Annotated in this window: 36 protein-coding genes, 1 tRNA gene and 1 other RNA gene; 24 read left to right on the top strand and 14 right to left on the bottom strand. The window is 45.1% G+C overall.

Annotated elements, in window-relative coordinates:
• Positions 1 to 373 precede the first annotated feature (373 nt).
• Both ybeY and Q4B79_RS06770 read right to left on the bottom strand, forming a co-directional pair.
• A complete protein-coding gene (gene ybeY / locus Q4B79_RS06775; protein ID WP_303085668.1) occupies positions 374 to 925 on the bottom strand; it encodes an rRNA maturation RNase YbeY in 552 nt (183 codons plus the stop codon).
• Positions 918 to 2009 (bottom strand): PhoH family protein, encoded by a 1092-nt coding sequence (locus tag Q4B79_RS06770; protein ID WP_303085667.1) that lies wholly within the window; start codon positions 2007 to 2009, stop codon positions 918 to 920. Before Q4B79_RS06770 ends, ybeY begins: the two co-directional genes overlap by 8 nt.
• 170 nt (positions 2010 to 2179) lie before the next feature.
• Here Q4B79_RS06770 and Q4B79_RS06765 point away from each other — a divergent pair, with 170 nt between their 5' ends.
• A complete protein-coding gene (locus Q4B79_RS06765) occupies positions 2180 to 3142 on the top strand; it encodes a calcium/sodium antiporter (protein WP_303085666.1) in 963 nt (320 codons plus the stop codon).
• Between the two features lie 96 nt (positions 3143 to 3238).
• Here the strand turns inward: Q4B79_RS06765 and Q4B79_RS06760 are convergent.
• Positions 3239 to 3314: transfer RNA gene (locus tag Q4B79_RS06760), tRNA-Asn, on the bottom strand.
• Between the two features lie 130 nt (positions 3315 to 3444).
• Positions 3445 to 3635: non-coding RNA, 6S RNA (gene ssrS / locus Q4B79_RS06755), on the bottom strand.
• Between the two features lie 136 nt (positions 3636 to 3771).
• Between ssrS and gpmI the strand changes: the two genes are divergently transcribed.
• Both gpmI and Q4B79_RS06745 read left to right on the top strand, forming a co-directional pair.
• On the top strand, positions 3772 to 5328 hold the full coding sequence (gene gpmI / locus Q4B79_RS06750) for a 2,3-bisphosphoglycerate-independent phosphoglycerate mutase (protein ID WP_303085665.1): 1557 nt from the start codon (positions 3772 to 3774) through the stop codon (positions 5326 to 5328).
• Between the two features lie 72 nt (positions 5329 to 5400).
• A complete protein-coding gene (locus tag Q4B79_RS06745) occupies positions 5401 to 6789 on the top strand; it encodes a S41 family peptidase (RefSeq protein ID WP_303085664.1) in 1389 nt (462 codons plus the stop codon).
• A gap of 133 nt (positions 6790 to 6922) precedes the next feature.
• Here the strand turns inward: Q4B79_RS06745 and Q4B79_RS06740 are convergent, their stop codons facing one another.
• The 6 genes from Q4B79_RS06740 to Q4B79_RS06715 form a co-directional block, all read right to left on the bottom strand.
• Positions 6923 to 7399 carry a pilin gene (locus Q4B79_RS06740; RefSeq protein WP_303085663.1) on the bottom strand — a complete coding sequence of 159 codons (477 nt, stop codon included), beginning with the start codon at positions 7397 to 7399 and terminating at the stop codon, positions 6923 to 6925.
• Positions 7400 to 7486: 87 nt separating this feature from the next.
• Positions 7487 to 7690 carry a hypothetical protein gene (locus Q4B79_RS06735; protein WP_303085662.1) on the bottom strand — a complete coding sequence of 68 codons (204 nt, stop codon included), beginning with the start codon at positions 7688 to 7690 and terminating at the stop codon, positions 7487 to 7489.
• Between the two features lie 244 nt (positions 7691 to 7934).
• The gene (locus tag Q4B79_RS06730; RefSeq protein ID WP_303085661.1) at positions 7935 to 8216 is read right to left on the bottom strand and encodes a hypothetical protein; all 282 of its coding nucleotides are present in this window, start codon (positions 8214 to 8216) and stop codon (positions 7935 to 7937) included.
• Between the two features lie 142 nt (positions 8217 to 8358).
• Positions 8359 to 9558 carry a phosphoglycerate kinase gene (locus Q4B79_RS06725; RefSeq protein ID WP_303085660.1) on the bottom strand — a complete coding sequence of 400 codons (1200 nt, stop codon included), beginning with the start codon at positions 9556 to 9558 and terminating at the stop codon, positions 8359 to 8361.
• A gap of 149 nt (positions 9559 to 9707) precedes the next feature.
• Complete coding sequence (locus Q4B79_RS06720) at positions 9708 to 10349, bottom strand: thiamine phosphate synthase (protein ID WP_303085659.1); 642 nt, start codon at positions 10347 to 10349, stop codon at positions 9708 to 9710.
• Positions 10350 to 10443: 94 nt separating this feature from the next.
• Complete coding sequence (locus tag Q4B79_RS06715; protein ID WP_303085658.1) at positions 10444 to 11556, bottom strand: D-alanyl-D-alanine carboxypeptidase family protein; 1113 nt, start codon at positions 11554 to 11556, stop codon at positions 10444 to 10446.
• 419 nt (positions 11557 to 11975) lie between these two features.
• Here Q4B79_RS06715 and Q4B79_RS06710 point away from each other — a divergent pair, with 419 nt between their 5' ends.
• From Q4B79_RS06710 to Q4B79_RS06695, 4 genes are all read left to right on the top strand, one after another.
• On the top strand, positions 11976 to 12611 hold the full coding sequence (locus Q4B79_RS06710) for a response regulator (RefSeq protein WP_303085657.1): 636 nt from the start codon (positions 11976 to 11978) through the stop codon (positions 12609 to 12611).
• Complete coding sequence (locus Q4B79_RS06705; protein ID WP_303085656.1) at positions 12608 to 14323, top strand: PAS domain-containing sensor histidine kinase; 1716 nt, start codon at positions 12608 to 12610, stop codon at positions 14321 to 14323. The genes Q4B79_RS06710 and Q4B79_RS06705 overlap by 4 nt, the downstream gene beginning before the upstream one ends.
• A gap of 96 nt (positions 14324 to 14419) precedes the next feature.
• The gene (locus tag Q4B79_RS06700; protein ID WP_303085655.1) at positions 14420 to 16255 is read left to right on the top strand and encodes a sigma-54 dependent transcriptional regulator; all 1836 of its coding nucleotides are present in this window, start codon (positions 14420 to 14422) and stop codon (positions 16253 to 16255) included.
• Between the two features lie 24 nt (positions 16256 to 16279).
• On the top strand, positions 16280 to 17839 hold the full coding sequence (locus tag Q4B79_RS06695) for a sulfatase-like hydrolase/transferase (RefSeq protein ID WP_303085654.1): 1560 nt from the start codon (positions 16280 to 16282) through the stop codon (positions 17837 to 17839).
• 44 nt (positions 17840 to 17883) lie between these two features.
• On the opposite strand, the gene Q4B79_RS06690 is transcribed toward Q4B79_RS06695, so the two are convergent.
• On the bottom strand, positions 17884 to 18540 hold the full coding sequence (locus tag Q4B79_RS06690) for a hypothetical protein (protein WP_303085653.1): 657 nt from the start codon (positions 18538 to 18540) through the stop codon (positions 17884 to 17886).
• A 112-nt stretch (positions 18541 to 18652) separates the two neighbouring features.
• On the opposite strand from Q4B79_RS06690, the gene Q4B79_RS06685 reads away from it, so the two are divergent.
• Complete coding sequence (locus tag Q4B79_RS06685) at positions 18653 to 19132, top strand: pilin (RefSeq protein ID WP_303085652.1); 480 nt, start codon at positions 18653 to 18655, stop codon at positions 19130 to 19132.
• Positions 19133 to 19187: 55 nt separating this feature from the next.
• On the opposite strand, the gene Q4B79_RS06680 is transcribed toward Q4B79_RS06685, so the two are convergent.
• A complete protein-coding gene (locus Q4B79_RS06680) occupies positions 19188 to 19910 on the bottom strand; it encodes a pantothenate kinase (RefSeq protein ID WP_303085651.1) in 723 nt (240 codons plus the stop codon).
• A 110-nt stretch (positions 19911 to 20020) separates the two neighbouring features.
• Entirely contained in the window at positions 20021 to 20875 is an 855-nt protein-coding gene (locus Q4B79_RS06675) for a biotin--[acetyl-CoA-carboxylase] ligase (protein WP_303085650.1), read from the bottom strand.
• A 59-nt stretch (positions 20876 to 20934) separates the two neighbouring features.
• Here Q4B79_RS06675 and Q4B79_RS06670 point away from each other — a divergent pair, with 59 nt between their 5' ends.
• From Q4B79_RS06670 to Q4B79_RS06595, 16 genes are all read left to right on the top strand, one after another.
• Positions 20935 to 21741, top strand: a complete 807-nt coding sequence (locus tag Q4B79_RS06670) for a sulfite exporter TauE/SafE family protein (RefSeq protein ID WP_303085649.1) — start codon at positions 20935 to 20937, stop codon at positions 21739 to 21741.
• 184 nt (positions 21742 to 21925) lie between these two features.
• Entirely contained in the window at positions 21926 to 25468 is a 3543-nt protein-coding gene (gene smc / locus Q4B79_RS06665) for a chromosome segregation protein SMC (protein ID WP_303085648.1), read from the top strand.
• Between the two features lie 143 nt (positions 25469 to 25611).
• Positions 25612 to 27603, top strand: a complete 1992-nt coding sequence (locus tag Q4B79_RS06660) for a lytic transglycosylase domain-containing protein (RefSeq protein ID WP_303085647.1) — start codon at positions 25612 to 25614, stop codon at positions 27601 to 27603.
• Positions 27604 to 27827: 224 nt separating this feature from the next.
• The gene (locus Q4B79_RS06655) at positions 27828 to 28292 is read left to right on the top strand and encodes a CBS domain-containing protein (protein WP_303085646.1); all 465 of its coding nucleotides are present in this window, start codon (positions 27828 to 27830) and stop codon (positions 28290 to 28292) included.
• A gap of 21 nt (positions 28293 to 28313) precedes the next feature.
• On the top strand, positions 28314 to 29636 hold the full coding sequence (locus tag Q4B79_RS06650) for an ArsB/NhaD family transporter (RefSeq protein WP_303085645.1): 1323 nt from the start codon (positions 28314 to 28316) through the stop codon (positions 29634 to 29636).
• Positions 29637 to 29794: 158 nt separating this feature from the next.
• Positions 29795 to 30211: a hypothetical protein gene (locus tag Q4B79_RS06645; protein ID WP_303085644.1), complete on the top strand. Its 417-nt coding sequence runs from the start codon at positions 29795 to 29797 to the stop codon at positions 30209 to 30211.
• A gap of 110 nt (positions 30212 to 30321) precedes the next feature.
• Positions 30322 to 31638: an FAD-dependent oxidoreductase gene (locus tag Q4B79_RS06640; protein ID WP_303085643.1), complete on the top strand. Its 1317-nt coding sequence runs from the start codon at positions 30322 to 30324 to the stop codon at positions 31636 to 31638.
• 36 nt (positions 31639 to 31674) lie between these two features.
• Positions 31675 to 32061, top strand: coding sequence for a rhodanese-like domain-containing protein (locus tag Q4B79_RS06635; protein ID WP_303085642.1), 387 nt, complete (start codon positions 31675 to 31677; stop codon positions 32059 to 32061).
• Positions 32062 to 32070: 9 nt separating this feature from the next.
• Complete coding sequence (locus Q4B79_RS06630) at positions 32071 to 32280, top strand: DUF2892 domain-containing protein (protein ID WP_303085641.1); 210 nt, start codon at positions 32071 to 32073, stop codon at positions 32278 to 32280.
• Positions 32281 to 32296: 16 nt separating this feature from the next.
• Positions 32297 to 33202, top strand: a complete 906-nt coding sequence (locus Q4B79_RS06625) for a DUF692 domain-containing protein (protein WP_303085640.1) — start codon at positions 32297 to 32299, stop codon at positions 33200 to 33202.
• A 2-nt stretch (positions 33203 to 33204) separates the two neighbouring features.
• Positions 33205 to 33990, top strand: a complete 786-nt coding sequence (locus Q4B79_RS06620) for a DUF2063 domain-containing protein (RefSeq protein ID WP_303085639.1) — start codon at positions 33205 to 33207, stop codon at positions 33988 to 33990.
• A complete protein-coding gene (locus tag Q4B79_RS06615; RefSeq protein ID WP_303085638.1) occupies positions 33987 to 34625 on the top strand; it encodes a DoxX family protein in 639 nt (212 codons plus the stop codon). The genes Q4B79_RS06620 and Q4B79_RS06615 overlap by 4 nt, the downstream gene beginning before the upstream one ends.
• Positions 34615 to 35202, top strand: coding sequence for a sigma-70 family RNA polymerase sigma factor (locus Q4B79_RS06610; RefSeq protein ID WP_303085637.1), 588 nt, complete (start codon positions 34615 to 34617; stop codon positions 35200 to 35202). Before Q4B79_RS06615 ends, Q4B79_RS06610 begins: the two co-directional genes overlap by 11 nt.
• A gap of 9 nt (positions 35203 to 35211) precedes the next feature.
• Complete coding sequence (locus Q4B79_RS06605) at positions 35212 to 35394, top strand: zf-HC2 domain-containing protein (protein ID WP_303085636.1); 183 nt, start codon at positions 35212 to 35214, stop codon at positions 35392 to 35394.
• A 175-nt stretch (positions 35395 to 35569) separates the two neighbouring features.
• Positions 35570 to 36556: a malate dehydrogenase gene (locus Q4B79_RS06600; protein WP_303085635.1), complete on the top strand. Its 987-nt coding sequence runs from the start codon at positions 35570 to 35572 to the stop codon at positions 36554 to 36556.
• Positions 36557 to 36738: 182 nt separating this feature from the next.
• Positions 36739 to 37500, top strand: coding sequence for a TSUP family transporter (locus Q4B79_RS06595; protein WP_303085634.1), 762 nt, complete (start codon positions 36739 to 36741; stop codon positions 37498 to 37500).
• Between the two features lie 47 nt (positions 37501 to 37547).
• Here Q4B79_RS06595 and Q4B79_RS06590 read toward each other — a convergent pair.
• The coding region (locus Q4B79_RS06590; protein ID WP_303085633.1) for a S8 family serine peptidase at positions 37548 to 41484 on the bottom strand (3937 nt) is incomplete at its 5' end.

The following is a 41484-nucleotide window of genomic DNA, read 5'->3' as shown; positions in this document are numbered from 1 at the left end:
ATCGTGGCCCTGCTGACCCCGGCGCTGGGGCTGGTGGCCCTGTGGGCCGGGCGGATGCGCGAGGACGAGCTGGCGCACCCGCTGGCCGGCTGAGCGCCGCCGTTGCACCCCACAGGGCGCAGGGACGGGGACGTGCGGACCGGGGGCGGTGGCGCCGCCCGACCCGGCCCGGGACCGCGCCGCGCCCCCCCCGCGCGGGGGGCCGGGCCCCTTGTCAATAACAAACAACCCGTGTTATTTATGGATTTGTTATAAAGGTGTGGTGTTTTTTGAACCAATGTCGTTTGTGGTTTTTGATATAAAAATACCCCCTAAACGTGGGCGGTTGGGGGCGTTGTTGGTTTATTTTGTTTTGGGGTATGATGAAATTTTGTCATTCATAGGGATTGCCAACCCCAAGCCCTGCCAAAATCTCAATCTCAAATCCCTCCATTTCGTCCTGCTCGGCTTGTCCAAGTTCATGGTCAAACCCAAGTAGGTGCAAAATGCCATGCACCAGCAGATGAGTAAAATGGTCGCTGACGGTTTTGCCTTGCTCGTCTGCCTCACGCACCAGCACCTCATGACAAATCACAAGCTCGCCCAGTGGTATATTATTCATCATCACACAGACATCGCTCGGTATGTCGCTTGGGTAGGATAAAATATTGGTGGCGTAGTCTTTGCCACGAGCGTCAAGGTTAAGCTCTCGCCCCTCAATCGTGCCACAAACATAGATGTCAAGCGACTTAGGTAGGGTTGTCCAGTCCTCGCCTGTAAAATGCTCCTCAAAAACATAATAGGACAACAATAATCCGCCTTTGATTTTATCACCCATGACGGCAAGGGCGTGATTGAGCGTGGCGGTCAATACATCATGTTGGTAAATGGGTAGGCTTTCAAGCTCTGCCACCTCATCGGCAAAGCTGATGGCGACATTATTCATCATGAGCCTCCTTGTTATCTTTGATGTTGTTTAAAAAGGCAAGGGCGTTTAGGGTACGGTCAAGCTCTTGTTTTTCACGTTGTTTTTTGCGGATTTGGGCTTTTTCGTTTTCAATTTGGTTTGCAATTACCTCATGAGCATCATAAGCCTCGATGATTTTTTGTACCAGATGATGACGCACCACATCTTTTGAGTTAAATCGTGTGATGTGAATGTCCTCAATATTTGCCAAAATATCAAGTGCCTCTGCAAGTCCTGACTTATGTCCACGAGGCAAATCCACCTGTGAGGTGTCGCCTGTGATGACCGCACGAGAGCCAAAGCCAAGCCGTGTTAAAAACATTTTCATCTGCTCAGGCGTGGTATTTTGGGCTTCGTCTAAGATAACAAAAGAATTGTTCAAAGTCCGCCCACGCATGTAGGCAAGCGGGGCGATTTCAATGACTTGGCGTTCAATGAGTTTACCTACCTTTTCAAAGCCCAGCATTTCATAAAGGGCATCATATAGGGGGCGTAGGTAGGGGTCAATTTTTTGGGTCAAATCGCCTGGTAAAAAGCCTAATTTTTCGCCAGCCTCCACCGCAGGACGCACCAGCAATATCCGCTCAATCTCGCCCCTCTCTAACATGTCCACCGCCACCGCCACCGCCAGATAAGTTTTGCCCGTCCCCGCAGGCCCAACGCCAAAGCTGATGTCTGAGAGTAAGATGTTACGAATGTATTCGGCTTGATTGTGTCCTTTGGGCGTGATTTTGCCTTTGCGGGTGGATAGGCTGATGGGGGTGTGGGTTTGGGTGGTTTGGGGGGCGGTGTTTTCTCTGGCGAGGCTTGCCTGAATGAGCAGGTGTAGCTCCTCGCCTGTGATGTTGTCTTGACTTTTGGCAAGCTCAGCAAGCTCAGTCATGACATATTCGCCTCGCTCCACCGCCATCAGCTCGCCTGTGAGTATAAAGCTGTCGCCACGATGAACAATGCTGACATCAAGGCGGTCTTGGAGGTATTTTAAATGGATGTTGTATTCGCCAAGTAGGGTGCGAAGCTCAAAGGGGGCGAGGTCAAAAGTGAGGGTGCGTGTGATGCTCAAATGGGTTTCCTTATTGGGTGGTAAATAGTCAATTATATGCTTGTCGGCTGATAAAAATCAAGGCGGTAATTAAGGGGTAAAAATATCTTTTTATTTTTTTAAAAGCCATATGGCGAAAACAAAAAAAACAATGTAGAATGGTTGACTTTTATTTTATCTGGCAGGTTTTCATGCTTCTTGCAGTTTTGGCGACCGTGATAGGGCTCGTTTTTTTGGTTTACAGTGCCGATTATTTTATCGATGGTGCATCGGCGGCGGCAGTTAAGTTTGGCATGCCTAAGTTTTTGATTGGTATGCTAATTTTGGGGATTGGTACGTCTGCCCCTGAGATTGTGGTGTCTGTTTTATCGGCATTATCGGGCAGTGCTGGGCTGGCACTTGGCAATGCTTATGGTTCAAATATTGTTAATATCACGCTTGTGCTTGGGGCGACGGCATTAATCAGTCCGCTTTTTATCCAGCAAAAGCTCGTCAAAGGCGATTTTTTGCTTCTTTTGGGGGTAACGGCTTTGACGGTGGTGCTGCTTCTTGACAAAACCATCTCGTTTACAGATGGTGTTATTTTGTGCGTGCTTTTGGCGGCTATTTTGATTTTGCAGATGTATTTTGCAAAAAAAGGCGGTCATGAAGCCACAGATGAGCTTATCCAAAGCGATGCGGTCAATGTACCAAAATCCATCGCTAAGCTCGTGGGGGGGTTGGCGGTGCTTGTCATCAGTTCACGTTTTATTGTGTGGGGGGCGGTGGAGATTGCCAAAAGCTTTGGCATGTCGGAGATTATTATTGGACTTACTATTGTGGCGGTGGGAACAAGCTTGCCTGAGCTTATCTCATCTGTGATGGCAGCACGCAAGGGCGAAGATGAAATGGCACTGGGTAACGTCATTGGTTCGAACATTTTTAACACGCTTGCGGTGGTGGGTGTGGCAGGCTTGATTGCTCCCATCAGTGTCGCCGATGAAATCTTAAAACGTGATATCGTGGTCATGAGCGGTGTTACGCTTGTGTTGTTCGTCATGTGTTTGATGGCGTTGGCAGGTTCAACCAAAAAACTTGGGCGTTTGTCGGGCGGTATTTTGATGGCGACTTTTGTTGCTTATACGGCATATCTTGCGATGTCGGTAATGGCATGACGAATGGTAAAAATGGATTGGTGTGAGCCAATCTATTTTTTTGAGTAAAATTTGATAAATAAAAAAAGCCTCTCTATCAAGAAAGGCTTTTGAATATGGCTCCCCAACCTGGGCTCGAACCAGGGACACACGGATTAACAGTCCGATGCTCTACCGACTGAGCTATTGGGGAATAACTTGTCGTATCAAGTGATTGCGTATTATATAGATTTTAAAATATTTGTCAAGCAAAAATTTAAAAAAATTTACCAATTTTTTAAAATAAAAAAATATCACTATAAAAATCAATTACTTAAAACGAAAATAAAACCGAAACACCGCTGTCAAGGATTGACCATGAACCATGAGGTTCAAGGCGGGTAAATCAATGTTGTTTAAGGTTTCCCGATACATCAAACGATGCGGGCATACACACCACAACAAAAAGTCATCACCCTAGAAGTAAGATTATCGGCTCAGGTGTACGCTCAACTGGCGAGTGTTCCAGTACTTTTATTGTACGACAAATTTGTAAAATTTTCAAGGCGAATAAAATTGTAAATTTTAAAAATTTTGGCGATTTTGACGGTGCTAAATGGGGGTATTTTGTGATAAAATGGGAAAAGAGTTTTATTTTTTAAGGGTTTATTATGAAAAAAATTCCTCACGTATTGATGATTTTGGACGGTGTCGGACATCGTGAAGACCCACAAGATAACGCTGTTTATGCCGCAAAAACTCCCAATTTGGACGCTTTGATGGCAAGTTGCCCCAATGGTCTGATTTCAGGCTCTGGCATGGACGTGGGTTTGCCAGATGGTCAGTTTGGCAACTCCGAAGTGGGGCATATGAATCTAGGAGCGGGACGGATTTTGTTCCAAGACTCCACTCGCATCATGAATGACATTGGGACAGGCGAATTTTTCAACAACGAAGTTTTGGTAAATGCCGTCAAAAATACCGTAGAAAACGAAGGGGCGGTGCATATTTTGGGCTTGCTCTCTGATGGGGGTGTGCATGCTCACATCGACCACATCAAGGCGACTGCACGCCTTGCGGTAGAGCAAGGGGCAACCCAAGTATTTATCCATGCCTTTTTGGACGGACGAGACACACCACCCAAATCCGCTGATGAGTATGTGGTGGATTTAGAAGAATATTTGAGCGAGCTTAACGCCACTTATGTCTGTGAAGCCAAAATCGCAAGCGTCATTGGGCGGTTTTTTGTGATGGACAGAGACAAGCGTTGGGAGCGAGTGCAAAGTGCCTATGACCTTTTGACTACTGCCAAAGCGGTGCGTGAAGCCAATAACGCAAGCCATGCCATACAGATGGCGTATGAGGCAGATGAGACCGATGAATTTGTACAAGCGACCATCATCGATGATAATGGCGTGATTGCCGATAACGATGGCGTGATTTTTGTCAATTTCCGTGCCGACCGTGCCAGAGAGATCAGCCAAGCCTTTGTGAGTGCGGATTTTGATGGGTTTGAACGCAAATCTATACCTGAGCTATCCGCCTTTGTGATGATGACAAAATACTCCGATGAGCTTGAAAACAACCCCAAAACCACTGTGGCTTATTATCCAACAAGCCTTGCCAATACGTTGGGCGAATATTTGCAAAACAACGGCAAAACTCAGCTTCGTATCGCCGAAACTGAAAAATATCCGCACGTGAGTTTCTTTTTTAGTGGCGGACGTGAGGAACTTTATGATGGCGAAAAACGCATTTTGGTCAACAGCCCAAAAGTTACAACCTATGATGAAAAGCCTGAGATGAGTGCGTTCGAAGTTACTGATAATCTCAAAGAAGCCATTTTGTCAGGCGAATTTGACGTGGTCATCATCAACTACGCCAATGGCGACATGGTGGGGCATACAGGGGTATTCGAGGCGGCGGTTAAAGCGGTCGAAGCGGTGGATACCTGTATCGGCGAGATTGTCTCTGCGGTGCGTGAGATGGGTGGACATCTACTCATCACGGCAGATCATGGTAACTGCGAGCAGATGATGGATTATGAAAGTGGACAAGTGCATACCCAACACACCACAGAGCTTGTGCCGTTTATCTATGTGGGCGACAAACAAGTGAGTGTGCGTGGCGGTGGACGGCTGTGCGATGTTGCACCGACCATTTTACATTTGATGGGGCTTGATAAGCCAAACGAAATGACAGGCGAGAGCTTGCTTGTAGAAGCTTAATTGGTTGGGCGGATAAATTTGCATGTTGTGTGAATTTATCCGCTTTTGGTTATTGTCTAATCAGGAATCGTCATGACCTTTTATCGTGCCTATTTTTCAAAAACTATCCTAGCGTCTGTGATGGCACTCATGCTTGGTACATCGGCTCATGCCAATTTATCAAACGTCATTAGCACACCCATCTTAAAAGTTGCCAACCTGTTTGGTTATGGCGATGGTCATGATGATGGCGATGATATGTCGTCAGTACACGAAACACCCAATCTGGACGTGCTAGAAGCCAAACCCAATCCCTTGCATGGTATTGATGGGCTTCATCATGGGCGTGTGCCACTTGGGGCGGTGTCGCCAAATACCTTAAAGACGTTTGTGTCGGTGGTGGATTTGGTGCGTCGTGATTATGTTGAGGAAGTGGGCGATGAGGCGTTATTTCGCTATGCCATCAAGGGTATGATGACAGGGCTTGATAGTCATGCAGAATTTTTGGATAAAGAGGCATTTAACAATCTGCAATCATTCACATCAGGTCATGTGGCAAACATTGGCGTGTCGGCAAGTTATCAGGCATCAGAGGCTCACTGGGTGGTAACGCAGGTGGAGGAGGGTTCATCTGCCAAACGTGCTGGCATTAGGGTGGGCGACTATCTACACCAAATTGGCGATACCAAGCTAAGTGAATTCCAAAGTAGCAGTGATGTGTTACAACTATTAAACGGTATTGCAGGTACTCAGGTAGATGTTGTCATCTCAAATGCAGGACGTAATAAGAGACGGCTTTCGGTTCAGCGAAACGAAGTCATTAAAAGCAATGTTGAAACGACCATCATTGATGGCGTGGCGGTAATTAAACTGCCTGTGTTTCAAAACAACACCCGTCAGCAGATTTTGGAGAGTTTGGGATTGGTGGGCGTGCCTATTTCTGGCGTGATTTTGGATTTGCGAAATAATCCGGGGGGTGTATTGGAGTCGGCGGGGGCGGTAGCATCATTATTCATGCGAAATCAGACAGTAGTACAAGTGGTAGGACGGCAAGGGGTGGAGCGTGAACTAAAAACCGAAGGCTCGCCCCTGCTCATCGAGCTACCTGTGATGATACTGCAAAATCGCTATTCAGCGTCTGCCGCTGAGGTGCTAGCCAGTAGCCTGCAATCCTCCAAGCGAGCACTCGTGGTCGGCGAGACCAGCTACGGTAAAGGCTCGGTGCAGTCGGTCATTCCATTGGGCGACGGTCAGGCGGTAAAGATGACAACAGCTCACTATTTGACCGCTGATGGCAAACAAATTGATGGAGTGGGGGTCATACCTGATGTATCGCTTGATGATAAACCCCGTCAAATAGCCAATGACGGCACAATGGACGTGGCGGGGCATGATGATGTGTGGCTGTCTTGGGCGGTCATGCTGATGGACGGTGCCAAGCTTGATACTGGGATTAGCTTTGCTCCTGTGGGGGGATTTTGATGTCGTGTTTTTAATATATCAGCTTGAATGTAAGTCTCTGTTTGGGTCTTTTTAGTGGCGGTAAAATTAAGTTTCGTGCGTGTAAAAAAACCACCCCTTTCGGAGTGGTTTTTATATCTATTGCTAGATAATATTAAGGCTTAGTGCAACCAGTTGGGATGAACTTGTCTTTGTATTTAGCAGCACCTGAACCGTCTACTGTGCAAGTCCATACACCGTCAGTAGCACGAGATTGAGTGATGGTAGCACCAGAGATGTCTTTGTTCGCTTTACCGCCTAGTGTACCTACGATAGTACCTTCACCGTTAGTTTCGAAACCAGTTAGCTCTACTGAACTCATCAAGTTAGAACGTGGGTTGCCACCAGTAGTAGTAAGACCTACGTCTTCTTGGCTAGTGCCTTCGTATGATGGGTCTAGGACAGGTTGTTTGCCTTCGAATAGAGCAGCGTCAACAGCAGTTTTACCAGCAGCTAGCTCGCCTACTACACGAGTAGATTGAGACTTAGAGATGTAGTCTTGGTATGCTGGTAGAGCGATGGCAGCTAGGATACCGATGATGGCGATAACAATCATTAGTTCGATAAGGGTAAAACCTTTTTGAGCGTTCATAGTGAACTCCTTAGTAGTGGGGCGGTATTGCCCAAGTTTAGATTAAGCGATTAGCAAGTTGATGAAGTATATTTGCTAACCTGACGCTTATAATGTTGCATGTGCCATGCCAACTTTTTGGGCGATGATGGCAGTTTTGGGCGACTTTTGGCAAGAAATGGGAAAATTGTATGAATTTTCGCCAAAATTTTTATATTTTTGAGTGTTATTTTTAAGATTGACTAAAAAATATCCATATATTTGGATTTTTTGTCGTCTTGGGCGAATTAAAAAATCTACACATGTACTCATTTTTGTCATTTCTGGGCGATTTTTGGCTGACAATTTTTGTCATGTGAATATTTTGGGGGGATTTTGGGATAATTTTGGGCATGACGTCAATTTTTGACACTGACAAATTTTTTAAGTTGCTAAAATTTTATGTCAGACAAGGCAAAATTTGTCAGTTGGGTACTAATAATGGTAGTTTAGTGCGTCAAAAAAACAAAACCCCCAAATCCGCTGGGTGGATTCGGGGGTAGATGAGATAAGAGGATTAGTATTTTTGGTCTTCTGGGGCTTTTTGCTCGGCGGTTTGTTCTGTGTTGGCTGGCTCGCTGTCTGCACTTGGCTGGTCTGTGGTAGTCTCATTGGTCTGAGCTTCATCAAGTGTCGGCTCGGTGGTGTCGCTAGGAGCGGTGTCGTTAGCGGCGGCTTCGGCTTCGGTAGCGACAACTTCGGTCGGTGTCTTTGGCTCGGCACTCTCTGGGGCTGGCTTGTCTGTACAGGCACTTAGTGCAAAAGTGGCAAGCAGGGCGATGATGAGGGATTTTTGCATGTCTATCTCCAAATATAAGAGCTTAGAGGCTCTAATGGTGTATGATGGCTAATTGTAGCAGAATGACGGTATTTGGCAAGTGTAAAATAAAAAACGCAACAAAAAATAACAAACGTTTTGTTGCGTAAAGAGGGCTGTATTATCAAGCGATGTCTAGGGCGACAATGGCAGGTAGTGGTTTGCCTTCCACAAACTCCAAGAACGCCCCACCTCCTGTGGACAGATAGTCAATGCGGTCAGCCACGCCATATTTGTCAATCGCAGAAAGTGTATCGCCACCACCTGCAATGCTAAATCCTTCGCTATCCGCCACCGCCTGAGCGATGATTTGTGTGCCTTGACCGAATTTATCCACTTCAAACACACCCACAGGACCATTAAACAAAATGGTTTTGGCAGACTTAATTGCCTCGCCCAGCACTTGGGCGGACTCTGGGGCAATGTCTAAAATCATGTCATTATCGCCAATCTCATCAACGGATTTGACGGTAGCGGTAGCATTAGCAAGCGACCCCAAAAAGTCCTCAAAATCAATTTGTCCTTTATCTGCCACCACCACGTGTGTGGGGAGCAAAATCTCGGTTTTGGTCATGATGTCTTTGGCGGTTTCCACCAAATCAGGCTCGTACAGGGACGCACCGACATTTTTACCACTCGCCACCAAAAAGGTATTGGCAATGCCCCCACCCACCAAAATGCTGTCGCAAATGGTCGCAAGGCTGTTTAGTACATCAAGTTTGGTGGAGACTTTTGAGCCACCCACGATAGATAGTACGGGCTTGGCAGGGTTATCAAGAGCTTTGGACAACGCATCAAGCTCAGCAGATAATAAGTTGCCTGCACAAACTATCTTACCGTCTGCCACGCACGCACGAATCACCCCTTCGGTTGAGGCTTGGGCCCTATGAGCTGTACCAAAAGCGTCCATGACAAAAATGTCGCACAAATCGGCGTATTTTTTGGCAAGTTCGGCAGCATTTTTCTTTTCGCCGATATTGAAACGGACATTTTCAAGCAGTACCACTTCGCCTGCCTTGACTGACACGCCATTATCCAAATAATCGGTGCTAAACGCCACATTCACGCCTAATTTATCCGCCAAATACGTGGCAATCGGAGCAAGCGAATACTTCGCCTCGCTCTCGCCTTCGGTGGGTCTGCCCAAATGCGAACAGACAATCACGCCTGCTCCCTTATCCAAACAGGCTTGAATGGTGGGTAATGATGCTTGTAGACGTACATCGCTTGTGATGACACCGTCTTTGATGGGTACGTTCAAATCCTCACGAATCAGTACGGTTTTACCTGTGATGTCAAGGTCAGATAAATAGGTAATGCTCATAAAAATTTCCTTTTTGGTGTGGTAGCTGTCAAACCAAATTGGCATGCTATTTCATTGCCATAGAACAGTATGGCGGTCATTTTAGCATAATTTTTGGCATTTCCCAAACTTTATAGATTTTAAAAATGGTGGTATTTTATATTTGAATACTACCAGTATTCCAGATAATCACGCCATGCTCGGCATTTTTCGCCGATGGTATCTGTGCTGTGCTGTAAAATATCTGTGGTAATGGCGAGATATTCAATGGGAATATCACCTGTGTTTTGACGCAATGTGTTAAGATTGCTTAGTGAAATGCCGCCGACAAGACATAATGGTAAATCAACTTGGGAGGCACGTAGTAGGGCTTTGGGGCTGACGAGTTTGGTCAGGGGTTTTGAGATAGTGCCAAACATCGCCCCCATCGTGCCATAGCTTGCCCCTTCTTTTTTGGCTTCTTTAAAGACTGCCACATCATCATAACAGCTACGCCCAATAAACACATCATTGCCGAGCAGTTCACGAGCAAGACTGACACTACCTGTGCTGGCAAGGTGCAGTCCTGTATTAAAGTGGCAGGCGAGTTCTAGGTTTTCGTTGATGACGGTGGGAATGTTGTATTTGTCGGCAAGGCTGATGAGGATTTCGGTTTCTTGGTAGAGTGTGATGAGGTCGTAGGCATGAACGGTATGCTGACGGCGAATCTGCAACAAGGAGACAATACCTGTATCAAAGACGCGTGTTAGCTTATCGCATAGGGTAGTGATGTCGTCATCACTGGTTAGTAGGTAGAGTTTTGGGGCGGACATGGTATGTTTGCTGTCATTGGTTGTGATTATTATACAAGATTTACCATAAAAAAAGACCCAAAAATTTGGGTCTTAGTGTATCTTAGCGTCGTATTTAGTAACGATAAGCCAACTGTGTCAAGATATTGTTGGCATCGTCCCAGCGAGCATCATTGGCACTGGCACCGAGTAACACCACCACCGCAGGGCGATTATTGACGTGAGTTTCCATCACATAGCAGTAGCCTGCTTCACGGATAAAGCCTGTTTTAGAAACGCCAATGGGGTGTCCTCCTGCACGTACCAGACGACTGGTGTTATTGGCCTTATAGGTGCGTGAACCTGAGTTGTAGTTATTGATGTAAAAATCATAACTTGGTGCGGTGGAGAAGTTACGCACGGTATGATAACGTGGGTCGGAGTTCACGGCACGCATCATCTTGACAAGGTCGTTGGCAGATGAGCGGTTGCGTGGGTCAAGCCCTGAGGCATCGGCGTAGTTGGTTTGGTACATGCCTAGACTTTGGGCTTTTTGGTTCATTTGCCAGATGAAGTTATCATAGCCGCCTGGATAGGTACGTGCTAGGGCTTTGGCGGCAGGGTTTTCGGATTTCATAAGCATAAGTAGCATGAACTCGCTACGACTCATGCGGTCGCCAACACGTAAATTAGAGCTGGCTTTTTTGGCACCGTTAAAGTCAGAAGCTACCAGCACAATCTCCTCACGCATGTCCAGCCCAGCATCCAGCAATACCATCGCTGTCATGACTTTACTGATGGAGGCAATGGAGCGAACCGCATCAGCGTTTTTTTGGTAAATGGGCTGTCCTGTTTGTAGGTCAAACACCACAGCGGCAGCAGAGCGAGTGCTGATAGCAAGCTGTTCGCCATACTGGTAGGCTGAGGAGGCAGTGCTACCGTAGATGGGTTGGATAGGGAAGGGCTGAGAACTACTACCTGCTGGCAGTGGTTTTTGGGTAATTTGGGTGGTGGTGTAGCTTTGATTGGTTGGGGTGGTGTTAACGTAACTGCGACTTGGCTGGGCGTTTGGGATTTCTTGTACTTGCACCGCCTGCATGCTTTGAGCGTCGCCTTTACCGATGTAGATGGTTTTTTGTTGGCTTTTGTCTACCAAAAACGCATGGGCAGGGACTGCTACCGTAGATAACATGCAAAGAGAAAGTAAACCAAGTTGTCTTGTGTGATTGTTCTTTAAGATGTTTTTCATGGATTGCACTCCCATTTGTTTGTTTGTACCCTGAGGTGATGTGGTATCGTCCTCAAAAAGTCCCATACTCCGCATTATCCGTCAAGGGCAGTGAGTATGCTCGTTCGTTGGTGGCGAAAATGCCTAAAAGCTATATTCTAGCACAATAAAATGTGCTTGTTATGCTAATACCTGTCGTTTTTGGAGTAAATTTGTAAATAAATCTATCAAAAACTTCACAAATAAGCCATTGGTTTGGCTTTAATGCCATGACGGTGATGAAAAATCTTGGCAAAAGAATTGCGACTTCGGTGTTTAGTTGTTACAATTGTCAGCTTAAACAATGTGCCGAGTTTATTGTTGCAATTTTTACACCAAATGGTGTGTTTTGGGTGTTTGATTGTGCATGATTGCGGTAATTTTAGATAAGGTGGGCAAAAATGACGATAAAAGTGCTTATCGTTGATGACCATGAGCTTGTTCGCATGGGTATCAGTCGTATGCTTTGTGATGATGTGCAAATTGAGGTGGTTGGCGAGGCGGATTGTGGCGAGAGTGCGGTGGCGTTGGCACGAAAGCTATGTCCTGATGTGGTGCTACTTGATGTCAATATGCCAAACATCGGCGGTGTGGAGGCGACCAGACGCATTAAACAACATGACGACAACATCAAGGTACTTGCGGTGTCTAGCATGGTGGCAGAACCTTATCCTTCGATGCTCATTAAGGCGGGGGTAAATGGCTACATCACAAAAGGTACACCTATTAATGAGATGATAGTCGCCATCAAAAAAGTGGCGTTGGGAGGGAAGTATTTTAGTCATGAGATCGCTGATGCGCTTGCCCAAAGCGTGCTAGATAAAAAGCAAAACCCTTTTGATGCCTTATCTGAGCGTGAAAAGCAGGTGGCTTTGATGGTGGCAAACTGCCAAAGTGCCAGCGAGATTGCTCAGAGTTTATTTGTGAGTGTCAAGACAGTCAATACTTATCGTTATCGCATCTTTGAGAAGCTGGGTGTGGATTCAGATGTGAAGCTGACCCATCTTGCCATGCGTTATGGGTTGGTTAGTGCATGAGTACTTCATCACGAGTTTTGCCCCTAAAACGCCAAGCGACATGGATACGAAGACTGTGGCGTTTTAATATCCGAGACGAGGCACTCATATCTAGTGCCAGACTGCGTCAGCTTGGGCTTATTTATGGCGTGTATCGTTTTGTCATTGCCTCCTTTTTGGTAATGACCAATCTTGTGCTAAATAGCCATAAGGCGGGCGTAGTAACTACCCCAAGCGTCATCGAACAGCTTAGTCTAGGGCTGTATGTGGCGGTTTCGCTGTTTTTGTTGATTGTCTTTTTTTTGTTTCGAAAAAAGGTACGAACACAGTTATTTGTGGGTTTTGTGGTAGATGTAGTTTTTTTAATGCTTGGCATTATATACAGCCAAATTAGCGATTTTCAGATTATTTTGCTCTACATGGTGGTTATTGCCACAAGCTATATGCTGTTGCCACTTAACAAGTCGAACATCATCACGGTGCTTGTGGTGTTATCAATATTGCACCACCAGTTTTTTCATCTGATTTTTGATGGTCCTGCCGATAAAGATTTGTTGAGTATTAATGACAGTTTGTTGCTGTCGGTTAGTTTGGTGGCAGTGGGGTTTTTAAGTTGGTCAATTTCCCAGCGTCTTGCAAAAACTGAGCAATCACTTTTATTGCATGCCGAAGAAGTTGAAAAATTGCACGCCATCAATCAAGCGGTTGTCAAAAACATGGTAAATGGCATCATCGTGCTAGACCACGACAAAAACATCGTCATGATAAATGACACCGCCCAGCAAATGCTTGGTTTGTCTGTCAATGAAGAGTATGGCAGTCAGGCACAGGCCTTAGAGCTGTCTCGCACACTCATTAAAAATCACCCAAGTCTCATCGGTTGGTATCGTAGCGTTAGTGCCAAACATCCTGCTGAATTCATCTATGATGCTACCCCACAAATGATGTCTGATACAGATAATGACCTTGTGCATGCGGTGGATAAACTGCGTGTGAGTTCAAAGCCTTTGCTTGATCAAGGGCAGATTTTGGTGATTGAGGATTTAAGACGAGAACAAAGCCAAGCTCAACAGCTAAAACTTGCCAGTCTAGGTCAGCTCTCTGCCAGTATCGCTCATGAAATTCGCAATCCTTTGGCGGCCATCAGTACCGCAAGTGAACTGCTTATTGAAGATGCGGATGACAATGATGTCAATGCTGAGTATTATCAGATGATTTATCAGCAGACCAAGCGTGTCAATACCATCATCTCTGATGTGCTGAGCTTGTCCCGCCAAGCAATGCCTGTTCAATCGTTATTAGATGCATGTGTTTGGGCTAAACAGTTTGTGGACGAACATTATCCTCGTGAATCAGTCATGGTGGTGGGCGAGGACGTACCCATGCCGTTTTATTTTGATGTGGGGCATTTAGAGCAGGTCATGACTAATTTGATAAATAACGCCTTGCGTCACACCATTCATCAGTTTGATGATAGCGATGTCAAGATTCGCCTCACTAAGACAGTCTCAGGGGCGTTTATTGATGTGCTAGATTATGGCGATGGGGTTAGTGAACAGGATTTACCTAATTTATTTAATCCATTTTTTACCACCAGCCGAAAAGGCACGGGACTTGGGCTTTATTTGTCGCAGTCATTTAGTGAAGCTAATCAAGCAAAAATCCGCTATTTTCGTGAAAATAACATGAGCTGTTTTCGTTTAATCGTCTCTGGTGCACCTGTTAGCGGTTAATTTTGCCAAAAAGTTGCCAGATGTTTTATAATAAGGTTAGATTTGTAATATTTGTTGCGCGCAAGCGTGTTGGTGTGTATAAAATTTGGAAAAACTATGCAAAATAAACCACTTGCCCTAATTATTGATGATGAAGCTGACCTATGTCGCCTTATGCAAATCACCTTAAATAAAATGGGTGTGGATACGCACATCGCCTATGATGTCGCTACTGCCAAGGATTTTTTGGCACAAAATTATTATGATTTTTGCTTAACTGACCTTGCCTTGCCTGATGGTTCTGGCATGGATATTGTGCAGATGGTTGCCAAAAATACCACCACACCTGTGGCGGTGATTACCGCACATGGTGATGTCAATACCGCCATTGAGGCGATGAAGATAGGGGCGTTTGATTTTGTTAACAAACCGCTTGATTTGCCACGCTTGCGTCAGTTGGCTCAGTCCGCCCTAAAAGTCAATAGTATATCCAAAGACAGTATGGTGGGCGATAACAACACCAAAGAATACGCAGAAAAACCAGATATAAGCACGCCATCTTCTGCTGGCACTTCTCCTTTGCCTAAGGTGGCACCTAAGTCGTCTCAAACGACCCATTCTTATACATCCAGTTTGCCTGCATCAGCCCCAAAGCGGACAGCACCTCAGCCTACTTTTGCGGGTAACGAAGATATCTTTGATGGTAGGCTTATTGGCGATTCTAGACCCATGAAACAGCTTCGTGCTACCATCAAAAAACTCGCTCGCTCGCAAGCCCCTGTGTTTTTGTGGGGTGGTTCTGGCACAGGTAAAGAAGTTGTCTCTCGATTGATTCATGACCTTAGCGGTCGTCGTGATGGTAACTTCGTCCCCGTAAACTGTGGAGCGATACCCTCAGAGCTGATGGAAAGTGAGTTTTTTGGACATAAAAAGGGTAGTTTTACAGGGGCGACCTCCGATAAAATGGGATTGTTTCAGCAGGCAGATGGGGGTACGTTATTTTTAGATGAAGTGGCGGATTTACCGCTCGCCATGCAAGTTAAGCTGTTACGTGCCATCCAAGAAAAAACCGTGCGTGCCATTGGCGACACTAAAGAAATCCCAGTGGATATTCGTATCGTTTGTGCCACACATAAGGATTTGGCGGCGTTGGTTCAACAAGGTGCATTTCGCCAAGATTTGTATTATCGTATTAATGTTATCGAAGTCAAGCTCCCGACGCTAAACGACCGCCGAGATGATATTCCCATGCTTGCCAACCATTTTTTGGATTTAATTGCCAAAGATTGGGGGCTTGATGGACTGACTTTGACTGATGACGCCATTGACGCATTAACTTATCATAATTTTAAGGGTAATGTCAGGGAGCTTCGCAACATCTTAGAGCGTGCTGTTACACTAAGTGATAGCGATGAGATTGATGCACACCATCTTATGCTGGACGATGTACACGTTGAGCTAGAACATCTAGATGGCTTGGCGGAGGATATTGAAGATGTGCCTCATGAGGCGACCACAACAGAAGAAGTGTTACCATCAAAGCGGATTGATGTCAGCCCAACAAAAACATCGCCTTATCAGGATCAGCGCCCCACTTATCACACTCATGCCATCAAGACAGAGCATAAAGACAGCAATAAAGACATTAAGCCTACTGCACAAGGTCTGCACATCAGCGGTTCTGCCAACTATGGCATGCCTATATCTACGCCATCTGCCAAGCATGAGCCTGACAAACCCTCAAAAATCCCTCATGAGGCTTTGGGGGAGTTACCCAAAGAGGGTCTAGAAGCCTATCTATTAGAACAAGAGCGTCAGCTGATTTATACTGCATTACAACAATCAGGTGGCAACAAAACCCAAGCCGCCAAACTTCTGGGCATGACCTTTCGTTCATTGCGTTATCGCATGAAAAAGTTAGAGATTGATGACGATGATGAGGCGTTGCAGTAGTTTGACATTTTGTAGCGAGTGTTTATGACAGATATTTTTTCCAAACAAACTAAGCCATCAAATTGGCTGACCCGTGATTATCAGATTAGACCTGATTATCGTAGTTTGGGTTTGGCGTTAATTTTTGTGTTATTGTCCAATGTGTTGTTTTTGGTGGGTGCGTATTTGACAGGCATTGCTAGACCTATCATTAATGTAGATTATTTAGCGATCTGTATTTTGTGGGCAATTCCGCATCGTCTGGCGAAATGGGTTGGCACATTGTCATTTGTGGTGGCGGTACTTATTGATGCAATGATGATGGCAATGCAGTTATTTCCGTTTTTAGATATTTCTGCCGCTATCTCATTGGCACCATTTTTGGTAAATGCCCCCTTACGTTATATGGTCATGACTGGGGTTGTGGTAGGGTATATTTTTCTTATGCCTGTGCTAATGATATGGCTGTCAAGACGTTGGTTTATCAAGAAATGGTCGTTTTTATATGTGGTGGTGTGGGCAGTTATTGGGGTGTGGGGTTACACCAATTTTAATGAGTTTCGCTACATGGGTGTCTCTGGAGAGCGTTTTGCACAGTCGGATTATTTTTATATCCATAGTCAATACAAACGCTATCGTCATGTTGCTGACAGTGGATTTGCGGGGTATTTTAATCAAGTTCCACAAATGATACTTATTGATGTGGCGTATATTTCACATCATTTTGGAGCGGTTAAGTCAGGTATTGTGGAGCCTGAAAGTCGTCCGTTGGTAACGGCTGATACCGATAGACGAGTGCTTGGCGACAAGGGTGTGGATATTGGCGATGATGTACCACGTCAATTATCTGACAAAATGTTGCTGATTGTGGCGGAATCTTGGGGTGTAGCACGAGATAGTAATGCCCAAAAAGATATTTTGGCAGGGATATATGCTCATCGTGATAATTTTGATTTTTTGGATGTAGGATATTTTGGGTTTGCAGGAGCGACTGTTGAGGGGGAATTACGAGAGCTTTGTCAGTTAGATGTGGAAAGCGGTTATGCGTTTAGTCGTTTAGATGATAAACCTTTTGCTGATTGCTTGCCAAATCGTCTACGCAAACAAGGTTATCAAACCATCGGTATGCACGCAGGATTTAGTTCTATTTACGAACGCAACTTTTTGTATCCTAAGATGGGTTTTGATAAGACTATTTTTGCTGAAAATTACAATCACCTCAAACACTGCACTGCCTTTAATGGGGTGTGCGATAGCGAGATGTTTGATGTAGTGGCCAAAGAATTTAAAGAAAATAATGGGAATAAATTATTCTTTTATTGGCTGACGCTTACCAGCCACGCATCTTTTCCTGAAAAAGACATGGTTAATCCTCGATTTGATTGTGATAAATATGGCATACCCAAAGGCGATATCTGTAATAACTTTCGCCTAGAAGCTCAATACTTTGATGGGCTGAGTAAATTGCTTGAAAAACCTGAGATGAGAGGTGTGGAAGTGATTGTGGTAGGCGACCACATGCCACCAATATTTACCAGACATCCCATACATCCTTATTTACAATGGCAAGATGTATCTTGGGTACATTTTAAGGTAAAAGATTAGAGTTGTTGATGCTGTTAAAAGCCACTTGTATAAGTGGCTTTTTATTATGAAATGGGTTTTTCGCCAAATTTGGTTAGGTATTGCAGGTTTTTGTCAAGGACAATGTAAGCACCATTATACTTTGCCATCAAGCCGATAACATAGACTCTACCGTGCTTGGTCTCAATATCGTTCAATGTATTCACATCGTCAGGGCTGGACATCTGTATGTTTTTTCGCGTGGCGATGTCAGTGGAGTTTAGGACGTCTATTGCTTCGCTTAAAGGAATATAATCATCGCCTTTTTTTGAGGGGTAATACACTGCTACTGGTAGTGTCCCTAGTGTGCTGTATTTGGATAAGCCTCCTAGCTGTGGAAAATCTGCAAGTTCCCTATATCCAACAACGGTAGCGGAGCTATTGGGGTAGACGATGACCGCAGAGGGTTTTTCTTGATAGAGTGTGTTTAGTCCGTAGACTAATGCACTCAGTTGCACCATGCCGATGATGGCAAAATCTGAGATAATTTCTTTTTTGGGCTTGGCGGGATTATAAACCAAAAAACTCAGCAAGGGACCTAGTACCACATCCACCAAAAAAACCAGTGTTAGCCCCTGCACTGCCCCTGTCATGCTAAAATAAAAAGATGGGTATGCCCAAAAATACACCCAGCTTGCCGCCATCAAAAAGACTAAAAGTGATATAGAAAAGTGAACACTCATAGCTTTTATTTTGGATTTAAGTGGTAATTTATAAAAAGTTTTCATGGATTGTCAAAGTTGGTACGAAAATTGCTTCAATTATAGCAAATACCGTTCTTTTTATGAAGTTAAAATGCAAACTTATTCAAATTTAGCCCAAAAAGGCTTTACATTAATTGAATTAATGATTGTCATTGCTATCATTGGTATATTGGCAGCCATAGCACTACCCATGTATCAAGATTATGTCGCCAAAGCTCAGGTAACCCGTGTTCACTATGAGATCAGCGCTGCTCGCACAACCATTGATTCAATCCTATTTAATGGTCGATTGCCTACGCTAGACCCTGCTCAAGCTGAATCTAATGATTCTTATGAATATGTTGGTATTACAGAAGACCCAGCATCTAATCTGGTATATATTGCTAGTATTACCATTAATGGCGATAGATTTGAGAAGCTGACGGCTGAATTTGGCAAGCAGTCTTATGTTGCTTTAAAAGGTGCTCAGATTTCCATGATACGCGATGCCGATGGCAGCTGGTCATGTGAAGTAGATGCTAATGGTAGCAATTGGAAAGAAAAGTATACTCCCAACCCATGTAGAAACTAGTTTTCTTAATGAGTAGTACCCTGTGTGAGACATAGGGTGCTTTTGATGGTGTGTGCTACACCACACAAAAGTAGCGTTTTAGCCCATCTAAGAGTAGCTCTTTTTGCACGGATAATGTGCCATCAAATTGAGCATTGAGCATATTTGCCCCACCGCCCGTCAGCGTGATGGTAAAGTCAGGATAATCCGCCATGATGGCTCGCACCGCCCCGACCACGCCAAACAGTACACCGTGATTGACCGCATCAAAAGTCGTCCGCCCAAGCTCTACGCTGTCAAACCGCCCTGCCTTAACCGCAATCTGCTGAGTGCCTGCATACAAGGCGTGGCGTTGCATATAGACATTGGGTAGGATATAACCGCCCAAATGCACGCCCCTATCAATCAAATCAATGGTCAAAGCCGTGCCACAGCCGACCACACATTGTTTTTGAGTGCTGTCCACCGCCCCGAGCATTTGTAGCCATCTGTCCACGCCAAGCTGATTGGGATCGTAATGACTCTTTAACAGAGGGTGGTCGGCATTGACTTTGGCAAATTCAAACGGCACGGCAAAGCCTTGCAAAGTCTCGGTGATGGCGGTGTTGATTTTTTCGCCAAGCACGCTAGAAATGCCAACAAATTCAGGCTCAAAACTTGCCAAAGTGCCAAGTAGCCCAAGCAACAATTCATTGGGGGCTTTTAGGTGTTCACGAGCGTCAAAGGCAATGATGGTGTCATTGTCCATAATCCAATATTTTAGGCGGGTATTGCCTAAGTCTAGCCATAATTTTTTCATTAAAATTTCCTTAAACGATAAGTTAAAAAGTAGCAAAAATTTGTTTTGGGCGTAAATGTGTATTGTGTGCCATTACAATCCAAACTCCAACACGGTGCGTAATACGCACCTTACAACTTTCTCTCTATTTTTGCCATTCCTGCATAAATGGGCGTAATGGCATTGTTATTTTCTAATAACAATTCGCCATTATTACCAATACCAATACATTGACCTTCATTAGCAATGTCAGTCATATTATTTTGAATAAAAATAGACACATTCTTACCCTGTAAAAGATGGGCTTGGTTAAAATGATTAATAAAGTGGGTTAAATAATTTGGGTTTTGGCAAGCATTACAAATCTCCACCGCCTTAAAAATGGCGTTTGCTATTGGAATGTATAAATCTTTGGCGGATAAAGTTAAATCAGCCGTTAAATCTTGCAAACAAGTCGCTTGATATAGCCCATCCTTAATCTCTGGCGAATGACCGACATTTAAACCAATGCCAATCACCACGCCCACAAGGGTATTTTTGTCGTTTAATTGTTTAAAGACAGGTTCAATCAAAATCCCTGCCAATTTTTTAAAACAATGTAATTTATCATCATAAAAACCGACATCGTTCGCCCATTTAACACCAATTAGGGGTAAGTTATTCTGGGTGCGAATTTGGTTGATGTGCTGAATAATGTCCAAATGAGCGATTTGATAACCCACCGCCAGCGACAATAAGCCTGATAATTGGCATAAATCAAATCGTCCTTTGCTTATGGGAACATATAAAGACAAAAACACATTGCCCGCCCCGCTGACCCACGAGCGTCCGTGTTGCCCCCGTCCTGCCGTCTGGTGGTCGGCGGTGTACAGATGGGGCAGGTTGTGGGGGTGCGTGCCGCCCGTGATGGCGCGGATAAGGTCGGTATTGGTACTGCCTGTACACTGAACATGGGTGTGGGCGGTGGGTGTTAAAAAATGGGGCATAGGGTTAAAATTCACAAAAAATTGGGCTATAATAGCACAAATTTTTAGGAGTATGTAAAATGATGTATTTGTGGTTTGTGATTGCAGGGACGTTTGCAGGCGTGTGTGCAGGGCTGTTTGGTGTGGGTGGGGGTCTCATTATCGTGCCAGCCCTTGTGTGGATTTTGGGGGCGTATGGTATGCCTGTCGATGTCCTGACGCATGTGGCGGTGGGAACGGCACTTGCCACCATTATTTTGACTTCCATCAGCTCCATGTCGGCTCATCATAAGCGTGGCGGTGTCAGATGGGATGTGTTCAAAAACATGGTGGTTGGCTTGGTGGTGGGTTCGCTTGTCGGAGCGTGGGTGGCGACCATGATTAACGGTCAATCCCTGCAAGCCATCATCGGTGGTGGAGCGGTGCTGGCGGCGATTAAAATGCTCTTTTTCCCCAACAAAGAAAATCCCAACAGCAGACTTCCTAAGCCCTATATGCAAGGCATCATCAGTACGCTGATCGGTTCGTTGTCGGCGATTTTTGGGATTGGTGGGGGAACGGTAATTGTACCGTATCTGTCAGGTAGTGGCTTACCCATGAAACAGGCGGTGGGTACATCATCGGCGTGTGGTTTGCCAATTGCCATCGCTGGTACGCTTGGATTTATTTGGTTTGGGCGTGGGGCGGTTTCTGAGCTTGATGTGGCTGGCACGCTGGGTTTTATCCACATTGGGGCGTTTATCAGCATCAGTATTTGTAGCTTTGTCATGGCAAAAGTGGGAGCGAAATTGGCTCACGTCTTACCTGCCAAGACACTCAAACAAGCCTTTGGGTGCTTGCTCATGGTGGTGGGGTGTCAGTTGATTTATAAAGGATTGTTGGGTTAAATTAGTGATGATAAAAAAGCACACTTTTGGGGTGTGCTTTTTATTTTGGATAAAAGAGGTTGGGGCTGGTCTGTCATTAAATTGGGCGGTTTTTTGTGCAGGTGGCTTTATGGACTTGATAATCTCCCTTACCAATCTCCCTAATTTTTGTTAAAATACCCCTTTTTTATCATCAGCTCATCTCATGCGTCTAAAATCCCTAAAACTTGCTGGCTTTAAATCCTTTGCCAACCCCACAACTTTCACTTTCAAGCACGACATCACCGCCATCGTAGGACCTAACGGCTGTGGCAAATCCAACGTCATCGATGCGATTCGCTGGGTGCTGGGTGAAACCTCTGCCAAACAGCTTCGTGGCGGAGCGATGAGTGATGTCATCTTTGCAGGGGTGGAGGGACGAGCAGGCAAATCGCTTGCCAGCGTGGAGCTGACCTTTGAGCATACCCAAGATGAGAGTACAGGCATTCGCCATGCCCTAAACCTATATCAAGAGCTGACCCTTCGCCGTCAAGTGACCAAAGAGGGCAAATCGGATTATTTTATCAACGGTCAAAAAGTGCGTCGCCGTGATGTGGTGGATGTGTTTTTGGGGACGGGGCTTGGAGCGAGAAGTTATGCGGTGATTGAGCAGGGCATGATTGGGCGGATTGTGGAATCTAGCCCTATGGAATTGCGGGCGTTCATCGAGGAGGGGGCAGGCGTATCTCGCTATCAGGCTCGCAGGATTGAGACGCAAAAACAGCTAGATGACGCTCGGGATAATTTGGAACGTCTGACCGATTTGCAAAGTGAGCTTAAAAAACAACAAAAAACACTCATCAAGCAAGCCGAATCCGCCAAACGCTACGAAGTGCTACACCAAGAGATGACCGCCATTTCCCAAAGTACGCTTTTGGAGCGGATGTTTGAGACGTGGAAACTGGTGGGGCAAAAAGAAGCCGAACATCACAAATCCACCGAACTACTTGCCACGCTTGAACAAAATGTCGCCAAAGCTCGCCAAGCTCTTGACCAAAAAAGCGAACAAATCGCCCAAGCGGTGTGGCTCAAAGATGACGCTAAGGACAAATACCACAACGCACGCATGGCAGAGCAGACGGCGGAGCATAATTTTTATAAAGTCAATCAAGAACTTAGCCAATCCGATGATAAATTAAACCGCCTGCTCCAAGCCCAAAAAGACGCTCGCACGAGCATGGAAACCGCCCAAAGAGAGCTTGACCAAATCGCCCAAACCCTGACCGACACTGCCCCAGAGTTAAGCGAAGTACAAACGGTGCTAACGACCCACCAAAGCGAGCTTGCCAGCGTTCAGCACACATGGCAAAACGCCCGTGCAGACGTGGACAAGCTCACCACCACTCGCCAAGCCCTAGACACTCAAAAACAGCTTGCCTTGTCGGGCAAACAGCGTCTGGTTGCCAGCTTACAAAAATGGCAAAAACGCCAAGATGACCTACTTAGCGAAAAAACCGCCCTTGACAGTATCCAAACTGACACAGGCGAAGTGCAAACGCTTGCTCGTGAGATTGATGGCTTGACGCTTGCCATTGATGAAATACAGCTTGACGATGACAAACGCACGCTGGACGAACTTAGCCAAAAAGTCGCCACGACCAAAGCCGAGCTTGCCACGCTAGAAAAACGCCATGCCAGTCTGACGGGCGAATACGATGCCCTGCACAAGCTCGTCTACCCACCCAAAAAATCAGGCGAAACAACCACCACCGCCCAAGCCGACCACGCCCGCCATGAGCAGTTACAGCAATTAAAAGACGTAATTAGTCTAAGCAAAATGGGCAAAGACTTTGGGGCGGTGCTGGACGGATTTTTGGGGTTTTGGCTAGATGGTAAATTGGGCGATGTTTCTTGTCATGACATTGTGGAGACAGACAGCCAAAAACCCACTGCCATTTTTTACCCAAGTACCCTTAACCAAAGTACTGCCGTGAGTGAAGGCGACTTGTTGGCGGTAAATGCACTTATTGACCGCCCCAAACTTGCCTTGTTTGATAACGTCTATCTGTACACAGGGCAGGGCGTGCCAAGCGTGGCAGATGACAAAATTATCCTAACCAAAACAGGCTGGATTGTGGGGCGATTTGGGGTGGTGTCTGCCAGTAAATTTGGGGCGAGAAGTGATTTTTTAAGCCAAAAAACCGAGCATTTGGCACGCCTTGCCGACCTAGAAAGTGAGCTGGACACGCTCGAGGGTGACATGGAAAGCAAATCACAAACGCTCAAAAACTTAACAGCCGATGAATCTTGCCTTAAAATCACCCTTGATGAACGGGTTGCCCAGCGTGCCACGCTCATCAACAAAAAGCATGGGGCGGAGCAGGCGTTGTTGCGTGCCGAATCCGCCCTAAAAAATCATACGCTCAAAGCTGAGATGATAGCCCAAAATCAAGCACGCCTTGATGACGAAAAAGCCGAGCATGACAGCGATAGGCTCAAATTTGACGAACAAATCCGCCAAAGCGAGAGCGAGCTTGCCAAACTGTTACCAGAGCTACAAACTGCCACCGACATCATGACGGTGCTGGGCGGACAGGTGGAGCATTTAAACCGTGTCATCAAAGAATGTCATGATAAAGTCAATGCTTTGACTTTGCAAAATCAGTCATTATTGCAAAAACAAGCCCACGAAACCAAGCTTTTTGACATGGCAAAACTTGCCCTAGCAACTGCCGAACAAGACATTCAAGCCACTTATGCCAAAGACGAATCGCTCATCGCCCAGCTCCCTACGCTAGAACAAGCGTTCAAACTTGCCAAATCACAAACGGCGGAGTTAAAAGTCCAAAGCGATGAACACGAATCGCAGGTCAAGGCGTTGCAAATCGTACATGGCGAGCTCCAAGAAAAGCTCACGGACGCTCATACAGCAGTCGCCACCGCCCAAGCCCACGCCACCCAAATTAGTGCAGACGTGGCGGTGGCACAAAGTCGCCTCGCGGATTTGGGCGAGCAAATGCTCTCTTATGATGAGAATTTTAACCTGCCGTCCACGCTCCATGACTTCGCTCACAAACCGCCTACTTTCACCGACCATAGTAAACGCCTAAGCGACATCAAAGCCGAACTCGATAAAATCGGAGCGGTCAACCTAACGGCGGTGGCGGAGCTTGCCGAGCTTGAAAGTCGGGTATCGCCTATGGACAACCAAATCAAAGACATTACCGATAGCATGGATAAGCTCAAAGATGCGATACGGGCGATAGACGAAAAGACCAAAACGCTCTTTTTAAACATGCTTGATGCGGTCAATGGCGAGCTAAATACTTTATTTAGCAAGGTGTTTGGCGGTGGGCAGGCGAGTTTGACGCTCATGGACGATGAATCGCTACCCAAAGCCGACAAATGGCGAGCGGGTCTTGTGCTCATGGCACAGCCCAAAGGCAAGAAAAATTCACGGCTTGGTGTGCTGTCAGGTGGTGAAAAAACGCTCACCGCCTTGTCGCTCATCTTTGCGATTTTCAAACAGCACCCCGCTCCGTTTTGCGTACTGGACGAAGTGGACGCACCCCTTGACGATGCCAATGTGGGACGGTTTACGAGTCTGATTCATGAGCTGGCGGACAGCGTGCAGTTTATTTTTATCAGCCATAACAAACTTGCCATGCAAACCGCCCACGAATTAAAAGGCATTACCATGCCAACGGCGGGCATTTCTAGTTTGGTAACGGTGAATTTGGAGGAGGCACAGAAGTATTTGGAGGATTGATTTTTTGGGGTTGCACTTGTACCTTTAACCTAAGATAAGTGTACGTCTGTCAAATTTTACAACTTTTATACAACTGCTTAAATTGTGAGTAAAGTTATTTTGTTAATCTAAGCAGGATTTTGTGTTAATTGATAGGACTTATGATGTCAAAAAAATATTTGTCTTTGTCGGTGCTTGGGTTATCCTTGATGGCTTGTGCCAATCAGGATTACAGTTATGATAGTAGTGTTTATCAATTTTTGGAAGCTGAACGCCAAAAATCAAACCCCAATGCCATGTATCAGTACGAACAAAACATGCAAGGCTCGCTCTTTGCCATGTACCCAACCTACTGGCGACTAAATGGCGACATTTCCTATCAAGACCCTGCCACCATCAATAACTTCGTGCGTCAATACCCAAGCCATGTCATCAGTGAAAAATTGGTGGCGGATTATGCTGAAGAAAAGGCTCGCCAAGGCGACTATGCCAGCGTGCGAGCGGTCGCCCAAAACATCGAAAATGCCGATGCTTCTGAGGCGTGTGCCATTGCTCTTGGCTACAATAACATTCATGATGCTCGTGCCTTAACCCAAAAAGAAAACGTCTGGACAAACACCCGTATCGAGCAATCACTGTGTGATAAGCTCGCCTATGAGATGGCAAACCATCAGCACATTACACGCACCGACCGCCACGAACAGCTCATTCGCATGATGCGCATCGATGGTCGTCAGCTATCCTCGAAGCGACCACCGCTTGATAAAAGTGCTGACATTGTTAATCTGGCAAGACATTTGGGTCTATCGATTGACTATGGCACGCTTTCAAGCATTAAGTCAAACCCCAATGCGTTTTTGACCCAATTTAACAACATGCCTTATAGCGAGGTAAATCAATACCTATACGTCTACGCCATCAGCCAAATTGCTCATCGTTCGTATTGGGAGGCAGCCAATCAGTTGAGCTATGACATCAATCTTGATAACACTCGTCGCCAAAAACTCATCTCAGACATGGCTCGCCGTTACGCTTACCGCAGTATCGCCGTTAAACGCATGAACATGAATACTGATGATGGATTTAATATCGAGGCGGTAACTTGGTTTAGAAACAGCCTAGGTGAGCCGTTTAATTTTGAGGAAGCGGAGGATTACGCCCAAGCGAGCATTTATTTTAGCCAATGGGCGGACGTGGCAAATGCCATCGGTGCGATGAGTCAAACAAAGGCAAATGAAAATGTGTGGCAATATTGGCTGGCTCGTGCCTATGAGCAAACAGGCAAAAATAAGCAAGCACGACAAATCTACCAAAATCTTACCAAGCAAGTGGGTTATTATGGACTGCTTGCTCGTGATAGACTAGGTATGGCACTGACAGCCAATGACATTGGCGGTATCGGTATGCCAAACATTAGCGGGCGTGATGCACAGCGTGTCATGCAAAATGCCGATTTTGCTCGTGCCTTTAAGCTCATGGAGAGTGGGGCAAGCATGGAGCATATCCAGCGTGAATGGAACTGGGCGGTACGTACTACCACCCAAGCAGGCGACCATCATTTGGTACTTGCTGCTGCCAAAAAAGCTCACGACATGGGCGTGTATAGTCGCAGTATTCATGCGATGCAAAATTCTCCTGTGCGTGCCGCCGCCATCAGCCACCCCACGCCTTATCAAGGTAGTGTAATGTCGTACAGCCAGCGTGTGGGTATTGACCCTGCGTGGACTTATGGCATTATTCGCCAAGAAAGTCGCTTTCAGCCCAATGCTCGCTCAGGGGCAGGTGCTGGCGGACTTATGCAAATCATGCCAAATACTGCCAAACAAATTGCTCGTGGCATGGGCGAGAGTGTGGGAAATATGATGAATGCTGATACCAACATTCGTTATGGTGCGTGGTTTTTGAGTGATTTATATCAAAAAACTGGTAATATCGCTGTGGCAACCGCCAGCTATAATGCAGGACCAAATGCCGCCAAAAAATGGCTGCCTAAGCACGGCAGTATCAGTGCTGACCAATATGTCGAAGCCATTCCTTATAACGAAACCAAAGAATACGTCAAGCATGTCATGGAAAATGCCACCATTTATGGTGTGTTGTTGGGAAATTATACGCCCATCAGTCAGCGTATGGGAACAGTATCGCCATCTTGGTAATTTACCACAAACAAAACTGCTCAAATGGGGCAGTTTTTTTCATGAGATTAAAACTTGAAAGGTGGGTGTGGGCGGGTGTATAATGAGTGCGTTAGTTAAATAAATTAACGTTGCTTTTAACGTATGTTAGGTTTTTTGAGTTAAATCAAAGAGTTACTGAACGTTAAAAACAGTGTTAATCTTGTGTTTGTGGCGATTGCCATATCAATCAACAAGGATAACCCATGAAAACACTGTGCGAACACATCATGGTAAAAACCCCCATCACTTTGCAGCCTGATTGTACCTTTAATCAAGCACTTGCCATTGCCCAAGAGCATAACGTGCGTTATTTGCCTGTGGTTGATGAAAATGGGCGATTTTTGGGGATTTTTTCTACACTTACCCTTCTCAATCTTTTGCTTCCGCAAGCGGTATCCATCAACATGGGCAAAAAACTGGTGGATTTGAATTTTATGCGTACCAGCATAGAAGAATTGCGTGCAAAATTGGACGACATCGGTCATCAGACGATTGACAAACACTTGACGACCAATGTGCCGATTTGTCATGCGGACAGCTCCATCATGGAAGCGATTCATATTTTGCATGACCATCATGCCCATGTCGTTGTTACCGACAAGGTTTCTGGTCGCTTTGAGGGTATTATTACCATCAAGGTGCTTGTTAATCATTTGACCCAAGTTTAACCCAAGATTGAGATTATAAAGATGGACTTACTAAATCACGCCTCAGCCCATATGTGGCTGTCAGGCATACTACTTATTATTGTTTATGGCTTTTTAATTTCCGAAAAAATCAACCGTGCGGTTGTGGCGATACTCGGTGCGTGTTTGGCGATTTATCTGGGGCTGTTAAATCAGCACGAAGCCCTTGCCAAAGTGGACTGGAACACGCTGTGGCTACTCATCGGCATGATGATTTTGGTCAGTATTACCGCAAGGACAGGTGTGTTTCAATACGTGGCGATTTGCTCTGCTAAGCTTGTCAAAGCAAGTCCTGTGGGGATTTTGGCGATGATTATCGTCATCACGGCACTTTTTTCGGCGTTGCTGGACAACGTTACCACCGTACTACTCATCACGCCTGTAACGCTACTGATTACCGAGCAGCTTGGCATCAAGGCGTTTCCTTATCTGTTTTCCACCATTTTGGCGTCCAACATTGGTGGGGCAGGGACGCTGATTGGCGACCCGCCTAACATCTTAATTGGCTCAAAAGTTCATCTTACCTTTGGCGATTTTGTCATTCATATGGCACCGATTGCGGTGGTCATTTTGGCGGTCATCACAGCGATACTGGTGATGATGTTTGCCAAAAATCTGACAACCACTCCAAAAGCTCGCTCCCAAATCATGCAGTTTAACGAGCGTGATGCCATTACCGATGTGACATTGCTCAAAAAATGTGCCTTTGTGTTTACCCTTGTGATCATTGGGTTTTTTGTGGGTCATGGACTGGGCATTGAGCCTGGCACGATGGCACTATCAGGGGCAGGTCTACTGATGCTGTTGGCGTTTGGCGGTGAGAATGCAGAACATCAAGCCGAAAAAATCCACCATGCTTTTGGCGAAGTGGAGTGGGTAACGATTTTCTTTTTTATGGGGCTGTTTATCATTGTCGGTGCGGTAGAACATAGTGGGCTACTTGATTTACTTGGTAATGAACTGATGAATATTACAGGTGGCGATGTCGTCAAAATGGCACTGATGGTGCTTTGGGTGTCGGCGATTTTGTCGTCATTTTTGGATAATATTCCGTTTGTGGCAACCATGATTCCACTGCTACACACCGCCCAAACTCAGATGCCAGAAGGTACAGAATTTAGCCCTGTGTGGTGGGCGTTGGCACTGGGGGCGTGTTTGGGGGGTAACGGCACGCTCATCGGTGCGTCTGCCAACTTGACGGTGGCAGGCTTTGCCGAAAAAGCCAAACAGCCCATTTCTATGATACAGTTTACCAAATACGCTTTCCCACTCATGCTTATCATGATTGCGATGGCACACGGTTATTTGGTGTGGCGATATTTTTAAGTGTCTGCCCAATGATAAAATGGCAGGGTTTTTGGCGTAAAAACCATTGATCCTGCCATAATTTTGAAATTTTTTTGTAAGAAAATTACACTTACTACGTCTAAGTATCATCATAAAGCGGTTTTATGATGACTTATTTTTTAACTTTGGAGAATATGATGTCAAACACCAAAAAACTCACAGGGCTTGCCATGGCAGGTCTTTTGGCGACTACCCTAACCGCTTGTGGCGAAGAAAAAGCCGAAGCTAAGCCCATGGAACAAGGCTACCAAAACGCCGAAAAAACCCAACCTGCAAGTACTGCCCAACCTGAAACTAACACTGCCACTGACACCAAGACTGCCGAAGGCAAATGTGGCGAGGGAAAATGTGGTGAAGCAGGGTGCAGTGCTACCATGACCGACAAAACCGCCGAAGGCAAATGCGGTGAGGGTAAGTGCGGTGCAGAAGCCAGTGCTGACAAATCTGCCAACGCAGGATGTGGTGCAAATGCTGGTGCGGATAAAACAGTTTCGGCAAGCTGTGGTGCTAGCACGGATAAAAACGCCTCAGCCAGCTGTGGTGGCGCCAAATAATCTAACAAAGCTGTAAACCAAACAAACGGTTTATTTTGGGGCTTGGACGTATTTCGTCCTTGCTCTGGGGCTTTTTTAAATTTTTCAACAAAATCATTGGGTGATGTGTGATGATACAGACCAAAAACCTAATCATTGGCTTTGGCAAGGCAGGCAAAACGCTTGCAGGATTGTTTAATGTACATGGTGAAGAGACCATTTTGGTGGAGCAATCTGCCCAAATGTATGGTGGTACGTGCATTAATGTCGGCTGTATCCCTTCCAAAAAGCTCATCTTTGAAGGAAAGCACACCGATTTTGCCACCGCCATGACAAACAAAGACAAGCTGATTGGTGCGTTGCGTGAAGCCAATTTTAAGCGACTTGATGATTTGTCTCATGTTACGGTAGTAAATGCACAGGCAAGTTTTATTGACAATCACACCGTAGAGCTTTCCACAGGTCAGCGTGTGCATGCCCAGAGGATTTTTATCAACACAGGGGCGACCTCTGTCATGCCAAAGGTGGCAGGCGTGGACGGCTTACGCATTCATGACAGTACAGGGCTGTTAAATTTATCCAAAAGTGCCAACACAGCCCCCAAGCGACTTGTCATCATTGGTGCAGGATTTATCGCCTTAGAGTTTGCCTTTATGTATGCCAATTTTGGCAGTGAGGTAACGCTTATTGAGAAATTTGACCAATTTTTACCCAGTGTTGATGATGATGTACGCCAAATCGTGTTTGGACTTTTAGATCGGCGTGGTATCAAGCTACATTTGGGGCAAAATTTGCAAAAATTTGAGCATTTTGACACTCATACCGATGTCATCACCGACAAGATGACTCTGCCGGCAGATGCGGTGCTTGTTGCTATGGGTAGACGACCCAATACAGACGCACTAAACCTACAAAACACGAGCGTCAAACTAACAGAGCGTGGTCATGTCGTGTGTGATGAGACACTCAAAGCAGCAGAAAACATCTGGGCGATGGGCGATGTGGCAGGTTCACCGCAGTTTACTTATATCTCGCTTGACGATTATCGCATCATCGCCAACCATCTGTATGGCGATGGCACACGGCACACCAGCGACCGTCAGGTTTTTCCTACCAGCGTTTTCATCACACCGCCATTATCACAAATCGGCATGAATGAAAATCAAGCAAAACAAAGCGGTAAAAATTATGCCGTTGCCACCATGCCAGCCGTCAATGTCGTCAAAGCCAAAATCACAGGGGAGACAGACGGTCTATTAAAAGCGATTATTGATAAAGACAGCCGTGAGATTTTGGGCGTTACATTGTTTTGCGAAGACTCTCATGAGATTATCAACTTATTTAAATTGGCTATGGATAACGGTGTTACGGCAGATTATTTTAAAAATCAAATATTTACTCACCCAACCATCAGCGAAGCACTCAACGATTTGTTTGCTCAATTTTAATTTTTAAACGACATGACTTTAAATCAGAGGTGTTTTATGAAAAAATACATTCCTATCATCATCGCAAGCACGTTTGCTCTTGGTGCGTGTGCCAACGCCCAAACCACCAACGCTCAGACTGTCAAACCTGCCCAAAGTCAAAGTGTGCAAGATGTCAAACCCAAAGCTAAAGGTGTGTGGATTGATGTGCGTACTGCCGATGAGTTTAACGCAGGACATCTAAAAGGCAGCCTAAATATCCCAGTGGATAAAATCGCAAGCCAAATCGCAAGTGTAGAACCCAACAAAAACGCTCCTATCAACCTATATTGCCGTAGTGGCAGACGTGCCGAGACCGCTCGCCAGACTTTGATTGGTATGGGTTATACCAATGTGGTCAATCATGGTGGTTATGAAGATTTGGTCAAACAAGGCTACCGCTAGGGGATTGCCATGAAAATCAATGTCGGTAAACCTGACAAAATCGCACGCATCGTTTTGGGTGTGGTCATTATTGGCTTGGGTGTTGCCTTTGGTTCTTGGTGGGGCGTGATTGGACTTGTACCACTTTTGACAGGTTTGATTAATTTTTGTCCCATTTATCATCTTTTGGGCATGAGTACTTGTAAAACGTGCCACAGCGATGATAATAAACCTCAATAATTGGAAAAAATAAACCATGACAAACAAAACTTTATCTGGTGCAGGCTTGGGTTTTCGCCGTGAGTTATTGCCCCAAATGTCATTTGATGACATAAATGCGGTTCATCATCTAAATCAGATTGATTTTTTTGAAGTTTCGCCCGAAAACTGGATTAATTCGGCAGGGCAAATGGGCGGACGTTTTGATAAAACATTAAGAGCCTATACCGAGCGTTTTGATTTTATTTGTCATGGTTTGTCATTGTCCATTGGCTCATCAAAAGAGCTTGATGTCGCTCACGTCAAAAACATCAAGCAGTTCATGCACTCGCATGGCATGAATCTGTTTACCGAACATCTGTCTTGGTGCAGTGATGATAAAGGGCATTTGTATGACTTGTTGCCCATTCCTTGTACTGATGAGGCGGTATTTTGGGTGGCTGATCGCATCAAACAAGTCCAAGACATTTTGGGCACCCAAATCGGCATAGAAAATGCCTCGTACTATTATCTACCACCCCAAAGCCAGATGTCGGATAGTGAGTTTATCTCGGCAGTGGTGGCGGAGGCGGATTGTTTGCTGCATTTAGATGTCAATAACATTTTTGTCAATAGCCAAAATTTTGGTTTTGACCCACATCAGTATCTGCGTGAATTACCTCTTGAACGCACCTGCTATTTGCACGTGGCAGGACATTATGTGGATGATGATGGATTGATTGTGGATACGCATGGCGACAGCGTGGTGGAGCGTGTTTGGGAGTTGTTAAATGACGCTTATGGGCTGATTTTTGACAAAACTGGTAAAACGGCTGATAAAATCCCTACTTGTTTGGAGCGTGATTTTAACTTCCCAGAGCTTGGCGAACTCATTAGTGAAGTGAATTTTATCCGTGAAGTCCAACAAAAACACAAATATCAGTCCACCTTTAAATTGGCATAAAAATGATTGACAAAATTCCCAATCTGCGTGCTTTTCAGAGTCAATTTGGTGATTATATTCGTAAACAACGCCATGATGACACAGATAATGTGCCAAATCGTGTCGGTAGGTTATACCAAAGTTTGATTTATAATAATGTTTCAGGCTTTGTCAATCAATGTTTTCCCATATGTCGCCAAATCGTCCAAAATCATTTTGGAATAGAAATTTGGCAAAATCTCATCAAAGATTTTCTCAAACATGGTGACATGGCAAGCCCCTATTTTAGTCAGATTAACGAACAGTTTGTGGCGTATTTGACCGATGAGGTACTATCAAGATTTGATTTGCCTTTATTTTTGGGAGAGCTTGCCCATTATGAATGGATTGAGCTGTATGTAGATAATCTGCCAAATACCAATCCCAAACCTTGTCTAATAGATAATCATCACACCATCTTGATGAATCCAACGGTTCAAATTTTATATTATGAATGGGCGGTATCTGATATTGGTGTATCTTTTTTACCAAAAGAAAAACAGCCTAATTTTATCATTGTCTACCGCAAAAATGATGATAAACATAAAACCGCTTTTATGAGTATCAATCAGCTTAGTTTTGTGGTTTTGACATTTTTGCAAGAAAAAGCAAATCAAGGTGTTGTTTATATTCATCGTGATGAATTGCTTGACGCATTACAAAAAACTTTTGAATTAAATGATGAGGTGTTATCCATGATTGACTCTTCATTTGATGAATTAATGACGACCATGATTGATAATCAAGTATGTTATGTGGAGCATTCATGATAAAAAAATTTACACATCATTATTTGGTTTTGACTGATAGATTAAAAAGTTTTGACGTATTGGCACTTTTTGTCATTCGTTTATATCTTGCTCCTGTATTTATCATGGCAGGGCTAAATAAATATCAAAATTTTGAGAGTACGGTCAATTGGTTTGGTAATAGTGAGTGGGGACTTGGACTGCCTTTTGCATCATTTTGGGTGGTTGTGGTGATTATCGCCGAACTTGTGGGCGGTGTGGCACTACTTTTTGGGTTGGCAACTCGCTTATTTGGTATAATGCTTGCCATCACTATGGCGGTGGCGATGATGACGGTGCATCTCAAAAACGGCTGGCATGCCATTACCCCTACCGACCCTAGCACAAGCATTGCCCAGCTTTTTGGTGGTTTTGGTCAAGCAAGTTTGGACAACTCAGTACAAGCAGCTCAAAGACTAAATAAAGCCCGTGAAATCCTGCAAACGCACGGCAATTATGATTGGCTTACCGAAACTGGTAATTTTGTCATTTTAAATAACGGCATTGAGTTTGGCATGACTTATTTTATCATGCTTTTGGTGTTGATTATTTATGGGGCAGGACGGTTTTTGAGTATTGATTATTGGGTTTTTAAGAAAGTGAACAATGACAAATAACTTACATCATTTTGATAAAGACGGTATGGAGGAAATATATGAGTCCATGTTTTCTTTTGCTTATAATCAGCTTGACAACGAACAACATGCCAAAGATGTCGTCCAAGATGCTCTGGTAAATGCTTTAAAATATGCTGATAGTTTTCAGGGTAAATCTACCTTTAAAACTTGGGTTTTTGCCATTTTAAAAAATAAAATTGCTGACTTTATTCGCCAAAATAAAAGATATACCCATCTAAGTCAAATCAATGATGAATATGATGATGAAATGTTTTTGGCCACACTGTTTGATGAAATTGGGCATTGGCAACAAGGCGTCTCTCCCAATGCGTTTGATGACAGTTGGCAAAACCCTCATCACAATGCTGAAAATAATGAATTTTGGCAAGTACTTGAAATATGTTTAGAAAATCTACCCAAAGAACAGGCAAGGGCTTTTTTAATGAAAGAGTATATAGAATTAGGCAGTGATGAGATTTGCCAAAACCTAAACATCACTCGTCAAAATTTATATGTATTATTATACAGGGCAAGATTAAGGTTGCAAATGTGTTTGTCGGCAAAATGGTTTGTGTAGGTGGATATGATGAAACAACTAAAAAATTGCCAAAAAATTACCCAGCTTGCAAGTTTGTCGCAAGAAGAGCCTTTAACATGGTCGCAAAAAATCACGCTGAAATTTCATTTGATGATGTGCCCAAATTGCAAACAATTTGATAAAAACAATCAAACCTTAAAACAAATTATCAAAAAGCATAAAGAGGAATAATGAAGGCACTAGCATTCATAAATAACAATAAAACTCATAAAAGCCCAATTTGCGTGGCGACAGACAGCAAAAAACCTTTGCAAGCACCCCAAAAAAGTGCTAAACTAGGGCGATTTTGCAGATTTTAAATGGTTTTTAATCGCAAAATTATTCCCCAATTTTTAAGGATAGTATTATGAGTAAACAACCCGTTCGTGTTGCGGTAACTGGTGCCGCAGGTCAAATCGGTTATAGCCTACTGTTTCGCATTGCCTCTGGCGAAATGCTGGGCAAAGACCAACCCGTCATTCTACAACTTCTTGAAATTCCTAACGAAAAAGCTCAGCAAGCCCTACAAGGCGTAATTATGGAGCTTGATGACTGTGCATTCCCACTTTTGCACGATGTGATTGGTACAGACGACCCAAATGTGGCGTTCAAAGATGCTGATTATGCCCTACTGGTGGGTGCTAGACCTCGTGGACCGGGCATGGAGCGTGCCGACCTTTTGCAAGAAAACGCCAAAATCTTCACCGTACAAGGCAAAGCCCTAAACGACCACGCCAGCCGTGATGTCAAAGTTTTGGTGGTTGGTAACCCTGCCAACACCAATGCCTACATTGCCATGAAGTCTGCCCCTGATTTGCCAGCGAAAAACTTCACCGCCATGCTACGCCTTGACCACAACCGTGCCTTGACCCAAGTTGCCAAAAAAACAGGCAAAGCGGTCAAAGACATCAAAAACTTGACCGTTTGGGGTAACCATAGCCCAACCATGTACGCTGACTATCGTTTTGCCACCATCAATGGCGAGTCTGTTAAAGAGATGATTAACGACCAAGAATGGAACGCCAATGTGTTCCTACCGACCGTTGGTAAGCGTGGTGCTGCCATCATTGAGGCTCGTGGTCTATCGTCTGCTGCTTCTGCTGCCAATGCTGCCATTGACCATATGCGTGATTGGGCATTGGGTACAAACGGTGAATGGGTAACCATGGGTATCCCATCGGATGGCTCTTATGGTATTCCAGAGGGTGTGATGTTTGGCTTCCCTGTTACCTGCGAAAACGGTGAATACAAAATCGTTCAAGGCTTAGAAATTGACACATTTAGCCAAGAACGTATTGATATTACACTAAAAGAGCTGACCGAAGAGCGTGATGCGATTGCTCATTTGCTATAATTTGGTGAATTTATCTGATAACGCCCCACCTTTGGGGTGTTATTTTTTTGTGCAAAAAGTGGGTTGGTGTGGTTTGGGTTCTTGTTTATTCATTTTTAGAATATAAGGTAGAAAATCATGAATATTACTTTTTATGATAATTTTGCGATAATTTGCCATCTTTGAATGTCAATAGGTGGCTTATGTTTGATTTTGAAACCCATGATTGGATTATCATGGTATTTTTTGTGCTTGGGGCATTGCTTCATGGGGTGGCAGGGTTTGGTTATCCCATTGTTGGTACGGCGATTATTGCCAGTTTTTACCCTTTAAAAATTGCAGTGGCGATGGTCATCGTGCCGTGTATTATTTTAAACCTCATCATGCTCCGTACGGGTGGCACGATTATTGGCAATATGATTAAATACGGCAAAGAGTATTTTTGGTTATTTGTCATGAGCTTTTTGGGGGGATTGGTTGGCGTTCGGTTGTTGTTGCTTTTCCCTGACAGTTATTTAAAAATCTTTTTGGGTGTTACGCTGATTGTCTATATCGCCACCCAATACAGCAAATTTAAAATCAAATTTAAAAAAGACAAAAAAACCATGTCCATCGCAGGATTTATTGTGGGTGTGGTTGGTGGTGTTACGAATGCGATTGTGGCGTTTTTGATGATTTATCTTTTGGGGACTGACCGCCAAAAACAAGACATGGTCATCATCAATAACATGAGTATTTTGATTACCAAAGTTATTCAGCTATTTACACTCACGCCACTCATCATGCAGTTTAGCCAAAAACAAATGGCAATGCTGGGTATTGTGATTGCCATTTCTATGGTATTTGTGTATCTGGGGTCAAAGGTGCGGAATAGACTTTCCCAAGAAGTTTTTGGGCATGTGATTTCGGTGGTGCTTTTGGCGTTGGGGATTTATGCACTCATTCAGGGCATTCGGATTTTATAAAAATACAGACATAAAAAACGGTTCATCAGAACCGTTTTTTGTTGGGATTAGAATCGGCTGGATATGGTCAGTTGCACACGGTCGCCGTCTGATTTTTCACTCTCAAAGTGTTCATAATCTAGGCTGATACGGTTGCGTGAGTCAATCTGATAGCTTGTGCCGATGGTGGCTTGGATTTTGTCTTTGCCTGTATCCCATGCATCAAAGTCAAGATTGGTGTCGGTACCTGTATAGGAGCTGGTAACTTTGGCATCTTGTTCAAAGGCGTTATCGTATTGAATGCCTGCCTTGATTTGCCATTGTGGGTTAATTTGATACTCGGTATCCACACCCACAGTACCTTGCCAGCGTGTTGCATCAATGTCCTTGATGAGGCTGACCCCATCATCAAACGCACCGCTTTTGTGCTGATATTGGTGGTAGCTTACACCTGCATAGGGCTTGATTTTGACATTGCCACTAGGCGAGTAGGTTGTGCCTACATGAACACCGCCAGCATAGATATTGCCGTCATATTTGTGCTTATCACGAGTGTTGTTTTGGGCTTGGCTTTCTAGGACGCCTGCTTTTGCCCACAATGTGCCTTTGGCTTTTTGGGCGATGTCGGTGCTTACACCCAATGTCAAGGCAACAGCATTAGTGTCTACGCTGTGTTTGGTGCTACCATTTCGCTCGTCTAAATCTAGACGACCCAAATCAAGCTGTAAACCAGCACCCACACGTTCGCCTGTCTTGGCAACGCCAATGCTCTGGTTGCGTACCTCACGCTCGCTATCGCTACTTGGCAGTTCAAGTGCGTACTCTTGGTAGGTGCTGTTTAGCCATAAGCCATTTGGGTTATCCGCCATACTTTTGGCAAAATTGGTGGCCTGAGTGTTACTTTGTTCGATGGTGTGTACGGCGTTATTGGCATAAAATGCTGGATCAAAGCCGAACATCGCTTCGTTGTAGCGATTGTCAATCACGGCAGGCGTGCCAGTTGTGCTAAGTAGTGTTTTGTTGGTAACAGATGAAACAACGTTTGCAAGGTTTGTGGCAAAGGCTTTTTCGCTAGCGGTCAGCGTGCCTGCGCTGTCTTTGATATCTAGTGAAGTTAGTACCTTATCAAGATTACGTTCAACGGTGGCACGTCCTGCACTTTGCGAGGCGCTGCTACCTACGCTACTTAGTTCGTTACGCTTGGCGCTAACGACCACGTCTGTTTTTTGGGTGGCGTTTGGTGTGGTTACGCCGTCTTGCCCCACCGTGCCACTATATTCCACCTTAATGATGTCAAATAGGGCGTTACTGGATTTGGCATTGGTAAACTCCCCACTAAGCTCTTTGGCTCTAAGTACGGTGGTTTTTGAACCTGAGGCGGTAATAAGTGGTTCGGTTTGCTGGACTTCATCGTACAGGTCGAGTGTGCCAGCGACTTTTGCTTGATTGGTTACGGTAAGGAGGTTACCAAATTTGGCTTTAAAGGTGGCATTCTCATTCATCGTATAGTTGCCATCGATGGTAAGATTGCCCTCGTTATTTACCGCACCGCCTGTTTGTACGACACTACCTGATGTGCCATAACCGGTCAGCTCGCCGTTTTGGAGTTGAACAGTGGAGGCGCTATTATTGCCGTTAATTTCTAGGGTGCCACCGCTGATGATGGTGTCGCCCTTATAGGTGTTGTCGCCTGTGAGGACAAGTTTGCCACTACCTGCTTTGGTAAAACCAAAATCGCCTTTGATGTTATTTGAAAATACCGATACATCTGTACCTGTGGTATCTAACTCAACATCATTCCAGTAGAATCCACCATAGCCTTGTGTGGCGGCGACTGTATCAAGTAAGCCCCAGCCACTTTCGTGAGTGATGTTTTTGCCACCGATGTTATTGACGATGGTGCGGTTAAGCCATGCCGTATCAACAGCTTGGAGGAATACCTTATTGCCATTTTCATCTTCGGAAACGTAGGTTTCTTTATTGGGGTCTAGTGCGGTTTCTGGCACTACTTGTAACGACTGATAGGTAGGGTTTGCAGCTTTAATGTCATCAAAGTCTTTGGCAGTACTTAAAATACTCTCGACCAAGTTTTTGTTTTTCATCCATGGATAAGCCCCCTTGACCAATAGGGCGGTGCCTGTAACACGTGCGGTGGCAGGCGAGGTGCCTTGATAGTATTCTGGTTCGCTACTGTTTTTGTAGCTATACGAAGTAGAGGGGGCGGACACACACCACTCGGCAGCTCGTCCACAGTGGTTGGCTTCGGCAAAGTCCTCACGAGGGGCAGACACTGCCAAAAATCCTCGCTTAAACTCGGGGTTTAGCGTAGGAATTAGGCGTTCGCCATAAGTGTCGTTCTCGCCCTCGTTGCCTGTGGCATGGACAAGTAGAGCGTCTTTATTTATGATAAGGTCGTGAATGGCACGTACGCTGATGTCTCGGCTATTTTCGGTATCTGTACCATTGGTAAGAGTTTTGGCGTACGTTAGCCATTCATCCTTGTCGGCAGATTCAGAAATATAACCCCATGAGTTGTTAAATATTTTAGCTTTGCCACCGCTTTGGTCGTAAATTCTGGACATGGCAATAAACTCATTATCGTTATTGCCTGCAAATTCGCTAAGTGTTTGTGGGTCATGACCATCGGAGTATGAATAAATCGTGGCATTGGTCATGCCGTTATTGCCTGCGATAATAGCAGCCATCTGAGAACCGTGTGGGTGGTCTGGGGTAAATTTGGTGTAGTCGTAAGACTCTATGCACGGGGTGCCTAGACTGCCATCTGAGCAAGCGACTAGGTTGTTGCCACTAAGGTTTGCCCCTACCATATCAGAGTTGTTGGGGTCTATGCCAGTATCAATAATACCAACCGCCAAATCGGTGGTGTCGATGGTGGTTTTGAGTTCATGGAGTTTTTTGGCATAATCAAGTTGATTTAGACCATAAAATGCCTCTGTTTTATTGGTAATAACCTCACCATCTACCATGTCATCCATGACGGCGTAGCCTGTCAGGGTGTCAGCGCTAGGTGTAGGTTGGGCAGCAATGAGCTTGTCAGATGTCGTGCGAGTGTAATCAGGTTTGTTTTGCTTGATGATGTCGTCTTTGATAGGGGCGACATAGGCTTTGGCTTCGGTGGTTGCAACCTGCTCGCTGATGCCTTCTGCTTGGGTTTTGATGGTTTGAGCAACTTGCAGGGCTTCTTCTGCCTTAGCTACGGCATTTTTGGCGGCTGTAATTGCTTCGTTGTCAGCACTAACAGCCTCAGCATCTACCAGAGCTTGTTTTGCCTTGTCAAGTGCTTCTTGGGCGATTTTTTCGGCAGCAGTTGCATCTGTCAGAGCTTTTTGGGCGTTATCTAGTGCCTGCTCGGTAGTAATGAGCTTTTGAGACTGAGTATCTGCGGTATCAGCAAGTGCTTTGGCGTTATTTAGATCGGTCAAAGCGTTATTTGCTGTGTTTTGAGCGGTATTTGCTGTGTTAATGATTTGTTGGAGTTTGTCTTTTTCTGCTTGCTCTTTTTGAGCTTGCTCTTGTTCTGCTTTTTCTTTTTCAGCCTGCTGAGTTTGTTCTGCTAATTTGCGAGCATTGTCAGCTTGGGTGCGAACATTTTGAGCGTCAGCGATGGCATTTTGAGCGTCAGCAACAGCTTGTTCGGCTTTGGCGATAACTTCATCGCTGGCATTGGCATTTTTGGCATCTTGCAAAGCCTGCTCGGCTTGGGATAGGGCGGTGCTAGCCTCGTTGATGGCGTTGTTTGCCTGTTGGTAGGCGGTGTTGGCGTTATTAATTGCATCTTGGGCGGTGGCGATGTTGCTTGCTTGACCTGTTGCGGTATTTGCCGTGTTTTGGGCGTTGGCAAGAGCATCCGCTGCATTTTTGGTGGCAGCGATGGCTTTATTAACCTTGTCAAGAACGGCTTGCTCTTTTTGTAGGCGTTCAGCTTCTTGGCGTTTTGCCTCTTCTTCGGCTTTCTTTCTGGCTTCCTCCTCAGCTTGTTTTCTA

Source organism: Moraxella sp. (assembly GCF_030525845.1).
GTDB lineage: Bacteria > Pseudomonadota > Gammaproteobacteria > Pseudomonadales > Moraxellaceae > Moraxella.
Note: the sequence above shows the minus strand (reverse complement) of the source record. Positions and strands in the feature narration are given on the sequence as shown.

What these genes read in the sequence shown, in the direction of transcription:
- Q4B79_RS06675 (WP_303085650.1), bottom strand. Translation starts at nt 20,875, where the DNA reads ATGCCCCATTTTTTAACACCCACCGCCCACACCCATGTTCAGTGTACA.
- Q4B79_RS06725 (WP_303085660.1), bottom strand. Translation starts at nt 9,558, where the DNA reads ATGAGCATTACCTATTTATCTGACCTTGACATCACAGGTAAAACCGTA.
- Q4B79_RS06660 (WP_303085647.1), top strand. Translation starts at nt 25,612, where the DNA reads ATGTCAAAAAAATATTTGTCTTTGTCGGTGCTTGGGTTATCCTTGATG.
- Q4B79_RS06625 (WP_303085640.1), top strand. Translation starts at nt 32,297, where the DNA reads ATGACAAACAAAACTTTATCTGGTGCAGGCTTGGGTTTTCGCCGTGAG.
- Q4B79_RS06690 (WP_303085653.1), bottom strand. Translation starts at nt 18,540, where the DNA reads ATGAGTGTTCACTTTTCTATATCACTTTTAGTCTTTTTGATGGCGGCA.
- Q4B79_RS06705 (WP_303085656.1), top strand. Translation starts at nt 12,608, where the DNA reads ATGAGTACTTCATCACGAGTTTTGCCCCTAAAACGCCAAGCGACATGG.
- Q4B79_RS06635 (WP_303085642.1), top strand. Translation starts at nt 31,675, where the DNA reads ATGAAAAAATACATTCCTATCATCATCGCAAGCACGTTTGCTCTTGGT.
- Q4B79_RS06605 (WP_303085636.1), top strand. Translation starts at nt 35,212, where the DNA reads ATGAAACAACTAAAAAATTGCCAAAAAATTACCCAGCTTGCAAGTTTG.
- Q4B79_RS06695 (WP_303085654.1), top strand. Translation starts at nt 16,280, where the DNA reads ATGACAGATATTTTTTCCAAACAAACTAAGCCATCAAATTGGCTGACC.
- Q4B79_RS06765 (WP_303085666.1), top strand. Translation starts at nt 2,180, where the DNA reads ATGCTTCTTGCAGTTTTGGCGACCGTGATAGGGCTCGTTTTTTTGGTT.
- Q4B79_RS06680 (WP_303085651.1), bottom strand. Translation starts at nt 19,910, where the DNA reads ATGAAAAAATTATGGCTAGACTTAGGCAATACCCGCCTAAAATATTGG.
- Q4B79_RS06700 (WP_303085655.1), top strand. Translation starts at nt 14,420, where the DNA reads ATGCAAAATAAACCACTTGCCCTAATTATTGATGATGAAGCTGACCTA.
- Q4B79_RS06610 (WP_303085637.1), top strand. Translation starts at nt 34,615, where the DNA reads ATGACAAATAACTTACATCATTTTGATAAAGACGGTATGGAGGAAATA.
- Q4B79_RS06735 (WP_303085662.1), bottom strand. Translation starts at nt 7,690, where the DNA reads ATGAGTACATGTGTAGATTTTTTAATTCGCCCAAGACGACAAAAAATC.
- Q4B79_RS06595 (WP_303085634.1), top strand. Translation starts at nt 36,739, where the DNA reads ATGTTTGATTTTGAAACCCATGATTGGATTATCATGGTATTTTTTGTG.
- Q4B79_RS06720 (WP_303085659.1), bottom strand. Translation starts at nt 10,349, where the DNA reads ATGTCCGCCCCAAAACTCTACCTACTAACCAGTGATGACGACATCACT.
- Q4B79_RS06730 (WP_303085661.1), bottom strand. Translation starts at nt 8,216, where the DNA reads ATGCAAAAATCCCTCATCATCGCCCTGCTTGCCACTTTTGCACTAAGT.
- Q4B79_RS06600 (WP_303085635.1), top strand. Translation starts at nt 35,570, where the DNA reads ATGAGTAAACAACCCGTTCGTGTTGCGGTAACTGGTGCCGCAGGTCAA.
- Q4B79_RS06615 (WP_303085638.1), top strand. Translation starts at nt 33,987, where the DNA reads ATGATAAAAAAATTTACACATCATTATTTGGTTTTGACTGATAGATTA.
- Q4B79_RS06740 (WP_303085663.1), bottom strand. Translation starts at nt 7,399, where the DNA reads ATGAACGCTCAAAAAGGTTTTACCCTTATCGAACTAATGATTGTTATC.
- Q4B79_RS06685 (WP_303085652.1), top strand. Translation starts at nt 18,653, where the DNA reads ATGCAAACTTATTCAAATTTAGCCCAAAAAGGCTTTACATTAATTGAA.
- Q4B79_RS06655 (WP_303085646.1), top strand. Translation starts at nt 27,828, where the DNA reads ATGAAAACACTGTGCGAACACATCATGGTAAAAACCCCCATCACTTTG.
- gpmI (WP_303085665.1), top strand. Translation starts at nt 3,772, where the DNA reads ATGAAAAAAATTCCTCACGTATTGATGATTTTGGACGGTGTCGGACAT.
- Q4B79_RS06650 (WP_303085645.1), top strand. Translation starts at nt 28,314, where the DNA reads ATGGACTTACTAAATCACGCCTCAGCCCATATGTGGCTGTCAGGCATA.
- Q4B79_RS06620 (WP_303085639.1), top strand. Translation starts at nt 33,205, where the DNA reads ATGATTGACAAAATTCCCAATCTGCGTGCTTTTCAGAGTCAATTTGGT.
- Q4B79_RS06710 (WP_303085657.1), top strand. Translation starts at nt 11,976, where the DNA reads ATGACGATAAAAGTGCTTATCGTTGATGACCATGAGCTTGTTCGCATG.
- Q4B79_RS06715 (WP_303085658.1), bottom strand. Translation starts at nt 11,556, where the DNA reads ATGAAAAACATCTTAAAGAACAATCACACAAGACAACTTGGTTTACTT.
- Q4B79_RS06640 (WP_303085643.1), top strand. Translation starts at nt 30,322, where the DNA reads ATGATACAGACCAAAAACCTAATCATTGGCTTTGGCAAGGCAGGCAAA.
- smc (WP_303085648.1), top strand. Translation starts at nt 21,926, where the DNA reads ATGCGTCTAAAATCCCTAAAACTTGCTGGCTTTAAATCCTTTGCCAAC.
- Q4B79_RS06745 (WP_303085664.1), top strand. Translation starts at nt 5,401, where the DNA reads ATGACCTTTTATCGTGCCTATTTTTCAAAAACTATCCTAGCGTCTGTG.
- Q4B79_RS06645 (WP_303085644.1), top strand. Translation starts at nt 29,795, where the DNA reads ATGTCAAACACCAAAAAACTCACAGGGCTTGCCATGGCAGGTCTTTTG.
- ybeY (WP_303085668.1), bottom strand. Translation starts at nt 925, where the DNA reads ATGAATAATGTCGCCATCAGCTTTGCCGATGAGGTGGCAGAGCTTGAA.
- Q4B79_RS06630 (WP_303085641.1), top strand. Translation starts at nt 32,071, where the DNA reads ATGAAAATCAATGTCGGTAAACCTGACAAAATCGCACGCATCGTTTTG.
- Q4B79_RS06670 (WP_303085649.1), top strand. Translation starts at nt 20,935, where the DNA reads ATGATGTATTTGTGGTTTGTGATTGCAGGGACGTTTGCAGGCGTGTGT.